At 69.9% G+C, this 57,671-nt stretch carries 48 protein-coding genes, 2 tRNA genes and 2 pseudogenes (1 of these 52 cut by a window edge); 37 read left to right on the top strand and 15 right to left on the bottom strand.

What is annotated here, in order from left to right; translation table 11 throughout:
- On the bottom strand, positions 1-1,349 hold the 5' end (the start) of the coding sequence (locus ABZZ20_RS11045) for a S8 family serine peptidase (RefSeq protein ID WP_356869034.1). It extends 1,981 nt beyond the left edge of the window; the window shows 1,349 of its 3,330 coding nt (coding positions 1-1,349); it begins with the start codon at positions 1,347-1,349; its stop codon lies beyond the left edge, outside the window.
- Between the two features lie 274 nt (positions 1,350-1,623).
- On the bottom strand, positions 1,624-2,190 hold the full coding sequence (locus ABZZ20_RS11040) for a CGNR zinc finger domain-containing protein (protein ID WP_356869032.1): 567 nt from the start codon (positions 2,188-2,190) through the stop codon (positions 1,624-1,626).
- 132 nt (positions 2,191-2,322) lie between these two features.
- Between ABZZ20_RS11040 and ABZZ20_RS11035 the strand changes: the two genes are divergently transcribed.
- Together ABZZ20_RS11035 and ABZZ20_RS11030 are read left to right on the top strand one after the other, a co-directional pair.
- The gene (locus tag ABZZ20_RS11035; RefSeq protein WP_356869031.1) at positions 2,323-2,781 is read left to right on the top strand and encodes a VOC family protein; all 459 of its coding nucleotides are present in this window, start codon (positions 2,323-2,325) and stop codon (positions 2,779-2,781) included.
- Positions 2,782-2,815: 34 nt separating this feature from the next.
- Positions 2,816-3,718 (top strand): pyridoxamine 5'-phosphate oxidase family protein, encoded by a 903-nt coding sequence (locus tag ABZZ20_RS11030; protein WP_356869029.1) that lies wholly within the window; start codon positions 2,816-2,818, stop codon positions 3,716-3,718.
- On the opposite strand, the gene ABZZ20_RS11025 is transcribed toward ABZZ20_RS11030, so the two are convergent.
- Positions 3,694-4,653, bottom strand: coding sequence for a hypothetical protein (locus ABZZ20_RS11025; RefSeq protein ID WP_356869027.1), 960 nt, complete (start codon positions 4,651-4,653; stop codon positions 3,694-3,696). The genes ABZZ20_RS11030 and ABZZ20_RS11025 overlap by 25 nt on opposite strands.
- A gap of 243 nt (positions 4,654-4,896) precedes the next feature.
- Entirely contained in the window at positions 4,897-7,452 is a 2,556-nt protein-coding gene (gene pepN / locus ABZZ20_RS11020; protein WP_356869025.1) for an aminopeptidase N, read from the bottom strand.
- Between the two features lie 126 nt (positions 7,453-7,578).
- On the opposite strand from pepN, the gene ABZZ20_RS11015 reads away from it, so the two are divergent.
- On the top strand, positions 7,579-8,226 hold the full coding sequence (locus ABZZ20_RS11015; RefSeq protein ID WP_356869023.1) for a DsbA family protein: 648 nt from the start codon (positions 7,579-7,581) through the stop codon (positions 8,224-8,226).
- Between the two features lie 144 nt (positions 8,227-8,370).
- On the opposite strand, the gene ABZZ20_RS11010 is transcribed toward ABZZ20_RS11015, so the two are convergent.
- From ABZZ20_RS11010 to ABZZ20_RS11000, 3 genes are all read right to left on the bottom strand, one after another.
- Positions 8,371-9,027: a superoxide dismutase gene (locus ABZZ20_RS11010; RefSeq protein ID WP_356869021.1), complete on the bottom strand. Its 657-nt coding sequence runs from the start codon at positions 9,025-9,027 to the stop codon at positions 8,371-8,373.
- Between the two features lie 167 nt (positions 9,028-9,194).
- Positions 9,195-10,610 carry an amino acid permease gene (locus ABZZ20_RS11005; protein WP_356869019.1) on the bottom strand — a complete coding sequence of 472 codons (1,416 nt, stop codon included), beginning with the start codon at positions 10,608-10,610 and terminating at the stop codon, positions 9,195-9,197.
- A gap of 81 nt (positions 10,611-10,691) precedes the next feature.
- On the bottom strand, positions 10,692-12,089 hold the full coding sequence (locus tag ABZZ20_RS11000) for an amino acid permease (protein WP_356869017.1): 1,398 nt from the start codon (positions 12,087-12,089) through the stop codon (positions 10,692-10,694).
- A 310-nt stretch (positions 12,090-12,399) separates the two neighbouring features.
- Here ABZZ20_RS11000 and ABZZ20_RS10995 point away from each other — a divergent pair, with 310 nt between their 5' ends.
- Entirely contained in the window at positions 12,400-12,981 is a 582-nt protein-coding gene (locus ABZZ20_RS10995; protein WP_356869015.1) for a biotin transporter BioY, read from the top strand.
- Between the two features lie 140 nt (positions 12,982-13,121).
- On the opposite strand, the gene ABZZ20_RS10990 is transcribed toward ABZZ20_RS10995, so the two are convergent.
- Positions 13,122-14,555 (bottom strand): amino acid permease, encoded by a 1,434-nt coding sequence (locus ABZZ20_RS10990; protein WP_356869013.1) that lies wholly within the window; start codon positions 14,553-14,555, stop codon positions 13,122-13,124.
- Positions 14,556-14,774: 219 nt separating this feature from the next.
- On the opposite strand from ABZZ20_RS10990, the gene ABZZ20_RS10985 reads away from it, so the two are divergent.
- Both ABZZ20_RS10985 and ABZZ20_RS10980 read left to right on the top strand, forming a co-directional pair.
- On the top strand, positions 14,775-15,260 hold the full coding sequence (locus tag ABZZ20_RS10985) for a ribose-5-phosphate isomerase (RefSeq protein WP_266948279.1): 486 nt from the start codon (positions 14,775-14,777) through the stop codon (positions 15,258-15,260).
- Between the two features lie 80 nt (positions 15,261-15,340).
- Positions 15,341-16,150 (top strand): DNA-formamidopyrimidine glycosylase family protein, encoded by an 810-nt coding sequence (locus tag ABZZ20_RS10980; protein WP_356869011.1) that lies wholly within the window; start codon positions 15,341-15,343, stop codon positions 16,148-16,150.
- A 109-nt stretch (positions 16,151-16,259) separates the two neighbouring features.
- Here ABZZ20_RS10980 and ABZZ20_RS10975 read toward each other — a convergent pair whose 3' ends face one another.
- Entirely contained in the window at positions 16,260-17,495 is a 1,236-nt protein-coding gene (locus ABZZ20_RS10975) for a GNAT family N-acetyltransferase (RefSeq protein ID WP_356869009.1), read from the bottom strand.
- Positions 17,496-17,612: 117 nt separating this feature from the next.
- Here ABZZ20_RS10975 and ABZZ20_RS10970 point away from each other — a divergent pair, with 117 nt between their 5' ends.
- Entirely contained in the window at positions 17,613-18,755 is a 1,143-nt protein-coding gene (locus ABZZ20_RS10970) for a PP2C family protein-serine/threonine phosphatase (RefSeq protein WP_356869007.1), read from the top strand.
- 205 nt (positions 18,756-18,960) lie between these two features.
- A complete protein-coding gene (locus ABZZ20_RS10965) occupies positions 18,961-19,764 on the top strand; it encodes an ABC transporter ATP-binding protein (protein WP_356869005.1) in 804 nt (267 codons plus the stop codon).
- Between the two features lie 268 nt (positions 19,765-20,032).
- On the opposite strand, the gene ABZZ20_RS10960 is transcribed toward ABZZ20_RS10965, so the two are convergent.
- Together ABZZ20_RS10960 and ABZZ20_RS10955 are read right to left on the bottom strand one after the other, a co-directional pair.
- Positions 20,033-20,644 (bottom strand): AAA family ATPase, encoded by a 612-nt coding sequence (locus ABZZ20_RS10960; protein WP_356869003.1) that lies wholly within the window; start codon positions 20,642-20,644, stop codon positions 20,033-20,035.
- Complete coding sequence (locus ABZZ20_RS10955) at positions 20,641-21,285, bottom strand: DUF4232 domain-containing protein (protein ID WP_356869152.1); 645 nt, start codon at positions 21,283-21,285, stop codon at positions 20,641-20,643. Before ABZZ20_RS10955 ends, ABZZ20_RS10960 begins: the two co-directional genes overlap by 4 nt.
- A 171-nt stretch (positions 21,286-21,456) precedes the next feature.
- Here ABZZ20_RS10955 and ABZZ20_RS10950 point away from each other — a divergent pair, with 171 nt between their 5' ends.
- The 3 genes from ABZZ20_RS10950 to ABZZ20_RS10940 all read left to right on the top strand — a co-directional run bounded on the left by ABZZ20_RS10950 (position 21,457) and on the right by ABZZ20_RS10940 (position 23,690).
- The gene (locus tag ABZZ20_RS10950) at positions 21,457-22,866 is read left to right on the top strand and encodes a pyridoxal-dependent decarboxylase (protein WP_356869001.1); all 1,410 of its coding nucleotides are present in this window, start codon (positions 21,457-21,459) and stop codon (positions 22,864-22,866) included.
- Positions 22,863-23,318, top strand: coding sequence for an HD domain-containing protein (locus ABZZ20_RS10945; protein WP_356869000.1), 456 nt, complete (start codon positions 22,863-22,865; stop codon positions 23,316-23,318). Before ABZZ20_RS10950 ends, ABZZ20_RS10945 begins: the two co-directional genes overlap by 4 nt.
- Before the next feature lie 177 nt (positions 23,319-23,495).
- Positions 23,496-23,690 carry a hypothetical protein gene (locus ABZZ20_RS10940; protein WP_030297273.1) on the top strand — a complete coding sequence of 65 codons (195 nt, stop codon included), beginning with the start codon at positions 23,496-23,498 and terminating at the stop codon, positions 23,688-23,690.
- Between the two features lie 365 nt (positions 23,691-24,055).
- Here the strand turns inward: ABZZ20_RS10940 and ABZZ20_RS10935 are convergent, their stop codons facing one another.
- Positions 24,056-24,448, bottom strand: coding sequence for a hypothetical protein (locus tag ABZZ20_RS10935; protein WP_356868998.1), 393 nt, complete (start codon positions 24,446-24,448; stop codon positions 24,056-24,058).
- An 856-nt stretch (positions 24,449-25,304) separates the two neighbouring features.
- Between ABZZ20_RS10935 and ABZZ20_RS10930 the strand changes: the two genes are divergently transcribed.
- From ABZZ20_RS10930 to ABZZ20_RS10920, 3 genes are all read left to right on the top strand, one after another.
- The gene (locus tag ABZZ20_RS10930) at positions 25,305-25,601 is read left to right on the top strand and encodes a lactococcin 972 family bacteriocin (RefSeq protein WP_356868996.1); all 297 of its coding nucleotides are present in this window, start codon (positions 25,305-25,307) and stop codon (positions 25,599-25,601) included.
- A 1,215-nt stretch (positions 25,602-26,816) separates the two neighbouring features.
- The gene (locus ABZZ20_RS10925) at positions 26,817-26,978 is read left to right on the top strand and encodes an excisionase family DNA-binding protein (RefSeq protein WP_356869150.1); all 162 of its coding nucleotides are present in this window, start codon (positions 26,817-26,819) and stop codon (positions 26,976-26,978) included.
- Between the two features lie 68 nt (positions 26,979-27,046).
- Positions 27,047-28,123, top strand: a complete 1,077-nt coding sequence (locus tag ABZZ20_RS10920; protein ID WP_356868994.1) for a site-specific integrase — start codon at positions 27,047-27,049, stop codon at positions 28,121-28,123.
- Between the two features lie 70 nt (positions 28,124-28,193).
- Here ABZZ20_RS10920 and ABZZ20_RS10915 read toward each other — a convergent pair.
- Positions 28,194-28,264: transfer RNA gene (locus ABZZ20_RS10915), tRNA-Gly, on the bottom strand.
- 168 nt (positions 28,265-28,432) lie between these two features.
- Here ABZZ20_RS10915 and ABZZ20_RS10910 point away from each other — a divergent pair.
- From ABZZ20_RS10910 to clpX, 5 genes are all read left to right on the top strand, one after another.
- A tRNA-Pro gene (locus ABZZ20_RS10910) sits at positions 28,433-28,509 on the top strand.
- Positions 28,510-28,675: 166 nt separating this feature from the next.
- Positions 28,676-30,076, top strand: coding sequence for a trigger factor (tig, locus tag ABZZ20_RS10905; protein WP_356868992.1), 1,401 nt, complete (start codon positions 28,676-28,678; stop codon positions 30,074-30,076).
- 288 nt (positions 30,077-30,364) lie between these two features.
- Positions 30,365-30,982, top strand: coding sequence for an ATP-dependent Clp protease proteolytic subunit (locus tag ABZZ20_RS10900; protein WP_054226615.1), 618 nt, complete (start codon positions 30,365-30,367; stop codon positions 30,980-30,982).
- Positions 30,983-31,067: 85 nt separating this feature from the next.
- A complete protein-coding gene (locus ABZZ20_RS10895) occupies positions 31,068-31,742 on the top strand; it encodes an ATP-dependent Clp protease proteolytic subunit (protein ID WP_356868990.1) in 675 nt (224 codons plus the stop codon).
- Between the two features lie 152 nt (positions 31,743-31,894).
- Positions 31,895-33,181 (top strand): ATP-dependent Clp protease ATP-binding subunit ClpX, encoded by a 1,287-nt coding sequence (clpX, locus tag ABZZ20_RS10890; protein WP_030159377.1) that lies wholly within the window; start codon positions 31,895-31,897, stop codon positions 33,179-33,181.
- A 76-nt stretch (positions 33,182-33,257) separates the two neighbouring features.
- Here clpX and ABZZ20_RS10885 read toward each other — a convergent pair whose 3' ends face one another.
- Positions 33,258-34,172: a hypothetical protein gene (locus tag ABZZ20_RS10885; RefSeq protein WP_356868988.1), complete on the bottom strand. Its 915-nt coding sequence runs from the start codon at positions 34,170-34,172 to the stop codon at positions 33,258-33,260.
- 127 nt (positions 34,173-34,299) lie between these two features.
- Here ABZZ20_RS10885 and ABZZ20_RS10880 point away from each other — a divergent pair, with 127 nt between their 5' ends.
- The 5 genes from ABZZ20_RS10880 to ABZZ20_RS10860 all read left to right on the top strand — a co-directional run bounded on the left by ABZZ20_RS10880 (position 34,300) and on the right by ABZZ20_RS10860 (position 42,066).
- On the top strand, positions 34,300-36,921 hold the full coding sequence (locus tag ABZZ20_RS10880; RefSeq protein ID WP_356868986.1) for a valine--tRNA ligase: 2,622 nt from the start codon (positions 34,300-34,302) through the stop codon (positions 36,919-36,921).
- A gap of 281 nt (positions 36,922-37,202) precedes the next feature.
- Positions 37,203-38,501, top strand: a complete 1,299-nt coding sequence (locus tag ABZZ20_RS10875) for a glycosyl hydrolase (RefSeq protein WP_356868984.1) — start codon at positions 37,203-37,205, stop codon at positions 38,499-38,501.
- Between the two features lie 8 nt (positions 38,502-38,509).
- Positions 38,510-39,280, top strand: a complete 771-nt coding sequence (locus ABZZ20_RS10870) for a hypothetical protein (RefSeq protein ID WP_356868982.1) — start codon at positions 38,510-38,512, stop codon at positions 39,278-39,280.
- A gap of 27 nt (positions 39,281-39,307) precedes the next feature.
- The gene (locus tag ABZZ20_RS10865; RefSeq protein ID WP_356868980.1) at positions 39,308-40,756 is read left to right on the top strand and encodes a glycosyltransferase family 2 protein; all 1,449 of its coding nucleotides are present in this window, start codon (positions 39,308-39,310) and stop codon (positions 40,754-40,756) included.
- Entirely contained in the window at positions 40,753-42,066 is a 1,314-nt protein-coding gene (locus tag ABZZ20_RS10860; protein ID WP_356868978.1) for a hypothetical protein, read from the top strand. Before ABZZ20_RS10865 ends, ABZZ20_RS10860 begins: the two co-directional genes overlap by 4 nt.
- Before the next feature lie 125 nt (positions 42,067-42,191).
- Here ABZZ20_RS10860 and ABZZ20_RS10855 read toward each other — a convergent pair.
- Positions 42,192-42,323, bottom strand: a pseudogene (locus ABZZ20_RS10855) (rod shape-determining protein); the annotation flags it as partial.
- A gap of 95 nt (positions 42,324-42,418) precedes the next feature.
- On the opposite strand from ABZZ20_RS10855, the gene ABZZ20_RS10850 reads away from it, so the two are divergent.
- The 13 genes and pseudogenes from ABZZ20_RS10850 to ABZZ20_RS10790 form a co-directional block, all read left to right on the top strand.
- Positions 42,419-43,948 carry a folylpolyglutamate synthase/dihydrofolate synthase family protein gene (locus ABZZ20_RS10850; RefSeq protein WP_356868976.1) on the top strand — a complete coding sequence of 510 codons (1,530 nt, stop codon included), beginning with the start codon at positions 42,419-42,421 and terminating at the stop codon, positions 43,946-43,948.
- A 3-nt stretch (positions 43,949-43,951) separates the two neighbouring features.
- Positions 43,952-44,320, top strand: a complete 369-nt coding sequence (locus tag ABZZ20_RS10845; RefSeq protein ID WP_356868974.1) for a DUF4233 domain-containing protein — start codon at positions 43,952-43,954, stop codon at positions 44,318-44,320.
- A gap of 101 nt (positions 44,321-44,421) precedes the next feature.
- Entirely contained in the window at positions 44,422-44,835 is a 414-nt protein-coding gene (ndk, locus tag ABZZ20_RS10840; RefSeq protein WP_356868973.1) for a nucleoside-diphosphate kinase, read from the top strand.
- 293 nt (positions 44,836-45,128) lie between these two features.
- Entirely contained in the window at positions 45,129-46,148 is a 1,020-nt protein-coding gene (locus ABZZ20_RS10835) for a rod shape-determining protein (RefSeq protein ID WP_008738981.1), read from the top strand.
- A 172-nt stretch (positions 46,149-46,320) separates the two neighbouring features.
- The gene (gene mreC, locus ABZZ20_RS10830) at positions 46,321-47,265 is read left to right on the top strand and encodes a rod shape-determining protein MreC (RefSeq protein WP_356868971.1); all 945 of its coding nucleotides are present in this window, start codon (positions 46,321-46,323) and stop codon (positions 47,263-47,265) included.
- A gap of 12 nt (positions 47,266-47,277) precedes the next feature.
- Positions 47,278-47,982: a rod shape-determining protein MreD gene (gene mreD, locus ABZZ20_RS10825; protein WP_356868969.1), complete on the top strand. Its 705-nt coding sequence runs from the start codon at positions 47,278-47,280 to the stop codon at positions 47,980-47,982.
- A 13-nt stretch (positions 47,983-47,995) separates the two neighbouring features.
- On the top strand, positions 47,996-50,176 hold the full coding sequence (mrdA, locus tag ABZZ20_RS10820) for a penicillin-binding protein 2 (RefSeq protein WP_356868967.1): 2,181 nt from the start codon (positions 47,996-47,998) through the stop codon (positions 50,174-50,176).
- A 13-nt stretch (positions 50,177-50,189) separates the two neighbouring features.
- On the top strand, positions 50,190-51,389 hold the full coding sequence (rodA, locus tag ABZZ20_RS10815; protein WP_356868965.1) for a rod shape-determining protein RodA: 1,200 nt from the start codon (positions 50,190-50,192) through the stop codon (positions 51,387-51,389).
- A gap of 139 nt (positions 51,390-51,528) precedes the next feature.
- Positions 51,529-53,052 (top strand): CYTH and CHAD domain-containing protein, encoded by a 1,524-nt coding sequence (locus tag ABZZ20_RS10810; protein WP_356868963.1) that lies wholly within the window; start codon positions 51,529-51,531, stop codon positions 53,050-53,052.
- Positions 53,053-53,132: 80 nt separating this feature from the next.
- A complete protein-coding gene (locus ABZZ20_RS10805) occupies positions 53,133-55,058 on the top strand; it encodes a TIGR03960 family B12-binding radical SAM protein (protein WP_356868961.1) in 1,926 nt (641 codons plus the stop codon).
- A gap of 85 nt (positions 55,059-55,143) precedes the next feature.
- The gene (locus tag ABZZ20_RS10800) at positions 55,144-56,058 is read left to right on the top strand and encodes a hypothetical protein (protein ID WP_356868959.1); all 915 of its coding nucleotides are present in this window, start codon (positions 55,144-55,146) and stop codon (positions 56,056-56,058) included.
- A gap of 127 nt (positions 56,059-56,185) precedes the next feature.
- A complete protein-coding gene (locus ABZZ20_RS10795; protein WP_356869148.1) occupies positions 56,186-56,965 on the top strand; it encodes a TIGR03936 family radical SAM-associated protein in 780 nt (259 codons plus the stop codon).
- Positions 56,966-57,199: 234 nt separating this feature from the next.
- Positions 57,200-57,671, top strand: a pseudogene (locus ABZZ20_RS10790) (ribonuclease E/G); the annotation flags it as partial.

Here is a 57,671-nt window from a genome sequence, read left to right as displayed (position 1 = left end):
CCGCGGTTGACCACGAGGTCGATCATGCCCTCGGTCAGCGCGACGTTGGTGCAGCCGCCGGACCAGGAGCAGGCGCGCGAGGAGACGATCTTCGCGCCGGGCGCCTCGCCGTTCATCTTGCCGCCGAAGAGGCTGTTGGCGGCGGTGATGCCGGCGACGTGCGTGCCGTGCTCGGACTCGATGATGCCGATGTTGACGAAGTCGACCTTCTTGCCGACCCAGTCCCCGCCCAGCGGGTCCATCGGGACGTCCTTGCGGATCTGGATCACGAACGGGATGCGCTCGGCGACGTCGGTCGCCGGGTTGTCCGTGCCGAAGTAGCCGACCTGGTAGCCGTCCTTGTACGGCTTCATCGGCTCGTTGTTCGTGAAGTCGCCGTCCTGGTCGGTGTCGACGCGGACGGTGCCGGCGGCCGGGTCGTAGAGCATGCCGAACCGGTCGGTGGTGTCCCCGTCCCGGTTGACGTCGCCCTTCATGTCACCGGTGGCGGTGATCGACTCGCTGAAGCGGCTCCACTGGAACGAGCCCTCCGGAGCCTTCCAGCTCTGGCCGCCCGCGGTGAAGGCGCCGCCGGTGGCGGTGACCGGGGTGATCTGGGCGCGCCAGGTGGCGTCGCCGTCAGTGATCGGGTCGGTCGCGGTGACCCAGTCGACGATCTTGCGCTCGCCGGTGGTGGTCTTCTGGAGCGCCGGGTGGCCGAGGTCGACGCCGGAGTCCAGGATGCCGATGGTCACGCCGCGGCCGTCGGCCTGCGGGTTCTTGGCGACGAAGTCCACCGCACCGGTCTCGAAGGACGGGTTGTACGGGTTCTTCGCGGGGGTGTTCTTGTCCGGCCCCGGGTACGTCTCGGAGGCGGTCTTCTGGGACGAGCCCGACTCCTTGCCCGCGTCGGGGCGCGGGTCCGACAGCTGGATCTCGTGCTTGAGGTCCATGGCGTGCACCGAGGACAGCTTCGCAGCCGCCTTCAGCGCGGCCTCGGCCTTGCCCGTGGGCAGCGTGGCGCGCACGTAGCCGAGCTTGTCGTTCGTCTGGCCGACCGAGGCGCCCTGGACCGCGGTGAGCTGGTCGGCGACCTGCTTGGTCTGGCCGGGGGCGGTGGCCACCATGACGGTGACGGTCGCGTCACCCTTGGCCTTGGCTTCCTGAAGCAGCTCGGCGTCCGCCGAACCGAGCTTCTGGTCGGCGGACTTGACGGCCGGGCCGGTGCCCGGGGTGCCGGTACCGGTGCCGGTCGCTGCGAACACGGGCACGGCGCCCGCGGTCGCGAGTGCGGCGACCAGACCGGCCGCGGCCGCGACGCGCGCGACGCGTCTGGCCCCGGATATGGAGCTGGGGGATTCGAGGGTCATCAGCATCCCTGGATAAGTGAAAGATACGGTCCGGATTTCGGTGCCGGATGACCGGTCAGCTTTGCGCAAGTGACAGCTGTTTGGGGAGCCTTGTCATTGACCGAGACCTGACATGGCGGACATTCGCCAGGTCGGACCATGCGCCATCGAGGCCGTACCGGGGCGTACGCGCACGAATCGCAGGGGTTGAAGAGTGGATTTGTAGACTTCCCGACCTCGTGACGAGGGTGCGGGAGTGCCTCGTCTCAGATCGGGTGTGACAACTTTCGGCTTCTCAGCGCTCGCGCGTGCGCGCGTAGTGGCGCGAGGCCTTCGCCCGGTTTCCGCACGCCTGCATCGAGCACCAGCGACGGGTGCCGTTGCGCGAGGTGTCGTGGAAGTGCAACACGCACGTCTGCGAGGCGCACTTGCGGATGCGGTCGGGCGCCGAGCCCAGCAGGTCCAGGTAGTTGCGGGCGGCCGTCCAGGCGGGACCCCAGGTCGGGTCGTCGAACTCGGCGCGCTCGCCGGGGCCGTCGGCGGTCAGCGTGGCGCGGATCCGCCCGTGCTCCAGAACGGCGTCCACCAGGGCCCGCGCGCCCGCGTCGGTCGGGTCCGCGACCACGCGGGCCAGTGCCTCGCGGGCGGTCAGCAGGTGGACGAGGGTCGCGGCATCGGCGCGGAAGCGGTCGGCCAGCCCGGCGCTGTGCAACCAGATCGCGAGCCCTTCGACCCGGGTCAGCCCGAAGGCGCCGGCGAAGAGGTCGGTGAGCTCGCCCTCCCGCATCCAGCGCGTGTTCAGCAGGTCGAGGGCGATCGGTTCGCCCGTCAGGGGGCGGGGGTCCGTCGCCGCTGTCGTCATCTCGCTGCTCCTCCGCGTACGCCTGCTAACCCCTCAAGGGTACGTGACCGGTTGACGCCCTCCGATCTAACCGTTAAGTTTTGTTTAGATGGTTAGAACAGGGAGTCGAAGAAACGATGAAAGGGGGCAGCCGTGACGGCTGTCATCAGCACGCTGCGGACCGGGCACGTGGGCCTGAACGTCACCGACCTCACCCGCTCGCTCGCCTTCTACCGGGACGCCCTCGGCTTCGAGCTGCTGGGCGAGGGGAAGGAAGAGGGCCGCCGATACGCCTTCCTCGGCCAGGACGGCGAGCTCGTCCTCACGCTCTGGCAACAGGCCGACGGCGCGTTCGCCCCGGCCGCGGCCGGACTGCACCACCTGGCGTTCTCCGCCACCGTGATCGACGAGGTCAGGGGCTACGAGCAGCGGCTGCGCGAGCTCGGGGTGGATTTCGCGTACGAGGGCGTCGTCGCCCACGGCGAAGGCGCGGCCTCGGGCGGCATCTTCTTCCACGACCCCGACGGCACCCGTCTGGAGATCTCCGTACCGGCCGGCGCCGAAGATGCACCCGCCCCCACCTCGGGAGCCCCGACCTGTGGGTTCTTCTAAGGGCTCACAGAGGAGGAAGGCAGGAGGAAGCGTCATGGACCGCTACCACCAGGGCTCGCTGTCCGTGCAGGAACGGGTCGGCGTGCGCGAGCTCGCCGAGCACGTCGGCCGCTCGATCGGCGTGGGCATCAAGGACGTCGCCGCGGCCTTCCTGGCCCAGCAGCCGCACCTGGTCGTCGGTGCCGCCGACGGGGCGGGCCTGCTGTGGGCCTCGCTGCTCACCGGCCCGCCCGGTTTCGTACGGGCCACCGGTCCGCACCGCATGGCGGTCGCCGGTGGGCCGCCGGTCGGAGACCCGCTCGCCGAGGCGCTGGCCACCGCCGGCACCCGGGTCGGGACGATCTCCCTCGACCCGCGGACCAGGCGCCGGATGCGGCTGGGCGGGACTCTGGAGGTGACCGCGGGCGGGTTCGCGGTCGAGGCCGAACGCGTCTTCGCCAACTGCCCCAAGTACCTGCAGAAGCGGCAGCCGCTGGAGCTGGTCGCCGAAGGGGCCGGTGTCGTGCGGCGCGGGGACGCGCTCACCCCCGACCAGGAGCGGGCCGTCCGCGCCGCCGACACCTTCTTCGTCGCGACCACCGCCGAGGGCGGGACGGACGCCAGCCACCGGGGCGGGCTGCCGGGCTTCGTGGAGGTCCTCTCGCCGTCCCTGCTGTCCTGGCCGGACTACCCGGGCAACGCCATGTTCCTGACGCTGGGGAACCTGGCCGTCGATCCGCGGGCCGGGCTGCTGTTCCCGGACTGGGAGGGCGGGGCAGTGCTCCAGCTCAGCGGTCGGGCCCGGACCGAGTTCGGGGCGGAGGGCAGCCGCAGCGTCCACTTCCACGTGGACTCGGTGGTGGAGGCCCTGCACCCCGGGCGGCTGCTCTGGAGCACTCCGGAGTACTCGCCGGCCAACCCGGCGCTGCCGATTCACCGGGGGAGCACGACCAGATAGGCGGCGGGTTCGCGGTCGTCCGACGCCGTCAGGGCGGTCCGGACGACCGCGGCCTGCTGCTCGGGCCAGTCCCGCAGCTTGCGCGGGGTGAGGTGGATGACGGTCACCCCGAGCCGCTCCAGCGTCTCCCGCTTGCGGACGGCCTCCGACCACTCCTCGTCCTCGCCCTGCCGGGGCGCCCGGGTGTCGATCTCCACGGCCACCGCGTGCTCGGGCCAGAAGGCGTCGACCCCGCCGAGGTGCGGGCCCCCGGGCAGACGCAGGTCCACGTTCCAGAGCGGCTCGGGGAGCTCGTGGCTCCGTACGAGCTGGTAGAGCCGGTCCTCGGCGATGGCCCGGCCCTCGGCGAGCAGGGATTCGACGGCGTCCACGACGTGCGGGCGGTTCAGCAGCCGGGCCACCGTCAGCTCCCTGACGAGGGCGGCCGGTTCGCAGTGCCTGCCGCGGACGGCCTCGCTGAGCAGACGGCGTACCGTGGCGGCGTCCGAGAGCTGGGCGACGGCGTCGGCCACGGCCCGCGCCACCGGGGCGACGGGCACCCCGGTCACCTCCTGCGGGCGCGGCGGGGTGTGCGTCCGCACGATCCGCACCGTGCCGACGGAGCGCAGCCGACGGCTGTGGGGCACCAGCACGTCGATGTGGGAGAGGGCGAGCAGAGTGGGTGCGGAGGCGAACCGGTACAGCGCGAGGGCCGCGAGTCCGGTGATCACCGCCTCGCCGCCGCGGCGGCCGGCGTACAGCAGGGCGGCGTGCAGGCGCTCCTCGCCGGTGGCGGCGCCGGAGTGGAGGAGGAACACCCCCGGCAGGATCTGCTGCCAGGGCCGCTCGGCGGCGTCGGAGGCGCTCACACCGTGCTCGCGTAGCTGGGCGAGGCTCAGGACGAGGGGACGGCTGCCGGTGAGGTGAGCGAGGGGGAGGGGTGCGTTGTGGTTCATGCCGCGGAGATTCCCTCCCGCACGGGCTTTGCTAACCCCTGTTACGCTCCCGTCGACAAATCCGGACAAGCCCGCACTAAAGTACGGCCGTTCGAAAGCCGATACCGCAGTTCCCCTCGACCGTGTCACCGCTGCTCGGACCCCCTCCCGCCCGACCCCGCCGGTGTCCGGGGCGCGGGGTGCCGGGGGCGGAGCCCGACAGCCCGCGGGCGGACCCCCGGCAGCGGCGCCGCAGCCGCAGGACTACGCGGCGCGGGCCGCGTCGCAGGCCTGGGCGCGCAGCGCCCGGGCCAGGTCGTCGCGGGCCTCCAGCACCAGCCGCCGCAGCGCAGGTGCCGCGTCCTCGTGCGAGGAGAGCCAGGCGTCCGTCGCGTCGAGCGTCGACTGCGAGTCCTGGAGCGAGGGGTACAGCCCCCGCACCACGTGCATCCCGATCTGGATCGACCGCTGCGCCCAGATCCGCTCGATCATCTCGAAGTAGCGCCCCGCGTAGGGCGCCAGCAGGGCTCGCCGGGACGGCTGCTGCATGCCTGCGATCGTCGCCTCCACCAGCGCGTTCGACAGCGCGTCCGACTCGACCACCGCCGCCCACGCCTGGTCCTGCACCGCCTCCGACGGCCGCGCCGCCAGGCACCGCACCTGGTGCCGCCTGCCCGATGCCGTGTCGTCCCGTGCCAGCTCCGTCGCCAGTGCCGCCTCGTCCACCGCCCCGTGCGCGGCCAGCGGCAGCAGGAAGTCCCACCGCAGCTCCTGGTCCACGTCCAGCCCGTCGATCCGCGCCGAACCGTCCAACAGCCCCAGCAGCAGCTGGAAGTCGCCCTCGGTCGCCGCGCTCGCCGCGAAGAAGTGCGCCCAGGTCAGCTGGTGCTCAGAGCCGGGCTGCGCCTGCCGCAGCTCGTGCAGGGCGACCGCCGACAGCACCCGGCCGCCCTGCTCGCGCCAGTCGGCCGCCGCGTAGTGGGTGACCGCCGTCAGCGCCTGCGCGTGCAGCATCTGCAGCACGCCCACGTCCGTCTCGCGGCCCGCGTGGGACGACACCAGGGAGACGAAGTCGCGCGCGGGCAGCAGCCCGTCCCGCGTCAGGTTCCACAGCGCCGACCAGCACAGCGCGCGCGCCAGCGGATCCGTGAGATCGCCCAGGTGGGCCCGCAGCGTCTCCAGCGAACCCCCGTCGAAGCGGATCTTGCAGTACGTCAGGTCCTCGTCGTTGACGAGCACCAGGTCGGGCCGCTGCTGTCCGGCCAGCTCCGCCACGACCGTCCGCGCGCCCGCCACGTCCGCCTCGGCCTGCGCGAAGCGGACCAGCGAGCCGGACTCCAGGCGGTACAGGCCGACCGCGACCCGGTGCGGGCGCAGCTCGTCACCCTCCTGGACCACCGCCAGCTCGGCCACCCGGCCGTCCGCGTCGTACGTCACCTCCGGGGTCAGCACGTTCACGCCGGCCGTCTGGAGCCACGCCCGCGACCACTCGGCCATGTCCCGTCCGGAGACCTCCCCGAGCACCTCCAGCAGGTCGTCCAGGGTGGTGTTCCCGTAGGCGTTGGCCTTGAAGTAGCGCCGTGCGCCCTCCAGGAACGCGTCCCGGCCCACGTACGCGACCAGCTGCTTCAGCACGGCCGCGCCCTTGGCGTAGGTGATGCCGTCGAAGTTCAGCTTCGCGTCCTCCAGGTCACGGATGTCGGCCGTGACCGGGTGGGTGGAGGGCAGCTGGTCGGCCCGGTAGGCCCACGCCTTGCGGTTGTTGGCGAAAGTCACCCATGCCTGGTCGAAGCGGGTCGCCTCCACCTGCGAGAAGGAGCCCATGAAGTCCGCGAAGGACTCCTTCAGCCACAGGTCGTCCCACCACTTCATGGTGACGAGGTCGCCGAACCACATGTGGGCCATCTCGTGCAGGATCGTGTTGCAGCGGCGCTCGTACGCGGCCCGCGTCACCTTCCCGCGGAAGATGTACTCCTCGCGGAAGGTCACCATCCCCGGGTTCTCCATCGCGCCCAGGTTGTACTCGGGCACGAACGCCTGGTCGTACTTCCCGAACGGGTACGGGTAGTCGAAGTGCTCGTGGAAGAAGTCGAAGCCCTGCTTGGTGACCAGGAAGACGTCGTCGGCGTCGAAGTGCTTCGCCAGCCCCTTGCGGCACATCGCGCCGAGCGGGATCGTCAGGTCCCCGCGCGTGTAGGTGTCCGTCACGTAGTGGTACGGGCCCGCCACCACGCACGTGATGTACGTGGAGATCGGCGCGGTCTGCGCGAAGCGCCAGGTCTGGCCCTCCCGGGACTCCTCCGCCCCGTTGCTCCAGACCTGCCAGCCCTGCGGCGCGCTCACCTGGAAGCGGTAGGGGGCCTTCAGGTCCGGCTGTTCGAAGTTCGCGTACACCCGCCGGGCGTCCGCGGGCTCGTACTGCGTGTAGAGGTAGACCTCGCCGTCCTCCGGGTCGACGAAGCGGTGCATACCCTCGCCGGTCCGGCTGTACGCGCAGTTCGCGTCCACCACCAGGACGTTCTCCGAGGCCAGCCCGTCGAGGGCGATCCGCGCCCCGTCGAAGACGGTGGCCGGGTCCAGCTCCCGCCCGTTGAGCGTGATGGAGTTCACCGACGGGGCGATGAGGTCGGCGAAGCTGGCCGAGCCGGGGGTCGCGGCCCGGAAGCGGATCGTGGTCACCGAGCGGAAGGTCCGGGGGCCTTCGGTCGGTTCGTCCTCGTCCACGGCGGACCTCAGGTCGAGGACCACCTCGTACCCGTCGACGGACAGCAGCTCCGCCCGCTCGCGGGCCTCGTCACGGGACAGATTCTCTCCGGGCACATGCACTCCTTCGTGCGTGATCGCGATACCTGATCGAATCCTCCCACGGGGGGAATGAGGGCGGCCCCGGCCTGGTTGGCGAGGAGGAACATGACCAGTGACGCGTTACGCGATTCAAGGAGAGACATGGCCGACACCCAGGTGCGCGAGAAGACTCCGGTCGACTTCTGGTTCGACCCGCTCTGCCCCTGGGCCTGGATGACGTCCCGCTGGATGCTGGAGGTCGAGAAGGTCCGCGACGTCGAGGTTCGCTGGCACGTGATGAGCCTCGCCGTCCTCAACGAGAACAAGCTCGAAGAGCTGCCCGAGCGCTACCGCGAGATCCTCGGCCCCAAGGGCTGGGCCCCGGTGCGCGTCGTCGTGGCGGCGCAGCAGAAGCACGGTGACGAGATCACCGGCAAGCTCTACACCGCGCTCGGCACCCGGATCCACAACGACGACAAGGGCGCGACCCGCGAGGTCATCGCCGAGGCGCTGGAGGAGGTCGGCCTGCCGGCCGAGCTGCTCGCCTACGCCGACTCCGACGAGTACGACCAGGTGCTGCGCGACTCCCACAACAACGGCATCGACCGCGTCGGCCAGGAAGTCGGTACCCCGGTGATCTCCGTCCCCGGCGCCGACGGGCGCGAGGTGGCCTTCTTCGGCCCGGTCGTCACCCCCACCCCGCGCGGCGACGCCGCCGCCCGACTGTGGGACGGCACCCTGCTCGTCGCCTCGACCCCGGGTTTCTACGAGATCAAGCGCACCCGTACCGAGGGCCCGCGCTTCGACTGACCGATCCCCGCGCGCGCGGGGAGCACGACCGTTCGACGCAGAAGGCCCCCGGGAGTCACGTCCTCCCGGGGGCCTTCTGGTGAAAACACCCGCACGTGAAGGCTGAGAAGACGATCACGAGTCGGGCGGCTTGCGGGGCGCCGGTCAGCCCTTGACGGGGATCAGCAGCGGGGTGTTCGCCTTGGCGTCGGCGTAGCGCTTGGCCACGTCCTGCCAGTTGACGACGTTCCACATGGCTTCGATGAAGTCCACCTTCTGGTTCTTGTACTGGAGGTAGAAGGCGTGCTCCCAGGCGTCGAAGACCAGGATCGGCACCGAGGCCTGGCCGACGTTGCCCTGGTGGTCGTAGACCTGCTCGACGATCAGGCGGCCACTGAGGGGCTCGTACGCGAGCACGCCCCAGCCGGAGCCCTGGGTGGCGGAGGCGGCGAAGGTCAACTGCTTCTTGAACTTCGCGAAGGAGCCGAAGGACTGGGCGATCGCGTCCGCGAGCTCGCCGACGCCATCCGCGGCGGTGGGCTCGCCGCCGCCCTCGCCTGTCTTCGGGCTCGCCATGTTGTGCCAGTAGATGCTGTGCAGGATGTGGCCGGAGAGGTGGAAGGCCAGGTTCTTCTCCAGGCCGTTCAGTGCGCCCCAGTTCTCCTTGTCGCGCGCCTCTTCCAGCTGCTCCAGCGTGGTGTTGGCGCCGGCGACGTAGGCCGCGTGGTGCTTGTCGTGGTGCAGCTCGATGATCTGCGGGTTGATCACCGGTTCGAGCGCCGCGTAGTCGTAAGGAAGCTCAGGAAGCGTGTAGATGGCCATGCGTGTGATCCGGTCCCCTCGGCGTGCCAACTGCTTATTGCAATTAATGCGCAACTGCACGCTAGCAGCATCTGTCCCTGTGATCACGTAAGGGTCGCCGGGCGTGCAGAAGGCGCTCCCCGTGCCGTGCACGGGAAGCGCCTTCGCGGTGTCGGGGGCCGGTCCGGTCAGGTCCTGGCCGCCGCCCGCCGCTGCACCACCCATCCGGTGGCCGCCAGGGCGAGGGTCAGCCCGCCGGTGAAGACCACTTGGACCCGGGTGTCCTCGCCCGCGGCCATCAGGGCCAGGACCCCGGCCACGCCGGCCAGCGCCACCCAGGTCAGGTACGGGAAGCCCCACATCCGCACGACCAGCCTTTCGGGAGCCTCCCGCTCCAGTCGGCGCCGCAGTACGAACTGCGAGACGGCGATGAAGCCCCAGACGATGAGGATGACTCCGCCCACCATGTTCAGCAGCCAGGCGAACAGGGTGTCCGGGTACCAGTACGACAGCAGCACGGTGACGAAGCCGAAGCCGCAAGAGGCCAGCACCGCGCGGCGCGGCACCCGGCCGCTGACCTTCCCGAGCGCCTTCGGGCCCTGGCCGCGGGAGACGAGCGAGTGGGCCATGCGCGAGGAGCCGTAGATGTTGGCGTTCATCGCCGACAGCAAGGCGATCAGGATGACCACGTTCATGACCTCACCGGCCGCCGGGATGCCCAGGTGGTCCAGCGTGGCCGCGTACGGGCCCACTTCGGCCACCGCCGGGTCGTTCCACGGCAGCAGCGTGACGATGACCACCATCGAGCCGACGTAGACGATCGCGATCCGCCACATGGTGGTCTTCACGGCCCTCGCCACGCCCTTGACGGGGTTGTCTGACTCGGCGGCGGCGATGGTCACCGTCTCCAGCCCGCCGTACGCGACGACCGAGGCCAACAGTCCGACCAGCAGGCCGTCCGTTCCGTTGGGCAGGAAGCCGCCGTCGTGCAGCAGGTTGGCGGCGCCGGGGGAGGCGGTGCCCGGGAGCAGCCCCAGGACGGCGAGCACGCCCAGGCCCAGGAACAGGGCGATCGCGCCGATCTTGAGGGCGGCGAACCAGAACTCGAACTCGCCGAAGTGGGAGACGGCGGTCAGGTTGGTGCCGCAGAACAGCGCCATGAAGGCCAGCACCCACATCCAGGACGGGGTGCCGGGGAACCAGCCGGTCATGATGTGCGCCGCGCCGATCGCCTCGATCGCCACGCCCACGCACAACAGGGTCCAGAACATCCAGCCCGCCGTGAACCCGGCCCAGGGCCCGATGGCCCGCTCCGCGTGCACGGAGAAAGAACCGGAGGCCGGGTCGGCGGCGGACATCTCACCGAGCATGCGCATCACGAACATCACGAGCAGCCCGGACAGGGCGTACGCGATCACGATCGAGGGACCTGCGGCGGCGATGCCGGCCCCGGAGCCGACGAAGAGGCCGGCGCCGATGACCCCGCCGAGGGCGATCATCGAGAGGTGCCGCTGCTTGAGGCCGTTGCCGAGGGGTGATCCGGCATCGCTCCGCGGGGTCGTGCCGTGCTGGTGTTCGGGGGGCGTGATGGTGCTCTGACTCATGGGCCCCATAGTGCCCACCGTCCGTTTATCGAACATTTAGTGTCCAATATCCGGACGGTAGGCCGAACGGAGGGCTGTACGTCAGGCCTTGCGAGCCCGGATCTCCCGCACCCACGCCACCACCAGTACGACCGCGGCCGCACCGGAGGACCACAGCAACTGGGGGCGCGCGGAGTCGTCGAGCAGCATCAGCACCAACACCGCCGCCATGCCGAGCAGCGCCGCCCACGTCAGGTACGGGAACAGCCACATCCGCAGCGTCAGGCGCTCCGGCATGTCCCGCTCCAGCGTGCGGCGCAGCTTCAACTGCGAGACGGCGATCAGCGCCCACACGAACAGCAGCACCGCGCCGACCGCGTTGAGCATGTAGAGGAAGACCGTGTCCGGCCACAGCAGGTTCAGCACCACCGAGACGAAACCGAAGGCCACCGAGGCGAACACGGCCCGGCGCGGCACACCGCCGCCGGACACCCTCAGCAGGGCCGTCGGCGCCTCACCCCGCTCCGCGAGCGAGAAGATCATGCGCGAGGAGCCGTACAGGTTGGCGTTGAGTGCCGACAGCAGCGCCACGAACACCACGATGTTCATGATCTGGCCGGCCGCCGGGATGCCGATGGAGTCCAGGACGGCGACGTACGGACTCTGGCCCGGCGTCAGCGAGTCCCACGGCAGCAAGGTCACGATGACCACCATCGAGCCCACGTAGAAGAAGAGGATGCGCCATACGGCGTTGCGCACCGCGCGGGCCACGGAGCGGGCCGGGTCGTCCGACTCGGCGGCCGCGATGGTGACGACCTCCAGGCCGCCGAAGGCGAAGATGACGGCCAGCATGCCGGCGACCACGCCGCCCATGCCCGCGGGGAAGAAGCCCCCGTTGCCGTTCAGGTTGGCCAGGCCAACCGGCTCCGTGTCGGGGAGCCAGCCGAAGACCGCGAGCGTGCCCAGGATCAGGAACAGCACGATCGCGCCGACCTTGAGGGCCGCGAACCAGAACTCGAACTCGCCGAAGTTCCGGACGGCGGCCAGATTGCTCACCGTGAAGACGACCATGAAGACCAGCACCCAGACCCACTGGTCGACCGAGGGCAGCCAGCCGTTCGCGATCTTCGCCGCGCCGGTGGCTTCCACGGCCAGCACCACCACGAGCAGGAACCAGTAGAGCCAGCCCGCCGAGAAACCCGCCCAACGGCCCAGCGCCCGCTCCGCGTACACGGAGAACGAACCGGAGGCGGGCATCGCCGCCGACATCTCGCCGAGCGCCCGCATCACCAGCATGGCGAGGGCGCCCGCGAGCAGGTAGGAACAGATGATCGCGGGCCCGGCGATGCCGATGCCCGCACCGGAGCCCACGAACAGCCCGGCCCCGATTACGCCGCCGAGGCCCAGCATGGTCAGGTGGCGCTGCTTGAGGCTGTGGCTCAGGGGTTCCGTGGGCAGATCGTGCTCGCGTGGAGGGGTGTCGGGCAGACGGTCGCGCATGAGTGGATGCTCGTACTCTCGTTGCTCAGCAGCGGCTGGGGGGCTCCGCAGGGGATTGGCGGGAACCTACAGTCTCTCCGGACGGCGCCCATCCGCGCAAAAAGGACGTGTGGTCTGAACTGGCTCGTGATGCGTATCACTACAACTCGTGTGTGAACCCCTACCTTTGTGCACTCCCCACCAAAGTGGGGAGCCGCGCTTTGTCCCGGGCGGAGGTGGGGCGGCGGCGGCCGGCGGACTAGCGTCGTTGATCGTCCCGTCACTCCCATCCCCTCAGCTGCCGCTGGGGGCACCCCACGCGGAGCCCTTGATGAGCCTTGCTTCCGTCTCCTTCCGCCCCGGCGCCGTCCTCGCCGACCTGCTGCCCGCGAGCCGCGTCCGCGACGTCGCGCTCGTCGTCGGCGGAGCCGCGCTCACGGGCCTCGCCGCCCAGATCTCGGTGCCCGTCCCCGGCTCCCCGGTTCCGGTCACCGGCCAGACCTTCGCGGCCCTGCTCGTCGGCACCGCCTTCGGTGCTCGCCGCGGCTTCCTCTCGCTGGCCCTCTACGCGCTCGTCGGCGCGGCGGGCGTGCCGTGGTTCGCGGGCGGCAGCTCCGGCGCGGGCGGCGCCTCCTTCGGCTACGTGCTCGGCATGCTCCTCGCCGCCACGGTCGTCGGCGCCCTGGCCCGCCGCGGCGCCGACCGGTCGGTGCTGCGCACGGCCGGGGCGATGGCGCTGGGCTCCGCCCTGATCTACGCCGTGGGCGTGCCGTACCTGGCGCTGTCCACCGGGATGTCCTTCGGAGCGGCCGTCGCGGCGGGTCTGACCCCGTTCCTGATCGGCGACGCTCTCAAGGCGGCGCTTGCCATGGGGCTGCTGCCCGCCACCTGGAAGCTGGTCGGCCGTTCGTAACGGCACGGCACGACACCTGCACTTCGGTGCGGCGCACCTCGCGCAGCAGCCCCGGACCACGAGTGGTGGTCCGGGGCTGCTGTGTGTGCACGCGGTGCACCGGGCGGGGCGGGGACGGGCCCGCGCCGCCCGGCCGGGAGCTAGGCGCGCGCGGCGGCCTTGCGGCGGACGTCGCGCACCACGCCGATGACCAGCACCACGGCGGCGACCAGCAGCGACAGCATGACCGTCTCGCGGTTGTCCTTGTCGTAGACCATGTAGCCCAGGACGAAGGTGATCATCAGGGCGGTGGCCCACGTCAGGTACGGGAAGAACCACATCTTGACCGTCAGCTTGTCCGGCGCCTCGCGCACCAGGATCTTGCGCATCCGCAGCTGCGTCAGGCAGATCACCAGCCACACGAAGAGCGCGATCGCACCCGAGGAGTTCAGCAGGAAGCTGAAGACGGTGTCCTTGAAGGCGTAGTTGAAGTAGACGGCGACGAAGCCGAAGACCACGGAGCCCAGGATGGCGGCGGTGGGCACGCCCTTCTTGTTGACCTTGGCGAAGGCCTTCGGGGCGTCACCGCGCTCGCCCAGCGAGAACGCCATGCGGGAAGCGGTGTACAGGCCCGAGTTCAGGCAGGACAGCACGGCCGTCAGGACGATCACGTTCATGATCTGGCCGGCGTGCGCGATGCCGATCGAGTCCAGGGCGGCGACGTACGAGCCCTTCTTGACGATCGACTCGTCGTTCCAGGGCAGCAGGGTGAGGACGATGAAGATCGAACCCAGGTAGAAGACGCCGATGCGCCAGATCACCGAGTTGGTGGCCTTGGTGACCGCGCGGCGCGGGTCCTCGGACTCGCCGGCAGCCAGGGTGACGATCTCGCTGCCCATGAAGGAGAAGACGACCATCAGCACACCGGTGAGGATGGAACCCCAGCCGTTGGGCATGAACCCGCCCGCGTCGGTCAGGTGCGCGAAGCCCGCGCCGGGGTTGTCCGAGCCCGGCAGCACGCCGAAGACGGCCAGCATGCCGATGATCACGAACGCGCCGATGGCGACGACCTTGATGCCCGCGAACCAGAACTCGAACTCGCCGTAGGAGGCGACCGAGCCGAGGTTGGTGACGGTCAGGACCGCCATCACGATCAGAGCCCAGGCCCACTGCGGGACGGCCGGGACCCAGCCTTCGAGGATCACTGCGCCGGCGGTGGCCTCGACGGCCAGCACGACGACCCAGAAGAACCAGTAAAGCCAGCCGATGGAGAAGCCGGCCCAGCGGCCGAGCGCGCGGTCGGCGTAAGCGGAGAAGGAGCCGGAGTTCGGGCTGGCAGCGGCCATCTCGCCCAGCATCCGCATCACGAAGACGACCATCGCGCCGACGAGCGCGTAGGAGATCAGGATGGCGGGGCCGGCCTTGGCGATGCCGCCACCGGAGCCGACGAAGAGTCCGGCGCCGATGACACCGCCGATGGCGATCATGGACAGGTGGCGGTTCTTGAGACCGGCCTTGAGACCATCGGAGGGCTTGGCGTTACCGGTGTTACCGGCCGGTTCGCCTGCCTTCTGAAGGGTCGTCGTGGTGCGCATGGACGAATCCTTAGGTTCTCGGGTTACGAGTTGCGGCATTCAAACCCGAGATGAACGCAGGACGGAAGACCTCAATCCGGATCGTTGTGGAGAGGTGAACGGCCGGAACCGGCGTCCGTGGTGTCTCATCTGCGTTCTTTGGGTTTACTTGAGCTTTAGAAGTGACTTACGCGACACCCCACTGCGGGCTGACGGGCCCTCCCGTGCCACACTCGTCCCATGCGCGTGTACCTCGGATCCGACCATGCCGGCTTTGAGCTCAAGAACCACCTCGTGGACTGGCTCAAGAACAACGGCCACGAGCCCGTCGACTGCGGGCCCCACATCTACGACGCGGTGGACGACTACCCGCCGTTCTGCCTGCGCGCAGCGGAGAAGACCGCTGCAGACGCCGACAGCCTCGGCATCGTGATCGGCGGCTCCGGCAACGGCGAGCAGATCGCCGCGAACAAGGTCAAGGGCGTCCGCGCCATCCTGGCCTGGAGCGTCGAGACCGCGAAGCTCGGCCGCGAGCACAACAACGCCAACGTCATCTCCGTCGGCGGCCGGATGCACACGCAGGACGAGGCCGTCAGCTTCATCGAGGCCTTCCTGGCGACCCCGTACTCCGACGAGGAGCGCCACACCCGCCGCATCGAGATGCTCTCCGCGTACGAGCGGACCGGCGAGCTCCCCCCGATCCCGGCCCACCACCCGCAGGGCTGATCCCCTTCTGTCTTCCCCGTGCCGCCGGAGGCCCCGGCGGCACGGTCATGTGTCGGGTCTTCGTCGTCAGGAGTGCTGCCGTGCCCGAGGGGCATACGATCCACCGCCTCGCCCAGGACCACCTCGAACGGTTCGGCGGCCGGGAGGTGCGGGTCAGTAGCCCGCAGGGCCGCTTCGCCGAGAGCGCGGCACTGCTCGACGGCCTGGTCCTCGACGGCGTGGACGCGCACGGCAAGCACCTCTTCCTGGGCTTCCCCGACCACGGATGGGTCCACGTCCACCTCGGCCTCTTCGGCAAGTACGCCCTCGGGACGGCCCCGGCGCCCCCGCCCACCGACACCGTCCGACTGCGCATCGCGGGTGGGGACCACTACTCCGACCTGCGCGGCCCGACCGCTTGCGAGCTGATCACGGACGGCGAGAAGCTCGCGATAGGCGAGCGGCTGGGACCGGACCCGCTCAGGAACGGCGACGACCCCGACCGCGCGTGGAACCGGATCTCCCGCTCCCGCACCACCGTCGCCGCCCTGCTCATGGACCAGAAGGTGGTCGCGGGCGTCGGCAACGTCTACCGCGCCGAGGTCCTCTTCCGGCACGGCATCGACCCGTACCGTCAGGGTCGCGACCTCGCGCGCGCGGAGTGGGACGCCATGTGGCTCGACCTGGCCGCGCTGATGCGCGAGGGCGTGCGGAACAACCGCATCGACACCGTCCGCGACGAGCACCTGCCCGAGGCCATGGGCCGGCCGCCCCGCGTGGACGACCACGGCGGTGAGGTGTACGTCTACCGCCGGGCGCACCTGCCCTGCCACATCTGCGGGACCGAGATCCGCACCGCAGACCTCGCCGCCCGCAACCTCTTCTGGTGCCCGGAGTGCCAACGGCGCTAGCCGCGCAGGAACGGGACGCGGCGCGGCCCGCGGCCCGCAGGGGCCCCCGGTCGTGACCCGTGGGGAGTTGCTCCCCGGGGAGTTTCCCCCCGGGGACGGTCGGGCGCGTTCAGAAGCCGTGCGGTAGCCAGGGGGCCACGTCGCCGGCGAAGGCCCGCGAGGCCTCCGTCACGGCGCCCGGGCGCAGCTCGCGGACCCGGCCGGCCGCCGACAGGGAGGTCAGGGTGATACCTCCCAGGTACGCCGAGCCCAGTTCCCGCACCGACAGGGCGAGGTCCGCCGGTTCGGCGGCCCGGGTGCAGCGGGCGACGCCGCTCGCATCGGCCGTCAGCCGCCACCGCCCCTCGTTCCAGGGGCAGAACGCGTCCTCGACCTCCATGACCACGTCGAGCGGAGCCCCGTACGTGCGGGCCTCCAGGGCCGCCGGCAGGTCCACCAGCCGCAGGTACAGCGAGTCGCGCGGGGTCGGCTGCGACCGCCGGACGTCGCTGACCAGGTGCAGCACCGGATCGTCCACCGGCCGCACCTCGGCCCGTACGCTCGACGTCAGGTCGATCTCGAAGAGATAGCGCCACAGCGCGGCCGTCGCCGCCGGATCCAGCGCGTCCAGATTGGCCACCTCGACCTTGCCGGCCGGGCCCTGCACGTCCCAGTCGGCCCTGACCCGGTAGCGGGTGTACCCGACCACCGCACCGTCCGCCGACTCCGCGACCACGCACTTCAAGGGTGAGGCCCCCGCGCGCTGCACCTCCGGATCCAGCACCAGGGCTCGCTCCCAGCCGGGCTGCCGGGCCAGCATGCCGGGTCGCCGGGCGACCAGCTCCGCGTACACCCGCTCGCAGTCGGCCAACGCCTCCTGCGGGTCGACGATCCGCAGCCGCACCCCGTCCGTGCCCGGCGGCACGGAGAGCCGTACGCGGGCGGTGTCTATGGTCACGGACAGGGCGTACGTCGCGGTGCCGTAGCCGAAACGCCCGTAGATGGCCGGTTCCGAGGCCGTAAGTACGGCGACCGGCTCGCCACCCGCCCGTACGTCGTCCAACTGACGACGCATCATCGACGTGAGAAGACCTCTGCGGCGGTGCGTGGGTGCGACGCCCACCATCGTGACCCCCGCAGCGGGGACCAGCGCCCCGCCCGGCACCGTCAAGCGGAAGGTGTAGGCCGCGGCCGAGCCGACACAGGTCTCGCCGTCCCACACGCCCAGCGAGCGTTCGACCTCCGTCAGGGACCTGTGGAGATCCCGCCGCTCGGGAGAGAAGTGCACCCCGCCGAACGCCAGTTCCAGGTGTTCGTACCAGATGTCCCACTCATGGGCCTGCAGTACACGCATGTCAAGAGCCATACGGTCATCCTTACCCGGGCAATCCATCCCAGTCGAAGCCTTTTGTGTTCGCGCGAGCCCCCAGGTACGGGGGTCCCCCTGCGCACGCACAGTCAGGATGGATAGGGTCCCGAAGCAATGGCCGGAGCACGTGTGGAGACGCTCGCGGCCCGGACACGCATGCTGTGGCACCGGGCCCGCACCGCCTTGCGCAAATCCGCCGTCGACTACTTCCGCGGCGACGCCTCCGACTGGCTTGCCTTCGCCGGGCTGCTCCTGACCGTCCCCGCCATCGCCTGCGGCACGCTCGTGCTGCCGGTGTGGTTCGCACCTGCCGCCCTCGTCCTGCCGATCGTCGCGGGCGGCCTGCTGCTGCGGCCGGCGAGCCTGCTCGCCCTGTACGCGGCCTCCGCGGCGGCGCTGGTCGTCGAGGCCCTGGTCCTCGGGCCGTACAACGAGGGCCCAGCCCGGGTCACCCCCGGCACGGTCCTGGTCGTGGCCGCCTGCGGATTCTTCGGACTGGTGATCGCGCAATTCCGCAGCCGTGTCGGCGTGCCCTGGCGGCGCGGCGGCACCATGCTCTTCGACCTGCGTGAACGCATCCGGGTGCAGAGCAAGCTGCCCGCCCTGCCGCGCGGTTGGCACCGCGAGATGGCCCTGCGACCGGCTGGCGGGCAGTCCTTCTCCGGCGACTTCGTCGTCGCCGCCCGTACGAACGGCGGGCGCACCCTGGAGGTCGTCCTGACCGACGTCTCCGGCAAGGGCATGGAGGCGGGCTCCCGCGCCCTGCTCCTGTCCGGGGCCTTCGGCGGCCTGCTCGGCGCGCTGCCCCCGCACGGCTTCCTGCCCGCGGCCAACGGCTACCTGCTCCGCCAGGACTGGGACGAGGGCTTCGCCACCTCCATCCACCTCGTGCTCGACCTGGAGAGCGGCGACTACGAACTCCTCTCCGCCGGCCACCTGCCCGCCCTCCAGCTCTCCGCGGGCACCGGCCGCTGGCAGGAGAAGTCCGGCGAGGGCCCGCTGCTCGGGGTCTACGACGGCGCCGCGTTCGAACCGGCCCGCGGCAACCTCCGCCGCGGCGACGTCCTGATGCTCTTCACGGACGGCCTGGTCGAAACCGCCGACCGCGACATCGGCGAGGGCATCGACCGGCTCACCGGCGAGGCCGACCGCTACGTCGCCGCCGGCTGGCAGGGCGCTGCCTGGCACCTGATCGAGAAGGTCGCCAAGGACGTCAACGACGACCGCGCGCTGCTCCTGATCCGCCGCTCGCACTGATCCGCCGCGCGCTGACCCGCCTGCCCGCCGCCTACCCCGGCCGCCCGCCCGCGCCCCGACATCCGGGAGCCGCCGGGGTGGGGTTTCCCCCACCACCGATCCGCCGGATTGCGCCATGGTCGCCCCCGCACCCCCATCCGTAGCGTCGAGGACACGATCGCCGGACCGGCAGATCGGATACGGCGAATGCGGAAGGCGGCACACCATGGGGCTCCGGCGGAGCAGGCGGCAGCGCGACACGGAGCAGGTCGCGTACGACACCACAGCCGCCGTCGAACTGCGCGGCGTACGGCGCCAGTACGGGCGGGGGGCCGCAACGGTCCACGCACTGCGCGGCATCGACCTCAGCCTGCCGCGCGGCACCTTCACCGCCGTGATGGGGCCCTCCGGCTCCGGCAAGTCAACCTTCCTGCAATGCTCGGCCGGACTCGACCTGCCCACCGCGGGCTCCGTCCGCCTCGGCGGCACCGAGATCACCGGCATGAACGAGAACGAGCTCACCGAACTGCGCCGCAGCCGCCTCGGCTTCGTCTTCCAGGCCTTCAACCTGCTGCCCTCGCTCACCGTCGAACAGAACGTACTGCTGCCGATGCGGCTCGCCGGCGGACGCCAGGACCGGGACCGGGCCGCGGACCTGCTCGCCCGCGTCGGCCTGGAGGGCAAGGGCCGGCGCCGCCCCGCCGAGCTCTCCGGCGGCCAGCAGCAGCGCGTCGCCGTCGCCCGGGCCCTGGTCACCCGACCCGACGTCGTGTTCGCGGACGAGCCCACCGGCGCCCTCGACACCACCACCGCCGCCGAGGTCCTCGGACTGCTCCGGGCCGCCGTGGACTCCCTCGGCGCCACCGTCGTCATGGTCACCCACGACCCGGCCGCCGCCGCCCACGCCGACCAGGTGCTCTTCCTTGCCGACGGGCTGATCGCGGACCGGCTGGCGCACAGCTCCGCCGCGACCATCGCCGCCCGGATGACCGCGCTCACCGCCCCGGCGTACGCGGGAGCGACCGCCTGATGCTGCTGCGCCCCAACGGCCTGGCCCGGACGGCGGTCCGCTTCCGACTGCCGCGTTCGCCGGCACCCCCGTCGCCGAGTTCACCGCCGCCACGCCCCTCCCCGCCCGCTGGGCCCTGCGCTCCGGCTCCTAGCCGGAGCCCGTCCGGGGTCCTGTCCGGGGTCCTGTCCGGGCGGCCTTCCCGGCGGGGCGTCCGGACCTGTGCGGTCCGGGCAAGTCCGGGCGCGTCGCGGGCCGATGACTGTCGCCCGGACCGACCGGTACCCGCTCAGTCGAACCGGATGTGCCGGACACCGACCAGTGCGCGCCGCAGCCGCCCGCGGAGCGCCCCGTCGGTGTCCGGGGCCGCGCGCAGTCCCGCCAGGGCGGCGACCCGGCCGGCCACCTCGGACACCGTCAGGTGGTCCGTGTTCAGGTGGTCGGCGAACTCCGGCCCGCGCAAGGCCTCCAGACACCCGTCGAGCCGGGCCACCGCGAAGCTCTCCCGCTTCAGGCCGCGCCCCAGCCCGCGCTCGCTCAGCCGGCGCAGTACGGTCTCCCGCTCGGCCAGCAGCGCGAAGTGCCGTACGTCGTGGCCCGCCTCCCGCAGCCGCCCCACCGTCTCGGTGAAGTACCGCGGCTCCGTCACGGTCATCGGCACGAGCACCGGCCCCGCCCCCGGCTCCTGGTGCCGCTCGGCCAGGTCCAACACCTCGAACACCCCATGCCGCCAGGCCGGAAGGTCCTGGAAGTCCCCGCGCAGCGCCGCCGGCATCATCCGGTGCAGCCCGAAGCCCACGTGTTCGGGATCGCACACGACACTGCCGGGCAGCCGCCGGTGCAGCTCGTACGCGGTCTGCGTCTTGCCGCCGCCGAAGGGACCGTTGAGCCACACGATCAACGGGCCGCCGCCGTCCAGGGACCGATCCCGAGCTTCCCGGTGTTGCCGAGGTCGACGGAATGCGTGAGCTCCAACCCCACCCGGGGGGCACCGGGCCGGGGCCGCACGTCCAGCACCCACCCCTCGGCTGCGGGCACCGTGGAGTCGTTCACCAGGTTCCGCCACACCAGCGCGACCGTCGCGGCCTGCCCCGGCTGGAGTTCCACGCGCTGCGGGGAGCCGTCCACGCTCGGCACCGAAGTTGTGATCCCGTCCGAACCGTGCACCACCGCCACTTCCACCGGAACCCGCTGCTTGTCCAGCAGCCGGACCTCCGGGTAGCCGTCGAGCACGTACGGTTGCGTACCGCAGTTGACCAGCTCGATGTCGGCGACCCGCAGCCCCATCGCGGCGTCCCCGAACCCCTCGCGCAGCTGCACGCCACCCTCGGGGCAGGTCTCCGGTGCCGGTCCGCCCGCCGCGGAACCCGGCGGGGCAACGGGCTTCGAGGCTCCGGGAGCTCCCGACGCCTCCGGTCGCGGCGGCGCCTTCGACGCCTTCGACGCCCCTGCGCCGGGTCCCGGTGCGGGCCTGGGCGGCGGTGGCGCGTCGCACCCCGTCACCACCCCCAGCACGACGGCACCTCCGACGACCCCCACCATCCATCGTTTCGCCACCATCCCCCGACCTTACGACGCCTGATCGTCCGCCAGCCCCGCACCGTCGGCACGCGGCGCGGGGCCCGGGAGAGCGGGCGGGAGCCGGCCCGGAGGTGGGCCACTTACCCCCGATTGGCCGGTCCGCCGACCCCGACGGGTCCCTACCGTGCCCCCATGGACCGTACGCTCGCCGCCGACCTCGCCCGCCTCCCCGACCTCCTGGAGGCCACCCGCCGCGCCGCCGCCGACGCCCTCGTAACCCTGGAGGCACGTCCCGTCGTACCGCTGCCCCCACACCCGGCGCAGCCGCACACCGAAGAGCCCCTGCCCCTCCACGGCACCGGCACGCAAGCGGCCCTCGCCGACTTCGAGCGGCGCTGGGCGCCCCGCCTCTCCGCCTCCGCGGGGCCCCGCTACCTCGGTTTCGTCACCGGCGGAGCCACCCCGGCCGCCCTTGCCGGCGACTGGCTGACCGCCGTCCACGACCAGAACTCCAACACCGCCCTCGATGCCGCCGGCCAAGACCTCGAACGCGAAACGATCGGCTGGCTCCGCAGCCTCTTCCACCTCACGCCCGCCCACACCGGCACCTTCGTCAGCGGCGCGACCATGTCCAACACCACCGGCCTGGCGATCGCCCGTGAATGGCTCGGCGAACGCCTCGGGGTCTCCCCGTCCGAGGACGGGGCAGCAGCCCTCGGCCCGGTCCGCGTGCTCTCCGGTGCCCCGCACTCCTCCATCGCCAAGGCCCTCTCCGTCCTCGGCCTCGGCCGCAGCTCCCTCGTTCCGGTCCCCACCCTCCCCGGCCGCGAGGCGGTCGATCCCACGGCCCTCGACCGCGCCCTCGCCGATACCCCCGGCCCGACGGTCGTCGTCGCCAACGCCGGCACCGTCAACACCGTGGACTTCGACGACCTGCGTGCCGTCGCGGCCCTCAAGGACCGCCACGACTTCTGGCTGCACACCGACGCCGCCTTCGGCGCCTTCGCCGCCCTCTCCCCGCAGTACGCCCACCTCACCGACGGCCTCGACGCCTCCGACTCCGTCTGCGTCGACCTGCACAAATGGCTGAACGTCCCGTACGACAGCGCTGTCCAGTTCACCCGCCGGCCAGACCTCCAGGCCCGCGTCTTCCAGAACGCCGCCGCCTACCTCGGCCCCCTCGGTGACCGCCCCGACCTCGTCCACCTCACCCCCGAGAACTCGCACCGGCTGCGGGCACTCGCCGCCTGGTTCACCCTGCGCGCGTACGGCCGCGAGGGCCACCGGGAGATCGTCGAGCGCGACATCGCCTGCGCCCGGGCACTGGGCACGGAACTGGAGCAGGACCCGGCCTTCCGCCTGCTGACACCGGTCCGCCTCAACGTCGTCTGCTTCACGCTTGCCGAGGACCCCACGCAGGCCCGTCTGACGGCCCTGCGGGAGGCGGTGCAGGAGGAGGTCTTCGTCACTCCCACCGTGTACGCGGGAACCCCGGCCCTGCGCGCGGCGTTCTCCAACTGGCGCACCACGCAGGCCGACGTACGCCGGGCCGCGCAGGCTCTCCGTACGGCGGCACGGACGGCACCGAAGGGGACCGCATGACGCAGCAACCGCTGACCCTGCTCGAAGTCGAGGCACTGGCGCGCTCCGCGCACGACGGCCAGACCGACAAGGCCGGCCGGCCGTACGCCGAGCACCTCGCCGCCGTCGCGGAGGGCGTCCGCGTCCGCGGCGGCAGCCCCGACCAGCAGGCGGCGGCGTGGCTGCACGACGCGGTGGAGGACGACGCCCTCAGCCGGGAGTGGCTGGACTCGGCGGCCCTGCCCCAGCAGGTGAAGGACATGGTCCTGGCCGTCACCAAGCGCCCCGGCGAACCGGTGGAGGAGTACGCGGCGCGGATCCTCGCCACCCCGGGCGCCCTCCTCGTCAAGGAGGCCGACCTCGCGCACAACGCGGATCCCGCGCGGCTCTCCGTTCTCGACGGTCCCACGCGGGAGCGGCTGTCCGCGAAGTACGCCTATGTCCGCTCCCTCCTCGGGCTCACCGCGCCATGACCTGCGGTCCGTGCCCGAAATATGCCCGGTGCAAGGGCGGTTGGCGGGAAAGCGCCGCCGGCGAATCGCCACGGGGCGGATAGCCGGGGCCCGTTGGTGGGAGGATGGTCCATGTGGGGGCGTGCGCCGGCCGTGTGCCCCGGGCCGACCAGGGGACGACCGAAGGTGTGATCAGTAGTGGCCATTTCGCTGTCAGTGGTGGTTCTGTTGGCGGTCATCCTGGTGGTGCTCGTCCGGGGCAACCACATCAAGGCCGGCCCCGCGATCGTCGCGGTCCTCTTCGGCTTCTTCCTGGCGTCCAGCTCCATCGCGCCGGACGTCAACCGCTTCCTCAACTCGCTGGCCGACACCATCGCGGGGATCAAGCTCTAGGGCAGCGGCCGGAACCGGTCCCGCCCACGAGGGGGCGACCGGCCCGTTCGCGTACCCGCCGACTACTGCGGCGCCCGACGGGCTTCGGGAACGCCGGACCGGTACTGGAGGTCGGCATTGACCTGACCGTCCAGTGTCATCACGTTGAGGGTGGCTACCAGCCCACCCCGCTCACGAAGGACTGCCGGCTCACTTCGGCTAGCGCGAGTTCGCGCCCGGCAACGGAGCAGCCCCAGACCTATTCAGGGGCCGCTCCGGCGCACACGGCTCCGGCAGACGGTCCGGTTCCCCACGTCTGTGCAGTTCGAGCGACTGATGCGCCCTCCGGCTGACGAGTTATCCCGCACGTGTCCCATGGCGCGCGATCACGGAGTCGGTTCGCGGCCGGGAGTCGGATCAGCCTTCCTCCGCCTGAATTCGTGCGTGCACCCCCCGGACGTCGTGTCCCGAGTGAAACAGGCGATGAAGGTGTTCGGGGAGCCGTAGAAGGCCAATTTCATGCCCTCGCAGTCCACGCCGTCGAAGGTGACCAGGCCATACGTTCCGGAGGGAGACCAGGTCCCGTGTTGCTGGTCGGCGAACCCGGAGCACCCCCAGCCGACGATGTCCGCCTTGTCCAGGCCCCTGGCCGTGAACGTGCCGTCGTCCTTGAACTCAACTGACGCCCCGGACCAGTCCGACCACACGCCCGTCAGCCGATCAACGGTGCTGACCTCGACCGGGTAGTAGCCGGAGCAGGAGGCCAACAGGAATGTCACTGCACCTCCCATCGCAGCGCCAATGAATGCACGTCGTATCCGTGGATGCTGGTCGGCAGCCATATACGGCCCTACCTCTCGTGTCTCGCGCATACCCGGTAGTGACGCCTCAGGGAAGCGGCGAACATCATCTTGAACGTGTTCAAGTCCTGGTGTCAATGTGGCTGCGGCGCGCTTCGCGATGACGGTCCGTGCGCTTGGTAGCGAAGGTCGGCATGGAGAGACTTCGGGCGGGAGCCGCCATGGTCCGAGGACCTGCACCTTCGCTGACCTGGGTCGGAGCCTTGCTGTTGCAGTACGCCGAGTGGGGAGCCGACAGGCGCGTCTCCAGCGGGGCGGCGCCGGAGCAGACGGAGTAGGCAGTCGGGCGCAGTGCCGGACCGATGGCAGCACCAGGCCGTGGCGTGGCCGTCCGGGGCTTCGTGCCGCGGCGCCCGGGCGGGATCGGCAGCGCCAGGGCCCACCCGGTCGGCTGGTGGGCGGAGAAGTGATCTGTTGACGGCTCCGGCCTGGGGGCCGGGGCCGTCAACGGTCAGCGGACGGCTGGGTCGGCGCTGTTGGAAAAGAAACCCGGGAGATCGCTCTCACTGGCCGCCAGAACTCCGAGCGATCGAGCCTGCCAAGCGGGCCGCGCCGCACGCCCCGTCGACCACCTGGGCCCCGAGTCGTTCTATCGGGCCGGGCAGCTCTGCTACTGGCTGACCGACCCTGGGCGGGCTCTCCATCGCGGGCCCCTGCTGCGTCCGCTGCTGAGAACGCCCAACGCCCGTAGCCCGGTGCCATATTGCCGGGCAATCAACCGGGCCCTGGTGAAACACGTTAGGTATCAGCCATCGATCAGCACTGAAGGCGATGGATGACTGAAGTATCGAACCACGCTTCGACGGGCTCTTTTAGTCCACTGTCGACTACATGCCTCACCCCGTCCAGCGGTGGCAACTGGTGTTACGGCTGGTACGCAACAGAGGTCAGCCCCGGGGTAATCAATAAGTACTGCTACTCGAATTACTATCACCAGACGAAGGGGCACTCGTCTACGGTGAAGCTCGCGGGCAGTACGCGTCGCGCTTGGGCTGCAGCCGGCAACACCTCTAACGCGAACCTCACTGCGGGTCTCGCCTACACCTGCTCCAGCTACTACAGCGTCGATTAGGTTCTGATCGCCCGCACCGAGCAGTAACTCCTCGGAAGGTGCGGTAAGTTGGTGAGCCTCTCTGGGTCTGCTCGGTCGCCCGCGCAGCCCCAGAGTGGCACCACCTCCAACTCGGACTTACCCACTGAACGGGGGAAGGGCAATCGCACGATTTATGCGTGCTCGCGTTGTGCCGGTCACTGTGTCTCTCGGAGCGGGTTTGCTACTTGGCCTAGTGGGCCCAGTTGTCGGAAAATGGGATAATCCCGTTTGCGTCGCCGCGAGTATTGTTTTTTCTAGTGGTTGGCCGTGGGCCTGCTACGCATTGCTGGTGGGCTATTTCCGTCGATCTAAAATCGAGTCGGCATTGTTGGCGTCCTTGGGATTGGCCATCGGTGTAGTCGCATACTATGTTTTTAAAGACATGAATCCCACCATTCCGGCTGGAATGGAATCCGCCACCTCTGTTCCGGCTGGAATGCAGTTGGAATCTGGCGCCTCCAGCGGGGGTCAAATTCTCGTGTGGGGAATAGCTGCTTTCGTGTTTGGTGCGCCTTTGGGGCTCATGGGGAACGTAGCGCGAACGCCCGGAGTTGGTGGCCTTCTGTTCCGTCTGCTCGTTCCGTTCATCGCCTTCTTCGAGGCGACCCAGCGATTGAGAGTAGAGGCGGACTCGCAGGGGCCGGTTTTCGCTATAACCTGGAACGTAACTCGTGTCGCAGCATGCGTTGTCGCCGTGGCTCTCATGGGACACGCAGTGTGGAGCTGGCGCGTTCGGCGTAGCCGAGCCGACGGGCGAGCGGACGCTACCGCGCCTGCACGGCGTCTCTGACGCCTGGTCCGCCAGGACAGCTGAACCGCGCAACGCAAAACAGCCCCGCCCTCCAAAGAGCTCGCCGCGGTGACCACCGTGTGGTGGGTCGCGCTCACCGCCGACCTGCCGCCGGCGCGCTCGCCGGTGCCGACTGGTTCGCCCATCTCGATCTCGACGACCGGGTGTGGCTGCCCCTGGCCCGTGTGGCTTTGTTCGCGAGAACCGGTTCTGGCTCACATTCCCTGGACTCGGCCGCAGCCTGTACGACGGCTCGCACTTCTTCAAGACGAACAACACCAACGGGTTTTCGTGACCGCGAACTACAACAGCACCGCCAACTGCCGCTGACCGCAGTCCGATTCCGGCCCCGGCCCCGGCCCGGCCCCGCCACTGCGGGTTCCGGGCCGGGGCCGGGCGCCGAGCTGCTCGGGACCACCGTGAGGTTCCCTCGGCGGCTGGTCGAGGAGCGGCGGATCACCTACGTGAAGGTCGGGCGGCACGTTCGGATCCCCGAGAGCGCCGTGTACGCGTTCATCGCCGCCAACACCGTCGAGCCGCGTCGACGTGGGCTGGTGGCTGCCTGATGGCTGGAAAACGACGTCCGTTCGGGCGAGTTCGGAAGCTTCCCTCTGGGAGGTACCAAGCACGGTACGTGGGGCCCGACGGGCAGCTCCGGCCGGCACCCGAGACTCTCCGGACCAAGCGGGATGCGGACGACTGGCTCGCCGACAAGCAGACCGAGATGCGACGCGGGGACTGGCACGACCCTGACGCCGGGAAGGTCGCCTTCGGGCCGTACGCCGTCGCCTGGATCCAAGAACGGGAGCTGACCAGCACCACGCGGCAGCTCTACGGGTCCCTGCTCAAGCACCACCTGGAGTCGGCCTTCGGCGCCGTCAACGTGGCGGAGATTTCTGCGCCCCTCGTTCGGCGCTGGCGGGCCGACAAGCTGGCTGCCGGGACCGGGCCGACCACCATTGCCAAGGCATACGCCCTGCTCCGGGCCATTTTGGGGACGGCGCTGTCCGACCAGATGATCAGGCGGAACCCCTGCCAGATCAAGGGAGCCAGTACGGTCCACACCCCTGAGCGGCCGACCGCCACCGTGCAGGAGGTCTACGCCCTGGCCGGGGCCGTCCAGCCTCGGTTTCGGGTCCTCGTTCTGATGGCCGGGTTCCTCGGGCTGCGGTGGGGCGAGCTGATCGGGCTGCATCGGCGGGACATCGACCTGGACCACGGGACCCTGCGGGTTCGCCGCGCCGTCGCCGAACTCGGGAACGGGCAGCGGGAGATCAAGGCGCCCAAGAGTGCGGCGGGGAAGCGGACCGTGACCATCCCCGGCGTGATCGTCCAGGAGATTCGGCAGCACCTGGAGACGTATGCAGAGGCCGGCGCCGACGGGCGGGTGTTCGTCGGGGCCAAGGGGGCTACTCCGCGGCGCAACCACTTCAACCGCCTGTGGCAGAAGGCGTGTCGGGAAGCGGGGATCGAGGGGCTGCATTTCCATGATCTACGGCACACGGGGAACACACTGGCCGCGTCAACCGGCGCGAGTACGCGGGAGTTGATGGCGCGCATGGGCCACAGCACCGCCCGCGCCGCGCTGATCTACCAGCATGCGAGCGCCGATCGGGACCGGTTGATCGCCGACGCGCTCAGTGAGCTTGTGAAGAAGGGCACGCGGGGCACGCCCCAGGGGAAGGGGCACGCAGGGGGCACGGGGAGCTGAACAGCACCCCCGGGAACGACTGAGGGCCAGGCGGAGGAAATGTCCTCTGACCTGGCCCTTCGTCGTTCAGAGCGGGCGACGGGAATCGAACCCGCGTAGCTAGTTTGGAAGACTAGGGCTCTACCATTGAGCTACGCCCGCAACGCGCGCGCCGCAGGTCCGGGGACCGCGGCACAGGCAGCATCCTAGCGGGTCGGGGCGGGGGAGTGCACACCGCTTTGCACGCCCGCGGTGCGCCGTCCGGAACGCCCCGCCGGAAACCCCGCGCATCAGAGGGTCTCCGGGCATGTACCCTACGTGTCGCACCGACGGGGTGTGGCGCAGCTTGGTAGCGCGTCCGCTTTGGGAGCGGAAGGTCGTCGGTTCGAATCCGGCCACCCCGACCACCAGCATCACCACCACGAAGATCGCGTTGTGGGCTGATTGCCGCTTGCGGTTACTATGCAAGCTGCGTGCCCGTGTGTCTGATGTACCGGGCCGAAGTCCGCTGAACCGCTGAATCGCAGCGTGACGGCAGAACCCCCAGCAGTCAGCCACCAAGGAGACCGAACCGTGAAGAGCGCCGTGGAGACCCTGAACCCGACTCGGGTTCGGCTCACTGTTGAGGTGCCCTTCGAGGAGCTCAAGGACAGCCTCGACGCGGCGTACAAGAAGATCAACCAGCAGGTCACGGTGAAGGGCTTCCGCAAGGGCAAGATCCCTGCCCGGGTCATCGACCAGCGCTTCGGTCGCGGTGCGGTGCTGGAGGAGGCCGTCAACGACGCCCTCCCGAAGTTCTACACCGAGGCGGTCAACGAGGCCGACCTGAACCCGCTGGGCCAGCCTGAGGTCGACATCACGGAGCTGAAGGACGGCGAGCTGCTGTCCTTCACCGCCGAGGTCGACGTTCGCCCCGAGATCGAGATCCCGGACTACTCCGGCATCGAGGTCGAGGTCGACGCGATCGAGGTCTCCGACGAGGACATCGAGAAGTCGGTCGAGCAGCTGCGCGGCCGCTTCGCGTCCACCAAGGACGTCGAGCGCGCGGCCGAGGACGGCGACGTCGTCACCATCGACCTGGAGGCCAAGGTCGACGGCGAGGTGCTGCCGGACGGCGTCGCCTCCGACGTCTCCTACACCATCGGCTCGGGCGAGCTCCTCGAGGGCATCGACGAGGCCGTCAAGGGCCTGGAGGCCGGTGGCGAGGCCACCTTCACCTCTCAGCTGAAGGGCGGCTCCGCCGAGGGCAAGGACGCCGAGGTCACCGTCAAGGTCACCAAGGTCTCCGCCCGTGAGCTGCCGGAGCTGGACGACGAGTTCGCGCAGATGGCGAGCGAGTTCGACACCCTTGAGGACCTCAAGGCGGACAGCCGCAAGCGCCTTGAGAACATGAAGCAGTACGACCAGGCCACGCAGGCCCAGGAGCGCGTCCTGGAGAAGCTGCTGGAGCTCGTCGAGGTGCCGATCCCCGAGAAGCTGCTCGAGGACGAGGTCAACACCCGCAAGCACAACCTGGAGCACCACCAGCTCGGCCAGATGGGCCTGACCATCGAGAAGTACCTGGAGTTCCAGGGCAAGACGGTCGAGGAGTTCGACGCCGAGACCAAGGACCAGGCGGTCAAGGGCATCAAGACCCAGTTCGTCCTGGACGCGCTGGTCAACAAGGAGAAGCTGGGCGTCAACCAGGAGGAGCTCACCGAGCACCTCATGCGCCGCGCCGCTTCCTCGGGCATGTCCCCCGACCAGTTCGCCCAGGCCGTCGTCGAGGGCGGCCAGGTCCCGATGCTCGTCGGCGAGGTCGCCCGCGGCAAGGCCCTCGCGGTCGTCGTGGAGGCCGCCAAGGTCGTCGACACCAACGGTGAGGTCGTCGACCTCTCCGACGACGAGGACGAGGTCGAGACGGCCGCCGAGACGGTCGAGGCCGTCGTCGAGGCGGACGCCGACGCCGAGGCGCAGGCCGACGAGGCCAAGTAACACCCCGGGTACCGCCCTGAGCGGTACCCGCCAGCAGCACCCCCGGAGGGCCCGTACACAGCCGTGTGCGGGCCCTTCCGCATGGCCTGCGCGAGGCCTTCGGACCTTGCGCTCCGAGCGAACAGTTCGGGAAGCGGGATGGCGTTGTCCGACCTGCGCGTTAGGGTCCATGAATACGAGGGCACGGGAGTACCCGGAAGCCGGCGGACACCGCCGCCCCGATCGATCCGCGCCCCAGAACGAGACGCTGAGACGGCATGTGGCCGTCGGAGACGAGCAGGTGGATACGTGACGAATCTGAAGCCTTACGCCGCGGGTGAGCCGTCCATCGGTGGCGGCCTCGGCGACCATGTCTACAACCGGCTGCTCGGCGAGCGCATCATCTTCCTCGGCCAGCAGGTCGACGACGACATCGCCAACAAGATCACGGCGCAGCTCCTCCTCCTGGCCGCTGAGCCGGAGAAGGACATCTACCTGTACATCAACAGCCCCGGCGGCTCGGTGACGGCGGGCATGGCGGTCTACGACACCATGCAGTACATCCCGAACGACGTCGTCACCATCGGTATGGGCATGGCGGCCTCCATGGGCCAGTTCCTGCTCACCGGTGGCGCCCCGGGCAAGCGCTTCGCCCTGCCGAACACCGACATCCTGATGCACCAGGGTTCCGCCGGTATCGGCGGCACCGCCTCGGACATCAAGATCCAGGCCCAGTACCTGCTGCGCACGAAGCAGCGCATGGCTGAGATCACCGCCCACCACTCCGGCCAGACCGTGGAGGCGATCATCCGCGACGGCGACCGCGACCGCTGGTTCACGGCGGAGGAGGCCAAGGAGTACGGCCTCATCGACGAGATCATCTCCGCCGCGTCGCTGGTCCCGGGCGGCGGTGGCACCGGGGCCTGATCCCGGCCCCGGCGCGCGGGACCTCGTAGGAGGCCCGTTCGCCCGCCCGCACCCGGCAAGCCCCAGCCCGCAGAACGCCACCAGGATGGTGAACACCCAGATGCACATGAACAACCTCTCTCCCGTGAGCGGCCTCTACACCGGCGCGCCGGTGGACAACCGCTACGTCGTCCCGCGCTTCGTCGAGCGCACCTCGCAGGGCGTGCGCGAGTACGACCCGTACGCGAAGCTCTTCGAGGAGCGCGTGATCTTCCTCGGCGTGCAGATCGACGACGCCTCCGCCAACGACGTCATGGCGCAGCTGCTGTGCCTGGAGTCGATGGACCCGGACCGCGACATCTCCATTTACATCAACAGCCCCGGCGGCTCGTTCACCGCGCTGACGGCCATCTACGACACGATGCAGTTCGTGAAGCCGGACATCCAGACGGTCTGCATGGGCCAGGCGGCCTCCGCCGCCGCCGTCCTGCTGGCCGCCGGCACCCCCGGCAAGCGCATGGCGCTGCCGAACGCCCGCGTGCTGATCCACCAGCCCTCCGGCGGCACCGGCCGCGAGCAGCTCTCCGACCTGGAGATCGCGGCCAACGAGATCCTTCGCATGCGCGACCAGCTGGAGACCATGCTGGCCAAGCACTCGACCACGCCGATCGAGAAGATCCGCGAGGACATCGAGCGCGACAAGATCCTGACGGCCGAGGACGCGCTCGCGTACGGCCTGATCGACCAGATCGTCTCGACCCGCAAGAGCAGCGCCGTCTGATCCTTGCCGTCAGTTGGCGTGAGCACGTCGCCGCATTAGCGATGTGAACCACGCCAAGGGGGCCCCGTACGGGGCCCCCGGCAAGGTACCGTCGGATATGAGGCACCAGGAGCGCTGAACCAAGCGTCTCCCAGGCGAAGGGGAAGCACCTCGTGGCACGCATCGGTGACGGCGGCGACCTGCTCAAGTGCTCGTTCTGCGGAAAGAGCCAGAAGCAGGTGAAGAAGCTCATCGCAGGACCCGGTGTGTACATCTGCGACGAGTGCATCGACCTCTGCAACGAAATCATCGAGGAGGAGCTCGCGGAGACCTCCGAGGTCCGGTGGGAGGAACTCCCCAAGCCTCGTGAGATCTACGAGTTCCTGGAGAGTTACGTCGTCGGCCAGGAGCCGGCGAAGAAGGCGCTCTCGGTAGCGGTCTACAACCACTACAAGCGGGTCCAGGCCGGTGAGAACGGCGGCGCACAGGGCCGTGACGACGCGATCGAACTCGCGAAGTCCAACATCCTGTTGCTGGGTCCGACCGGCTCGGGCAAGACCCTGCTGGCCCAGACGCTCGCGCGCATGCTCAACGTCCCGTTCGCCATCGCCGACGCGACGGCGCTGACGGAGGCCGGCTATGTGGGTGAGGACGTCGAGAACATCCTGCTCAAGCTGATCCAGGCGGCCGACTACGACGTCAAGAAGGCCGAGACCGGGATCATCTACATCGACGAGATCGACAAGGTCGCCCGCAAGAGCGAGAACCCGTCGATCACGCGCGATGTGAGCGGCGAGGGCGTGCAGCAGGCCCTGCTGAAGATCCTGGAGGGCACGACGGCCTCCGTCCCGCCGCAGGGCGGACGCAAGCACCCGCACCAGGAGTTCATCCAGATCGACACGACGAACGTGCTCTTCATCGTGGGCGGCGCCTTCGCCGGCCTGGAGAAGATCATCGAGTCGCGCGCGGGCGCCAAGGGCATCGGCTTCGGGGCGACGATCCGCTCGAAGCGCGAGATCGAGGCGAGTGACCAGTTCCAGGAGGTCATGCCGGAGGACCTGGTGAAGTTCGGGATGATCCCCGAGTTCATCGGCCGTCTGCCCGTCATCACCTCGGTCCACAACCTGGACCGCGAGGCGTTGCTCCAGATCCTCGTCGAGCCGCGCAACGCGCTGGTGAAGCAGTACCAGCGACTGTTCGAACTCGACGGCGTCGAGCTGGACTTCGAGCGCGAGGCCCTCGAAGCCATCGCGGACCAGGCGATCCTCCGCCAGACGGGCGCGCGCGGCCTGCGCGCCATCATGGAGGAGGTCCTGATGTCGGTGATGTACGAGGTCCCGTCCCGCAAGGACGTGGCCCGGGTCGTCATCACGTCGGACGTGGTCCGCTCGAACGTCAACCCGACGCTGGTCCCCCGCATCGTCCCGAAGGACCAGGGCCCGCAGGAGAAGTCGGCATGACGCTCGGTTGAACAGCTCATACGCAGAAGGGGTGCCCCAGCGGGGCACCCCTTCTGCGTATGAGCTGGACCGGCCGCTACTTCTTCACGCGGGCGGTGTTGTAGAGCTTGGCGGCGAGGTCTGCAGCCTGCTCCAGGGTGTAGCCCGGCTTGCCGGACAGGATGGCGGCCGCGTCCGAGGCGCTGACCATGCCCAATGTGCTGTAGTCACCCCAGACGCAGAAGGGCAGCGTCGCTTCCTTGGGCCCCTTGGTCGTCGTGTCCTTCGAAGTGAACTTGATGTCCTGGCACTTCATGACCGCACCCTTGAAGCCAGCCGGCTTCATCGCCTTCGGGCTGCCGATGAGCTGCACTTCGGACTTGCCGTCCTTGGCGATCTCCAGTTGGGCCTTGGCGAAGTAGCCGTCCACCGCCTTCTCCGGGTCGGCGACCTCGCCGTAGAGGCCCGAGAAATTGAGGCCCTTGATCGTCAGCGGGTTCTTCGGGTCGCCGGCCGTGTAGTCCATGCCCACGTGGTTCGGGTTCTTGATCCCTGCGGCTTCGGCCTCCTGCTTGTCCGAGTCGGTGAAGGGCTTCTCTTGGTACTTCGGGCTCTTCTTGAAGTCGTCCACCGCCTCCGGCGCGACCAGCTTGTAGCCCTTCGTGTCGGCCGCGATGGCGCCGCCCGCACCGCCGCCCTGCGTGAGGTACCAGCCGCCGCCCGCGATCACGGCGACCGCGACGATCACGCCGATGACGAGGCCGGCCTTCGACTTCTTCGGCTGCTGCGGCATGCCGCCGTACATGGGCTGGGTCGGCATGCCCGGCTGCTGGTAGCCGTAGGCCGGGGGCTGCTGGGGGTAGCCCTGCGGGGGGACGCCCGGCGGGGGCTGCTGCGGGTAGCCGTAGCCGGGCTGGGGGGCGGGCTGGCCGTACGGCGGCGGCGGGGGCTGCTGCCCGTACGGTCCCGGCTGAGGCTGCTGCCCGTAGGGCCCTGGCTGGTTGTAGCTCATCCCGCGTCCCCCAATGAGGTTGCTTATACGTTCCTCACATCCTGACGGAAGCCGAAGCGGCACAGGGCGCCGGGCCCCCTGATATCCGGTTTCATGACTGGACTGTTACGGCCCTAAACTGTGCCCCGTGACCGAGAACACGCAGACACCCAGCAGCCCCACCTCCGAACTGCCGACCCAGTACGCGCCGGCCGAGGTAGAGGGGAAGCTCTACGAGCGCTGGGTAGAGCGTGGGTACTTCACGGCCGATCCCGCGAGCGAGAAGCCCGCGTACACCATCGTCATCCCGCCGCCGAACGTCACCGGCTCCCTGCACCTGGGGCACGCCTTCCAGCACACGCTCATGGACGCCCTGACCCGCCGCAAGCGGATGCAGGGGTACGAGTCGCTCTGGCTGCCCGGCATGGACCACGCCGGCATCGCCACCCAGAACAAGGTCGAGCAGCAGCTCGCCGAGGAGGGCAAGTCCCGCCACGACCTGGGCCGCGAGGAGTTCGTCGAGCGCGTCTGGCAGTGGAAGGAAGAGTACGGCGGCAAGATCCTCGGCCAGATGCGCCGCCTCGGTGACGGCGTCGACTGGTCCCGCGAGCGGTTCACCATGGACGAGGGCCTGTCCAAGGCCGTCCAGACGATCTTCAAGAAGCTCTACGACGACGAGCTGATCTACCGTGCCGAGCGCATCATCAACTGGTGCCCCCGCTGCCTGACGGCCATCTCCGACATCGAGGTGGAGTACCAGGAGGACGCGGGCGAGCTCGTGTCGATCAAGTACGGCGAGGGGGAGGACACCCTCGTCGTCGCCACCACGCGCGCCGAGACGATGCTGGGTGACACGGCCATCGCCGTCCACCCGGACGACGAGCGCTACAAGCACCTGGTCGGCAAGCTCATCAAGCTGCCACTCACCGATCGTTCGATCCCGGTCGTCGCCGACACGCACGTCGACCCGGAGTTCGGCACCGGCTGCGTCAAGGTGACTCCGGCGCACGACCCGAACGACTTCGCGATCGGTCAGCGCCACGACCTGCCCTCCATGACGATCATGGACGAGCACGGCATCATCACCGTCCACGGCCCCTTCCTCGGCCTGGACCGCTTCGAGGCGCGTTCGGCCGTCGTCGGCGCGCTGCGCCAGCAGGGCCGGATCGTGGCCGAGAAGCGTCCTTACCTGCACTCCGTCGGGCACTGCTCCCGCTGCAGCACCACCGTCGAGCCGCGCCTGTCGCTGCAGTGGTGGGTCAAGGTCGAGACGCTGGCCAAGGCCGCCGGTGACGCCGTCCGCGACGGCCGGGTCTCGATCCACCCCGAGGAGATGTCGAAGCGCTACTTCGACTGGGTCGACAACCTCAACGACTGGTGCATCTCGCGCCAGCTGTGGTGGGGCCACCGGATCCCGGTTTGGTACGGCCCGAACGGCGAGGTCGTCTGCGTCGGACCCAACGACGAGGCCCCCACCGGCGAGGGCTGGCACCAGGACACCGACGTCCTCGACACCTGGTTCTCCTCCGGCCTGTGGCCGTTCTCCACCCTCGGCTGGCCGGAGCAGACCCCGGACCTGGAGAAGTTCTATCCGACCGACGTCCTGGTCACCGGCCACGACATCATCTTCTTCTGGGTCGCCCGGATGATGATGTTCGGCCTGTACGCCATGGACGGCGAGCCGCCCTTCAAGACGATCGCGCTGACCGGCCTGGTCCGCGACGAGCGCGGCAAGAAGATGTCGAAGTCCTTCGGCAACGTCGTCGACCCGCTGGACTGGATGGACAAGTACGGTTCCGACGCCGTCCGCTTCACCCTGGCCAAGGGCGCCAACCCCGGCACCGACGTCCCGATCGGCGAGGACTGGGTCCAGGCCTCCAGCAAGTTCGCGAACAAGATCTGGAACGCCACGCGCTTCGCGCTGATGAACGGCGCCACCATCGAGGGTGACCTGCCGCCGGTCGATCAGTTGTCCGCGACCGACCGCTGGATCCTGTCCCGCCTGAACAAGACGGTCGCGCAGGTCGACGCGTACTACGACGACTTCCAGTTCTCCAAGCTCAGCGAGGCGCTCTACCACTTCGCTTGGGACGAGGTCTTCGACTGGTACGTCGAGCTGTCGAAGACGACCTTCTTCGCGGGCGGCGAGCCGGCCAAGGCTTCTGCCCGGGTCCTCGGCGAGGTCCTCGACGTCATGCTGCGCCTGCTGCACCCGGTGGTCCCGTTCGTCACGGAGACCCTGTGGACCACGCTGACGGGCGGTGAGTCCCTCGTGATCGCCGACTGGCCGAAGGACAGCGGCTTCCGCGACTCGGCTGCCGAGGCCGAGATCGAGGGCGTCCAGACCCTCGTCCGGGAGGTCCGCCGGTTCCGCAAGGAGCAGGGCCTCGACGACAAGCAGAAGGTCCCGGCCCGCCTGGACCTGTCCGCCACGGCGCTCGCCGCGCACGAGGCCGCCATCCGCCAGGTGCTGCGCCTCCAGCCGGAGGGCGACGCCTTCAGCGCCACCGCGACGCTCCCGGTCGCCGGCGCCACCGTCGCGCTCGACCTGTCGGGCACCATCGACGTGGCCGCCGAGCGGGGGCGCCTCACGAAGGACCTGGGCGCCGCGGAGAAGGAGAAGCAGCAGGCCGTGGCGAAGCTCGGGAACGAGGCCTTCCTGGCCAAGGCGCCCGACAACGTCGTGGACAAGATCAAGGGTCGGCTGGCCAAGGCCGAGGCGGACATCGTCCGGATCCAGGCCCAGCTGGACGCGCTGCCCGCCGCGTAAAACGAACACGCAACACGCAACACGCAACAAATGGTGAACCGTCGGCCCCCGAGCACATTGTTCGGGGGCCGACGCGTAGGGTGACAGCGGCCCAGGGGTTCCGCGCAACCGGCAGGGGCTGCAGTCGACCGGCTGTCGACCGAGGGGGGCTCGGAGTGTTGGGTCGTGGGGAGTTAGACCCGGGGGCGTTGGGTCCCGGGGCGATGGGCCGCGAGCTGAAGCGGCGCAACCTCCTCTTAGGTGCAGCCGCCACCGTGGCAACGGGCGGAGCCCTCGCCACCGTGGCAGCTTTCAGCACCTCGCGCACCCCCGCCGCAGGCCTCCAGAAGGACCTGCTGTCGCGGGACCCCAAGGCCTCCAAGGCGGCCCGGTCCGTGTACCGATTACTGGCCGGGCTGGAGGCGGACGCCCGGGCCGGCCGGCGCCGCGGCACCCTGATGGGCCAGCACGCCGAGGTGCACAACGAGCGGTACAACCCGGAGTACGGCGACCACAGCGGTCCCAAGCCGCCCGGCTACTACTACCGCAAGCCCCGGGACATCACCGGGAAGCTGCCGGCCTTCCTCGAACTGGACCTGGGTCCCGGCTACCAGCAGGAGGGCTGGGGCGTGGGCGAGGCGCGGGACTACTCGCGTGCCGCATGGCCCGCCCGCCGCGAGTTCTGGACCTACACGAACGACGTCGTGGACCTCGCCCTGGGCGTCTGGCACGGACTGCCCCGCACAGCAGACGGTTCGTACAACCCGACCGGCACCGAGCTCCTCTGGAACGGCACCAAGACCGTCCTGCCGGCCAACGGGGGAGCGCCCGCGGGCCTGGTCGGGATGTCGTTCCACCAGCCGTGGCCGGGCAGTCCGGTCAAGAGCTACGACCAGACGCTGCGCCGCAACGCGCCCGTTGCGAAGGACCCGGGATGGATCGACCGGGTGCTCACCCCCGGTTCCCCTGAGCATGCGGCGCTCCTGCTCGACCTGTCGTTCCTCGCGGACCACCTCGGCTATCTGGCCGCGTACGACGTTCCCGTACTGCTGCGCCCGTACCACGAGATGAACTCGCTCGGTGGAGAGCAGAGCTTCTGGTGGGCGGGACTGGAGCCCCGGAAGTACACGGCCCTTTGGGAGCTGCTCTACCACTACCTGGTGGGCTCCCGCGGGCTGCACAACCTGATCTTCGTGTGGGCTCCCACGTCCTGGGACGGTGTCCATGGCAGCGATCCGTGGGACTTCTACCCGGGCGGCGAGTACGTGGACGTGGTCGGGGTCGACGACTACAGCGGAACGCCGGACCGTCCCTTCGACGCGGGTGCCTGGACGTCGACGTGGCACCGGGGCCTGGAGGACTACGGCAAGCCCCGGATCCTCGCGGAGTCCTTCCACGTGCCGCTGGGCGCGGCGCAGCGCACGACGCTCGACCGGGCCCCCTGGGTGCTGTGGACGGTGTGGGGCGACGGACTCACGGCGAAGAACTCCCACGCCGATGTGCAGCAGACGTACGACGACCCCAAGACGATCACCGGCGGCCGGGAATCGGGCCCGGTGGGAGTGCAATGGCTCGCCTTGCACGACGGAACATTCGAATAGGAGTGAAGTTGAGCGCGTCAACGCCACGCGCCCACCGTGTGGCCGCCTTCGTGGCCATGGGCTGGGCAGGCATCCTGCTCCTCTGGGCCCTGTACAACTGCTTCTGGCAGGTCGGCGTCGTCGACTTCCTCCAGGGCATCGTCTACTACGGCACGGGCGACGGCTCCGGGACCGCAGAGACGTTCAACCTCAACTGGGGTGTCGTCTACGTGGCGGGCGCGCTGCTGGTCCTGCGCGGGAACACCCTCGGCCGGGGCGTCATCATCGGCGGCGCGGCCATCGAGGGCTACAACCGGGTGCGCAGCCTGACGGGCGCGTTGTTCGACGAGAAACAGGCCGACTACTTCGGCTCGACCGTCCAGGGCGGGCTGAAGCTGGCGACCTTCGCCTTCGGGGTCCTCGTGACCGGCACTCTCATCGTGCTGCTGCTGCGGGACTTCGCCGTGTACGAACCGTGGCAGCCCCCGGTGAACCCCTGGACCCAGCAGGCGCACGAGGCCCGGCAGGCCCAGCACGCGGCAGCGCAGCAGCCGGCGCAGCAGCAGTTGCCGCAGCCGCCTCAAGCGCCCCAGCCGGCACATGGGTTCGGGCCGCCACCGTCCTACCCGGCGCAGCCCGGGCCCCAGTTCCCGCAGACGGGCTACGCACAGCCGCAGCCGCAGCCGCAGCTGTCCCAGCCTCAGCAACCCCAGCCGCCCCAACCCGGTTACGGGCCCGGCCCCTACGGCGGTCAGCCCCCTTGGCCTCAGCAGCCTCCGCAGTCGCCGCAGCAGCAGTAGTAGTAGGAACTCCGAAGGACCCTTTCCATGACCCTCGCTCCCTTAACCGAGGTCGCGGCCACGTCCCGGCGCGACGCGAAACTGGTTCAGCGCCATGCCGACTGGAAGCCCGGAGTATCGGCCTTCCTGCTGCCCTTCCTGATCCTCGCCGGCTTCGGTCTGTGGGCGTTCGAGCCGAATCCGACCCCGCTGGGCTGGACGCTGTCGGTGGTCTGGTCGCTGCCCGGCATCGGCGTCATGGTCGGCCTCCAGGGCGCCCTGCTGATCCGTCGTCGACTGCGCAAAGCGCACGAGATGGTCCCGCCGGCACCGGTGGAGGAGGACTTCCTCATCGTGCTCGTGCCGACCATCGGCCGCCACGACACGTACCCGGCGCTGGAGCGCTCGGTCCTCAGCTACGTGGACCACCTCCCCCCGTACTTCCCGCACCTGCGGGTCGACATCCTCACGGAGGAGGGCTGTGAGGCGGCCGAGCGCATCGACGGCCTGGCCGCGATGCACCCCCTTATCCGCGTGGTCGCGGTGCCCAGGGCGTACGAGACGGCGAACGGGACGCGTTTCAAGGCCCGCGCCAACCACTACGCGCACGAGCTCCGGATCGACGAGGGCGAGGCCCTCGACGACGTCTGGGTGCTGCACATGGACGACGACACCGGTGTCGGCCCCGACACCGCTGCGTCCATCGCACAGTTCGTCAACCGCCAGCGGCGGGCCGGCGACGAAGGCAAGCACATGGCGCAGGGAATCCTCGCCTACCCGCGGGAGAACGCCGTGAACCGCTTCACCTGGCTGGCCGACGCGGTCCGGCCCGCCGACGACATAGCCCGGTTCCGCGCCCTCACCGGTCTTGGCACCCCGGTCGCCGGCGTGCACGGGGAACTGCTCCTGCTCCGCGCCTCCATCGAGGCGACCATCGGCTGGGACTTCGGCCCGAAGGCCATCGTCGAGGACGCGCAGCTGGCGCTGACGTTCTGCCGCACGTATCCGGGGCGCAGCGACTGGTTCAACGGCCGTTGCTACGGTGCCTCGCCAGCCACCACCAGGGACTTCGTCAAGCAGCGCGAGCGCTGGGCCTGGGGGCTGGTCGCCCTCTGCTTCAACCGGACGGTGCCGCTGCGGTACCGCTGGTTCCTGATGCTCTGCGTGCTCAGCTGGGTCCTCGGCCCGCTCCAGCACGTCGCGACCGTGCTCCTCGTGGCCTGGTTCATCGGCGACTTCAACACCTCGCCCGTGACCCAGTCCGTCGTGATCATGTGGGCGCTCAACTTCGCGTACGTCATCTGGACGTACTGGGAGGGGCTGCGCCTGAACGCCCTGGTCTCGGCCAACGGCAGGCGGCGCTGGTGGGAGCCGCTCGCCGTGCTCGCCCTGATCCCGCTGTTCTCCGTGCTGGAAGGACTCGGCGGCCTGCGCGGGTTGATCAAGTTCATCAAGCGCGAAGAGAACAAGTTCGTCGTCATCGCCAAGCCCGCATGAGAAACCGAGAGCCCCTCGTGAAGAACGAGAACACGCACGAGAACACGCACGACGAGAAGAACGAGAAGACCAGGCGGTCCAAGGTCCCCCTGCTCGCGATCCTGCCGGTGACCGTGACCTCGCTGGTCATCGGCCTGCCGTTCGTGGTCGGCGACCACCCCTTGCGCTGGAGGCCCGGCTCCCTCAAGCCGGTCCTGGTCCTACGCGAATCCACCCCCGCCCCCGCCAAGGGCCGCGGCGACGCCACCGTCCTCGCCGACGGGGGCGGCGGCGCGACCAACGAGGGGAAACCCGCCCGGGCCGTCCCGAAGGTTGACAGGCCCTGGAAGGCCGGCATGCCCGAGTGGGGCGTCCAGCTCTTCTGGGAGGACAAGAGGGAGCACAGCGACGCGTACGTCGAGAAGCAGGCGCGCGAGCAGGCCGCCTACCTCGTCGGGCTGAAGGCCAATTCGGTCGCCGTCTCCTTCCCCTTCTACACGGAGGGCCGCACCTCGACGAAGCTCACGGCCGGCCGGAACACCCCGTCGCCCGAGCACCTCGACACCGTCCTGCGCGTCTTCCACGAGGCGGGACTGCGCACCACCGTGCGCCCGACCCTGGACGAAGCGGCGCTCGTCCCGCCGGAGGGCTGGCGCGGCAACATCAAGCCGGTCGACAAGGACGCCTGGTTCGCCTCGTACGAGGCCCTGCTCGGCCCGTACCTCGATGCGGCCCAGCGGCAGCAGGCGGCGACGTTCGTGATCGGCACAGAGCTGAACTCGATGGAGGGCCACCCGGGCTGGAAGGCCCTGATCGCCGCGGCCGAGAAGCGGTTCAAGGGTGAGGTGTCCTACGACGCCAACTGGGACAACTACGTGGGCGGCCACATCGCCGTGCCCGTCAAACGGCTCGGTGTCGACGCGTACTTCCCCGTCAAAGTCGCCGACGACGCCCCCGTCGAGCAGCTCGTCGACGGGTGGAACAGCTGGCTCGACAAGAAGACCAAGGGTGCGCTGCCGCGGATCGTGCTCGCCGAGGCGGGCATCAGCGCCATGGACGGTGCCTACCAGGCCCCCGGCGACTTCTACACCAAGCGCAGGCTGAACCCCACGGTGCAGGCCAACTGGTACAAGGCGGTCTGCCAGGTCGTCCGGGAACGGAAGATGGTGGGCGTCTACTGGTGGTCGGTCTACTTCGACTCCGACCCCACGGTCGCCCCCAAGGCGGAGGAGTCCCGGTTCAACTTCGCGGGCCGCCCGGACACCGAGCGGGAGATCAGGTCCTGCTTCGGCTCCGACTACGCCGGCCCGGGCACCGACCCCGCGCCCTGACCGGGCGGGCAGGGCGCGGGGTCTGCTTTGAGGTGTTGTTCCGAATTGAGTGGTTCGTCGGCGACGAAGACCGGGATGCCGGGATGTCCGTCGCGGAGGCCATCCGCCGGTCCAGGCCCGGCAGTGTCGATCAGGTGGACGGACGGGGCGCCGGCCCGCATCGACGCGTGGACGATGGCCCGCCGCTCGTCCGGGGTAACCCCGGACGGCACGCAGATCACCATTCGGGTGCGGAGCCGCCGCCCGGGCCCGGCCTTAAGGCTTGCATAACGATCTGATCGCCCCGGCCGCCGAAGGACCCCGAAAGGGCCGGGGCGAAAGTCCTCGGGCCCTCCGTCCGTAGACTGGCCCCGTGAGTGAGCAGCAGCCCGAGAGCCACGGACCCGACGACCGCGACGAGACCGTCGAGGTCTTCGACAGGATCGTGGCCGAAGAGTCCGACCGCGACCCCGACCTGGCGGTGATCGAGGCCGGCAGTCGTACCCTGCGCGCCCAGGCCGGACCGCCCCAGGGCGACCCGGTGCCCGCACCCCCCCTCGACCCGGAGGTGGCGAAGGCGCTGCAGGAGGTGGAGCAGGAGCTCTCCACCCGCTGGGGCGAGACCAAGCTGGAACCGTCCGTCTCGCGCATCGCCGCGCTGATGGACGTCCTGGGCGAGCCGCAGCGCGCCTACCCCTCCATCCATGTCACCGGCACGAACGGCAAGACCAGCACCGCCCGGATGATCGAGGCCCTGCTGAACGCCTTCGAACTGCGTACGGGCCGCTACACCAGCCCGCACGTGCAGTCGGTCACCGAGCGGATCAGCCTGGACGGGGCGCCGATCAGTGCCGAGCGGTTCATCGAGACGTACCACGACATCAAGCCGTACGTGGAGATGGTCGACGCCGCCGAGGAGTTCCGGCTGTCCTTCTTCGAGGTGCTCACCGGCATGGCCTACGCGGCCTTCGCGGATGCCCCGGTCGACGCGGCGGTAGTCGAGGTCGGTATGGGCGGCACCTGGGACGCGACCAACGTGATCGACGGTGTGGTCGCGGTGGTCACCCCGATCAGCCTGGACCACACGGACCGCCTCGGCGCCACGCCCGCTGAGATCGCCCAGGAGAAGGGCGGCATCATCAAGCAGGACGCCACCGTGATCCTGGCGCAGCAGCCGGTGGACGCGGCGCAGGTACTGCTGAAGAAGGCCGTCGAGGTCGATGCGACGGTGGCCCGCGAGGGCATGGAGTTCGGCGTCGTCTCGCGCGAGGTGGCGGTCGGCGGGCAGATGCTGACGCTGCGCGGCGTGGGCGGCGAGTACGAGGGCATCTTCCTGCCGCTGTACGGGGCCCACATGGCGCACAACGCGGCGGTGGCGCTGGCGGCGGTCGAGGCCTTCTTCGGGGTCGGCGCGCAGCAGTCGCGGGAGCTGGACCTGGAGACCGTCCGCCGGGCGTTCGCCTCGGTGACCTCGCCGGGCCGGATGGAGGTCGTGCGGCGTAGCCCGACGGTGGTCCTGGACGCGGCGCACAATCCGGCGGGCGCGCAGGTCACGGCGGAGGCGGTGACGGAGGCCTTCGGCTTCAGCCGGCTGATCGGGGTCGTGGCCGCCAGCGACGGCAAGGACGTGCGCGGGGTCTTCGAGGCCTTCGAGCCGATCTTCGCGGAGGTCGTGGTCACCGAGAACTCCAGCCACCGGGCGATGTCGGCGGACGAGCTGGCGGCCATCGCGGTCGAGGTCTTCGGGCCGGACCGGGTTCAGGTCGAGCCGCGGTTGGACGACGCCCTGGAGGCGGCGATCACCCTCGCGGAGGAAGAGGCCGAGTACGGAGGGGCCGGTGTCCTGGTGACCGGTTCCGTGATCACGGTGGGCGAGGCCCGCCTGCTGCTGAAGAGGAGCTGACGGATGCGCACGCTGTGTGCTTCGACGCTGATCGGCGAGTTCTTCGTGATCGGTTTCGCGGGGCTGGTCGCCATGAAGAACCCCGACCTGACCCAGGCCTCGGTCTGGACGGTATGCGGGATCGCCATGCTGCTGTCGGTGCTGCTGTGCGGGATGCTGTCGCGTCCGGGCGCGGTCCAGATCGGCTGGGCCCTGCAGATCGGTCTGATCCTGAGCGGGTTCGTCGTCCCGATGATGTTCTTCCTGGGTGCGGTGTTCGCGGGCCTGTGGTGGTGCTCGGTGCACTACGGCAGCAAGATCGACGCGATCAAGGCCCGCTGGGCCGCCCAGAACGAAGTCCAGAGCGAAGCCCACAGCGAAGCCCAGGCCTGAGTCAGCGGGCCCCCTGCGCAGGGCCCGGGCCCCGCGCAGGGGGCCCGCTGACTCCCTGTAGCCTCGTTGGACCGCACTCGTATGCCGCAAGGAGCCGCACCATGACCCAGCGCACGCTCGTCCTCCTCAAGCCCGACGCAGTCCGTCGCGGCCTGATCGGCGAGATCATCGGCCGTATCGAGCGGAAGGCCGGCTGGACCATTCCCGCGCTGGAGCTGCGCACCCTGGACCGCGCCACCCTGGAGACGCACTACGCCGAGCACGTCGGGCGGCCCTTCTACGAGCCGCTCATGGGCTTCATGGCCAGCGGCCCGGTCGTGGCCCTGGTGGTGGAAGGGGAACGCGTGATCGAGGGTGTCCGCCAGCTGGCCGGACCCACTGACCCGATCGCCGCGGCGCCTGGCTCCATCCGGGGGGATTTCGGCACCGTCACCCGGGAGAACCTGATCCACGCCTCGGACTCCGAGGAGTCCGCCGAGCGGGAGCTGAAGCTGTTCTTCCCCACCCTGGGTTAAGTCCTTCCTGACGTAACATCAGCCGAATAGCGCTCATGACCTGGGGCGACCGAAGTAATTTCGGTCGCCCTTCGGTATTGCCGGGCACTTGCGGGAACGCATGTGCAGGACACGTCGTCACCACTAAGGGGGCGGGTTTCCGATCCGGCGGGATTGCCGGAGTCCCGTCGCGCGATGTCCGTACGTACGGCACTACGATGGGGCCTCCACCCACACACCCACCTCGCCGACCTGACAGCAGCCGCTATCAACTGGAAGGCCAGACGCTCCTCATGGGGAACAAGGGGAACAACATGTCGTTCATCGGCCGTGACATGGCGATCGACCTCGGGACCGCCAACACGCTGGTGTACGTGAGGGGCCGGGGGATCGTCCTGAACGAGCCGTCCGTGGTCGCCATCAACACGAACACCGGCGGCATTCTGGCGGTCGGCTCCGAGGCGAAGAAGATGATCGGGCGCACGCCCGGCAACATCGTCGCCGTACGGCCCCTCAAGGACGGCGTGATCGCCGACTTCGAGATCACCGAGCGCATGCTCCGGTACTTCATCCTCAAGATCCACAAGCGCCGCTACCTGGCCCGCCCGCGCGTCGTGGTCTGCGTGCCCTCCGGCATCACCGGAGTGGAGCGCCGCGCCGTCATCGAGGCGTCCACCCAGGCCGGCGCCCGCCAGGTGCACATCATCGAGGAGCCCATGGCCGCGGCCATCGGCTCGGGCCTGCCCGTCCACGAGGCCACCGGCAACATGGTCGTGGACATCGGCGGCGGCACCACCGAGGTCGCGGTCATCTCCCTCGGCGGAATCGTCACGGCACAGTCCATCCGGGTGGCCGGCGACGAGCTCGACAACGCGATCATCCAGCACATCAAGAAGGAGTACAGCCTCCTCCTCGGTGAGCGGACCGCCGAGCAGATCAAGATCACCATCGGGTCGGCGTACGACCTCGACAAGGACGAGCACACCGAGATCCGCGGCCGTGACCTCGTCTCGGGCCTGCCCAAGACGGTGGTCATCTCCGCCGCCGAGGTCCGCAAGGCCATCGAGGAGCCGGTCAACGCGATCGTCGACGCGGTCAAGACCACCCTCGACAAGTGCCCGCCGGAGCTCTCCGGCGACATCATGGACCGCGGCATCGTCCTGACCGGCGGCGGAGCCCTGCTGCGCGGCCTCGACGAGCGGCTGCGCCGCGAGACGGGCATGCCGATCCACATCGCCGAGGATCCGCTCGACTCCGTCGCGCTCGGCTCCGGCAAGTGCGTGGAGGAGTTCGAGGCACTCCAGCAGGTCCTGGACGCCCAGCCCCGGCGCTGATGCAGACCCCCCGTCAGGGGACCATGCGGAACACAAGGATCCGCCGTACGGGTGCTGCCGCGCCCGTGCGGCGGATCGTTGATATACAGGCAAAGAACCCCGGTGCACCACCGGCTCCCCCGGAGCCGACTGCGCCGGCACAGATATCACGAGGAAGGCACGGCCGCCGCACGTGAGGGATACACGAGAAAGCCGGCTGCTCCTGGTGCTCATGATCGCCATCGCGTTCGCATTGATCACGGTGGACATCAGGGCGGGCGAGGAGTCTCCGGTCGACGGCGCCCGGCAGGCCGCCGCAGCGGTCTTCGGCCCGGTCGAGGAGGGCGTCGCGACCGCGGTCGACCCGGTCGCGAACGCGATAGGGGCCGTACGGGACTCCGGCGAACGACACAACCGCATCGCCGTGCTGGAGCGCGAGAACGCCGCCCTGAAGGCCAAGCTGGGCAGCGACGACCAGACCCGCAGCCGGATCCGCGAGCTCGACGAGATGCTCAAGCGGGCCGGCGCCGGACAGTACGGCATCAAGGGCGCCGAGGTCATCGCCATAGGAGCGGCCCAGGGCTTCTCCTGGACCGTGACCATCGACGCCGGCAGCAAGGACGGCATCGAGCGCGACATGACCGTCCTCAACGGGGACGGACTCGTCGGCCGCGTGGCCACCGTCGGCCCCGACACCGCCACCGTCGTCCTCGCCAACGACCCCGACTTCACCGTCGGAACCCGGCTGGAGAAGACCGGCGAGCTCGGCTTCGCCACCGGGCAGGGCGACCGCGCCCTGTCCGTCCAGATGCTCAACGGCAAGGCCAAGGTCAACCCCGGAGACCGGCTCGTCACCTTCGGCTCCCGCGGCAACAAGCCCTTCGTACCCGGCGTCCCCATCGGCGAGGTGGTCAAGGTCGATTCCTCCCGCGGCGACCTGACCCGCACCATCTGGGTCCGCCCGTTCGTGGGCTTCTCGCGCCTGGACATCGTCGGCGTCGTGGTCATGCCGCCGCGCGAGGACCCGCGCGACGCCGTCCTGCCCCCCAAGCCCGAGGTGAAGCCGACCCCGACGGTCACCGTCACGGTCACCCCCTCGCCGTCCGCCAGTGTGCCCGGCAAGCCGGCCGACGAGTAGGAGCTGACCGTCATGCGCTTCAACCGGATCCTCCTCTCGGCCACGCTCATCGTGGTCGCCCTCGTCGTCCAGGTCGCCGTCCTGGGCCGGCTGCAACTGCCCGGTGCCGTACCCGACCTGGTCCTGCTGACCGTCGTCGCCCTCGCACTCGTGTACGGGCACCTCAGCGGGGCGCTCATCGGCTTCGCCGCCGGACTCCTCGCCGACCTGGCCCCGCCCGCCGACCACGCCGCCGGGCGGTACGCGCTCGTGCTCTGCGCCATCGGGTACGCCGCCGGCCTGGCCCGTCCCGACTCCGGGCGGTTCCGATCCGCCTGGGGGCCCATGTCGACCGTCGTCGCCGCCGCGGTCGGCTCCACCCTGCTCTACGCCGGAGTGGGCGCCCTCGTCGGCGACACCGCTGCCCGTCACGTCGGCCTCGTCGGGCTGCTGTTCACCGCGACCCTCTACGACCTGCTGCTCGCGCCCTTCACCGTGCCGTTCATCATGGCGCTCGCCCGGCGCGCCGAGAACGACCCGATGGCCGTCGAGGCGAACGGCGGGCCGGCCAAGGCGGCCGACGTCTCCGCCGGCTGGCTCTCCGGCGGCATGGGCCTGCGGATCGGCAGCCAGCGCGGCGGCCTGCGGCTCAAGACCGCCCGCAGCCGCGCCAACAAGGCCGTCCGGATAAAGGGCGTCAAGGGGATCAAGAGCGTGAAGAGCGTCAAGAAGCTGTGAGGGGGGAGCGCCCGTGACCAACATCCCCGAGACCGGCCGCACCTCCCGGGTGCAGATCCGGCTCGTCATGATTCAGGTGCTCGTCTTCTCGATGTTCCTCACCCTCGGCGGGCGGCTTTGGTACCTCCAGATCCGCAACGGCGCGGAGTACTACCACGAGGCGAAGAGCAACCACGTCCAGCGGGTCGTCCAGCCCGCCGTCCGCGGCTCGATCCTCGACGCCCGCGGCGTTCCGCTCGCCGACAACGAGACCCGTCTGGTCGTCTCCGCCAGCCGCACGGCGCTGATGAAGATGAAGGACAAGGGCAAGGACGTCATGACCCGCCTCGCCGACGTCCTGGACATGACCCCCAAGGAGGTCATGGAGAAGGTCCGGCTCTGCGACTCCCGGACCCCCAAGCCCTGCTGGAACGGCTCCCCGTACCAGCCGATTCCGATCACCCTGGAAGCCAGCACGCAGCAGGCGCTGCAGCTGCGCGAACGCCCCGAAGAGTTCCCCGGCATCACCGCGGAGCCCACCGCGGTCCGCCGCTACCCGGCACCCGGCGGGGCCCGGACCGCGCAGGTGCTCGGCTACCTGTCGCCGGTCACCGACGAGGAGATCCAGAAGGCCAAGGACACCGACTCGCCGCATCTGCGTTCCGATCAGGTCGGCCGCTCCGGGCTCGAACGCACATTTGACAAGCAGCTGCGCGGCAAGGCGGAAGTCACCTCGTACGAGGTCGACAACCTCGGCCGGGTCATGGGTCAGACCAAGTCCGACCCGGGCGTGGCCGGGTCCACCCTCGTCACCAGCATCGACGCCCGGGTCCAGGCCGTCGCCGAGTACGAGCTCCAACAGGCGATGAAGACCGTCCGTCACGAGGTCGACAACATCACCAACCGCAAGTACGAGGCCGACTCGGGCGCCGTCGTCGTCATGGAGACCAAGACCGGCCGCGTCGTCGCGATGGCCTCCCAGCCCGACTACGACCCCAACGCCTGGGTCGGCGGCATCTCCGGCAAGGACTACGCCAACCTCACCAGCAAGAACTCCAACTACCCGCTGCTCAACCGGGCCATCCAGGGCCAGGCCCCCGCAGGCTCCATCTTCAAGGTGGTGTCGGCGAGCGCGGCCGTCCGGGCCGGCTACGCCTTCGACGACAAGTACAACTGCAGCGCTTCCTACAGCATGGGCAACCGGAGCTTCGCGAACTTCGAGTCCAAGGGGCACGGCCCCATCACCCTCGGCGAGGCCCTCAAGTTCTCCTGCAACACCGTCTTCTACGCACTCGGGCACAAGGAGTGGCAGCGCGACGGCGGCCTCAAGCCCAAGAAGGACGCCCACGACTGGTTCTACCGGACCGCCCGCGATTTCGGACTCGGCGCCGCAACCGGGATCGACCTGCCGAACGAGGTCAGCGGCCGCATCCCCGACCGCCAATGGAAGAAGAGCTTCTGGGCGGCCAACAAGGACTCCTGGTGCAAGCACGGCAAGAAGGGGGGCACCTACGTCGAGCAGATCGCCTACGAGAGCTGCCTCGAAGGCAACCAGCTGAAGGCGTTCGACAGCATCAACTTCGCCATCGGGCAGGGCGACGTACTCGTCACCCCCATCCAGATGGCCACCGCCTACTCCGCCATCAGCAACGGGGGCACCCTGTTCGACCCCACGGTCGGCAAGGCCGTGATCAGCCCCGACGGCGAGCACGTCGACGTGATCAAGCCCAGGTCCCACGGCAGGCTGCCGATCGACGCCGGGACCATCGCCAACCTCGACAAGGGCCTGCGCATGGTCGTCGAGCCCGGCGGCACCGCAGCCTGGCGGTTCGGCGGCTGGCCCCAGGACAAGATCCCGATGCGGGCCAAGACAGGCACCGCCCAGGTCTACGGCAAGCAGACCACGTCGTGGCTGGCGACCTACACCGACGACTTCACGATCGTCATGACCATCTCCCAGGGCGGCACCGGCTCCGGGGCCTCCGGCCCCGCCGTCCGCAACATCTTCAACGCCATCTACGGCCTCGACATGGAAGGCAACCAGGACCTGAAGAAGGCCCTGCTGCTGGGGCCCGAGGCGAAACTGCCCAGGATCCGCCCCGACGGCTCCATCGACTCCCCCGAGATCCGGCCGTACGTGCCGCTGTCCCCGGAGGAGTCGGCGCCGCCCGCACTCGCCGGGCCGCCCGCCCCGCGCTCTTTGCGGCACGGCTGAGGACCGAAAAGACATGCAGACCGCCAACAAGTTCTCCGTCTCCCGGTACGCGCCCGAGCGCGGGGCGATGGCCAAGCTCACCGCCCGCGACTCGGTCGTGCGCCGCCTCGACTGGCCGATACTGCTTTCGGCGCTCGCCCTGTCCCTCATCGGCGCCCTGCTGGTGTGGTCGGCGACCCGCAACAGGACCCAGCTCAACCAGGGCGACCCGTACTACTTCCTGATCCGACACGCCCTGAACATCGGCATCGGACTGGTGCTCATGATCGGCACCATCTGGCTGGGCCACCGCACCCTGCGCGGCGCCGTGCCGATCCTGTACGGGCTCTCGCTGGTGCTCATCCTCGCGGTGCTCACCCCGCTCGGCGCCACCATCAACGGCGCACACGCGTGGATCGTGCTCGGCGGCGGCTTCTCGCTCCAGCCCTCCGAATTCGTGAAGATCACGATCATCCTGGTCATGGCGATGCTGCTGGCCACCCGGGTGGACGCGGGCGACCTCGCCCACCCCGACCACCGCACTGTGGTCAAGGCGCTGTGCCTGGCCGCCGCCCCGATGGGCATCGTCATGCTGATGCCCGACCTCGGCTCCGTCATGGTCATGGTCATCATCGTGCTCGGTGTGCTGCTCGCCTCCGGCGCCTCCAACCGCTGGGTGCTGGGGCTGCTCGGCTCGGGCGCGGCCGGCGCCATCCTGATCTGGCAGCTCGGCGTGCTCGACGAGTACCAGATCAACCGTTTCGCGGCCTTCGCCAACCCCGAGCTCGACCCCGCCGGCGTCGGCTACAACACCAACCAGGCGCGGATCGCGATCGGCTCCGGCGGGCTGACCGGCTCCGGGCTCTTCAAGGGCTCGCAGACCACCGGACAGTTCGTACCTGAGCAGCAGACCGACTTCGTCTTCACGGTGGCGGGGGAGGAGCTGGGCTTCGTCGGAGCCGGCCTGATCCTCGTACTGCTCGGCATCGTGCTGTGGCGGGCCTGCATGATCGCCCGCGAGACCACCGAGCTGTACGGGACGATCGTCTGCGCCGGGATCATCGCCTGGTTCGCCTTCCAAGCGTTCGAGAACATCGGGATGACCCTCGGGATCATGCCGGTCGCGGGGCTCCCGCTGCCGTTCGTCTCCTACGGAGGCTCCTCGATGTTCGCCGTGTGGGTGGCGGTCGGCCTATTGCAGTCGATCAGGGTGCAACGGCCGATGTCGGCTTAGGCCCGGCCCAGGCCCGTCGTCACGGTGGGACCGGGCGAGACCTTGACGACAGGGCCTGGCAAGGGCCGGTCCTCGGCCAGTTCCGCAGTTGGACGGCGTTCACCCTGCCGTCGTGTTCCGTCAAGGCTAAGTTCGATCCATGGCGGACACGAAGCGCGAGATCGAGCGCAAATTCGAGTTCACGACGGACAAGGCCGCACGGCGCGGGGTTCCGGACCTGACCGGCACGGCCGCGATCGCGGCCGTCGCCGACCGGGGGACCATCGACCTCGACGCCGTCTACTACGACACCCGCGATCATCGGCTTGCCGCCGATGGCCTGACCCTCAGACGCCGCACCGGTGGAGCCGACGCAGGCTGGCACCTCAAACTGCCCGTCTCCCCGGACGTCCGCGACGAGGTCACCGCGCCCCTCAGCGACACCGTCCCGCGCGCCCTCGCCGCGCTCGTCCGCTCCCGCGTCCGCGACACCCCCCTCGAACCCCGGGTCCGGCTCCTCTCCTCGCGCCGGGTCAGCCACCTCCTCGACGCCGACGGAGCCCTGCTCGCGGAACTGTCCACCGACGCCGTCCGCGCCGAGCGCGACGAGGCCAGCGCCGCCTGGACCGAGGTCGAAGTGGAACTCGCCGACGGGGTCGACCCCACCCTGCTCGACGCCGTGGAGAAGAAGTTCCGCAAGGCCGCACTCCGCGTCTCCGACGCCCCCTCCAAGCTCGCCCGGGCCCTCGCCGAAACCGGCACCGCACCTGCGGCCCGACCCGAGCCCACCCCCGCCGAAGACACCGCGGGCGCGCACGTCCTCGCGTACCTGCGCGAACAGCGCGACACCCTGATCGCCCAGGACCCCGCCGTCCGCCGCGACCTGCCCGACTCCGTCCACCAGATGCGGGTCGCCTGCCGCCGGATGCGCAGCGCCTTCAAGACCTACCGCAAGGTCCTCGACCGCACCGCCACCGACCCCCTCGGGGAAGAGCTGCGCTGGCTGGCCGCCGAGCTCGGCGTCGACCGCGACCAAGAAGTCCTCCTCGAACGCATCCAGACCCACGTCTCGGAGCTTTCCCCCACCCTCCTGCTCGGCCCCGTCCGCGGTCGCCTGCGGGTGTGGAACAACGCCCGCCGCTCCGGATCGCGCCGGCAGGCACTCGCCGCACTGGACGGCAAGCGCTACCTGGAACTGCTCGACGCCCTCGACGCCGTGCTGGCCGACCCGCCGCTGCTCCCCGGCGCGGACAAACCCGCCGCGACAGCCCTGCCCAAAGCGGTGCTCCACGACTACAAACGGCTCGCCACCAGGGTCACGGCCGCCCTGGACCTGGAACCCGGCCGCGAGCGCGACGTGGCCCTGCACAACGCCCGCAAGGCCGCCAAACGCGCCCGCTACGCTGCGGAAGCCGCCGTACCCGCACTCGGTAAACCGGCGCGGAAGATGGCCAAGGCCATGAAATCGGTCCAGAACCTGCTCGGCGACCACCAGGACAGCGTCGTCGCCCGCGAGGCCCTGCGCGCCCTCGCCGTCCAGGCGGCCGCGGCGGGGGAGTCCGCCTTCACCTGGGGCGTGCTCTACGCCCACGAGGAGGCGTTGGCCGAGCGGCAAGAACGGGAGCTTGCGGACGTATGGGCGGCAGCCTCCGACCCGGCGCTGCGGGCGAGCCTGCGCGGATAGACGGTGATCTCGGCGGCAGGGGGCCGGTGCGCCTCGGGTTACGCTTGAGAGTCGCCCCCTGCCCGCTTCACGAAAGTCGCGTGATGTCCGAGTCGGTCTTCCCACAGCTCGAAGCGCTGCTCCCGCATGTGCAGAAGCCCATCCAGTACGTCGGTGGTGAACTCAACTCCACCGTCAAGCCCTGGGATTCGTGTGACGTCCGCTGGGCGCTCATGTACCCGGACGCGTACGAGGTCGGGCTGCCCAACCAGGGCGTCATGATCCTGTACGAAGTGCTGAACGAGCGCGAGGGGGTGCTCGCGGAGCGCACGTACAGCGTGTGGCCCGACCTCGAAGAGCTGATGCGCGAGCACAAGGTGCCGCAGTTCACCGTGGACAGTCACCGCCCGGTGGGCGCCTTCGACGTGTTCGGCCTGTCCTTCTCCACGGAGCTGGGCTACACGAACATGCTGACGGCCCTGGACCTGGCGGGCATCCCGCTGGAGGCCCGCAACCGTACGGTCGACCACCCCATCGTCCTCGCGGGCGGCCACGCGGCCTTCAACCCCGAGCCGATCGCGGAATTCATCGACTGCGCGGTCATCGGCGACGGCGAGCAGGCCGTCCTCGACATGACCGAGATCATCCGCACGTGGAAGGCCGAGGGCCGTCCGGGCGGGCGCGAAGAGGTCCTCTTCCGCCTCGCCAAGACCGGCCAGGTCTACGTGCCGGGCTTCTACGACGTCGACTACCTGCCGGACGGCCGCATCGCCCGCGTCGCCCCGAACAAGTCGGGCGTCCCCTACCGGGTGTCCAAGCACACGGTCATGGACCTCGACGAGTGGCCGTACCCCAAGCAGCCGCTGGTCCCGCTCGCCGAGACCGTCCACGAGCGGATGTCCGTCGAGATCTTCCGCGGTTGCACCCGCGGCTGCCGTTTCTGCCAGGCCGGCATGATCACGCGCCCCGTGCGGGAGCGAAGCATCACCGGCATCGGCGAGATGGTCGAGAAGGGTCTCAAGGCGACGGGCTTCGAGGAGGTCGGCCTCCTCTCGCTGTCCTCCGCGGACCACTCCGAGATCGCCGACATCGCCAAGGGCCTCGCCGACCGCTACACGGACGACAAGGTGGGCCTGTCCCTCCCCTCGACCCGCGTGGACGCGTTCAACGTGGACCTGGCGAACGAGCTGACCCGCAACGGTCGCCGCTCCGGTCTGACCTTCGCCCCCGAGGGCGGCTCCGAGCGCATGCGCAAGGTCATCAACAAGATGGTCTCGGAAGAGGACCTGATCCGCACCGTCGCCACTGCCTACGGCAACGGCTGGCGCCAGGTGAAGCTGTACTTCATGTGCGGCCTGCCGACCGAGACCGACGAGGACGTGCTCCAGATCGGCGACATGGCGGTCAACGTCATCGCCAAGGGCCGCGAGGTCTCCGGTCAGAACGACATCCGCTGCACGGTCTCGATCGGCGGTTTCGTGCCGAAGCCGCACACCCCGTTCCAGTGGGCGCCGCAGCTGTCGGCCGAGGAGACGGACGCGCGCCTGACGAAGCTGCGCGACAAGATCCGCGGAGACAAGAAGTACGGCCGCTCGATCGGCTTCCGCTACCACGACGGCAAGCCGGGCATCGTCGAAGGCCTCCTCTCGCGCGGCGACCGCCGCATCGGCGACGTCATCCGCGCCGTGTACGAGTCGGGCGGTCGCTTCGACGGCTGGCGCGAGCACTTCTCGTACGACCGCTGGATGGAGGCCGCGGAGAAGACGCTGCCGGCGTACGGCGTGGACGTGGCCTGGTACACGACCCGCGAGCGCACCTACGAGGAGGTCCTGCCCTGGGACCACCTCGACTCCGGCCTCGACAAGGACTGGCTCTGGGAGGACTGGCAGGACGCCCTCGACGAGACGGAGGTCGAGGACTGCCGCTGGACCCCGTGCTTCGACTGTGGCGTGTGCCCGCAGATGGACACGCACATCCAGATCGGGCCCACCGGCAAGAAGCTGCTGCCGCTGTCGGTCGTGAAGTGACGACCGGCTGACACGCCCACGCCTTCGGAAGGCCCCCCACCGGGAACGCGGGAACGGCGGGGGGCCTTCCCGTGTCCTTAGCGGCATGGACATCGACAAGCGGAACTGCGGTGACAGCGGCGAAGGGTGCCTGGTGGGCGCCGTCCGGATACCTGTCAAGATCGTGGCGCTGTTGGTCGTACTGCCCGTACGGGTGGTTTGGGATCTGCTCGTCGGCTGCGGACGGGCCGTGCGGCGGCACGTGCTGGGGCCCTTGTCCGTGTACGTCCTCCAGCCCGTGCTGGGCGCGCTCGGCTGGGTACTGACGGTCCTGTTCGGACTACTGTTCGTCTGGCCGTGGGTCGGATTGTGGCGGTACGTACTGGCTCCGGTCGGGCGCGCTACGTACGCCTGGCTGCTCGCCCCGCTCGGGCGGTTCCTGTACGCATACCTGCTGCGCCCGCTCGGCGAGGTGCTCGCCCGGCTCGGGCGGGGCCTGCTGTGGCTGGCCGGAGCCGTCCACCGGTACGTGCTCACCCCGGTCGGGCACGCGCTGGCGTGGACCGGCGCGATGGTCCACCGCCATCTGCTGCGGCCCCTCGGGCTGGCGGTCCGGTGGGTCGCGTGCGGGGTCCACCGGTACCTGCTCGCACCCCTGTGGCAGGTCGTCGTATGGGCCTGGCACGTCGCCGGGCGGAGCGTACGGGCCCTGTGGCGGGCGGTCCGGTGGGTCGGTTGGGTGCTGCTGGGTTGGCCGGCGTCGCAGGTGTACCGGTACGTACTGACCCCGGTCGGGCATGTCCTACGTGATGTGTGGCGCACGGTCCGCGTCACGGTGCGCGATGTCCGGGCCGAGCTGCGGCGCGCGCTGTTCGGCGGGGACGCCTCCGATCGGAGCGGAGGGAGGCCGCCCCGGGAACCGGCGAGGTCACGGGCGCGTACTCTGGGTAGTACGACAGCCGCAGGCAACGCGCCCGCCACGCCGATCTCGGCGAGCCCCCGGCACCAACGGCAGGGGTGAGCCGGCGGGCACGGCGTGGCCGGCAGGCTCACCAGACCTCAGGGCGACGCGCGAGCCGCGGAGCCCCGCACAAGGAGAAAAACCACTGGGCAAGCGACAGCCCGAAGGCCCGCCCCCCGCACCGGTGGTGCAGCGCATCCGATTGCGCTACACCAAGCGCGGGCGCCTCCGGTTCACCAGCCACCGAGACTTCCAGCGCGCGTTCGAGCGCGCCCTGCGCCGCGCCGAGGTGCCCATGGCGTACTCGGCCGGTTTCACCCCGCACCCGCGGGTCTCGTACGCGAACGCCGCGCCCACCGGCACCGGCAGCGAGGCCGAGTACCTCGAGATCGCCCTCGCCGAGCCCCGCGACCCCGATACGCTCCGTGCACTGCTCGACGAGTCGATGCCGGTCGGGCTCGACATCATCGACGCCGTCGAAGCCCGTACCTCCGGGCTCGCCGACCGGTTGACCGCCTCCGTGTGGGAACTGCGGCTGGACGGCGTGGACGACGCCGAGGCCGAGCGGGCGGTGGAGACCTTCCTCGCCGCCGAGGCGGTGGAGGTGCAGCGCCGCACCAAGAACGGCATGCGCACCTTCGACACCCGGGCAGCTGTAGTGAGCCTCGAGGCGGTTCCCGCCCCGGTTGATAGGACGTCGGACAGTGCCTGTGCGATACTGCGGCTGGTTGTTCGGCATCTGACACCTGCCGTGCGACCCGACGACGTCCTGTCCGGTCTCCGAGCTGTGGCCGACCTGGCGCCGCCGGTCCCCGCAGCGGTGACCAGGCTGGCGCAGGGGCTCTTCGACGAGGAGTCCGGCACGGTGACCGACCCGCTCGCGCCCGACCGCGAGGCTGACACGGCCGCCCCACCCACGGCCGCCGTAGCCGCCGACGCGAAGGCGCCGGAAGGTCCCGCCGCGTAGGGATCGTCGTCGTCGCGCAGCCCTGGCACTCGGGAGCCACCTGGGTCGGGCCGCGCACTGACCTGAAGACTTCCGCCAGGCCGTACGGACAAGACGTACGGAACCGGCGGCCATGGACTACAGCTCCCGTGTGGCGAACGCGCCCCGGAGGCCGGGTCCGCGCTGATCGCGCGGAACCGTGCCGGACCGGAAGTCAGCCGCGGCGCCCGGGAGCGTGACGGGAGAACCGCCCGCATGCTCAACAACGAAACCAACAACACCACCGGTGGCGCCGACAACGGCAGCCCGAGCGACAACCTGCCTCCGCGCAGGCGTCGCCGTGCCGCGTCGCGGCCCGCGGGACCGCCCGGCGCGCCGGCCGCCGCGATGACCGAAGCCGCTCCGGCCGACGAGGCCGCCCCGGCTCGCACGCGTCGCCGCGCCACCCGCGCCGTGACGGCCCCCGAGGCCCCCGCAGCCGAGATCACCGTCGAGGCACCCGCCCCCGCTGCCGTTCCGGTTGCGGAGGAGGCTGCTGCTCCGGCGCCGCGTGCTCGTCGTCGTGCGACGCGTGCCGTGGCTGCTCCGGAGGCTCCGGTCGCTGAGGCCGTCGTCGAGGCACCCGCTGCTGCTGCCGTTCCGGTTGCGGAGGAGGCTGCTGCTCCGGCGCCGCGTGCTCGTCGTCGTGCGACGCGTGCCGTGGCTGCTCCGGAGGCTCCGGTCGCTG

It is taken from the genome of Streptomyces sp. NPDC006430 (assembly GCF_040612395.1).
Classification (GTDB): Bacteria; Actinomycetota; Actinomycetes; order Streptomycetales; family Streptomycetaceae; genus Streptomyces.
Note: the sequence above shows the minus strand (reverse complement) of the source record. Positions and strands in the feature narration are given on the sequence as shown.

Coding starts and splice junctions, on each gene's coding strand:
- ABZZ20_RS11000 (WP_356869017.1), bottom strand. CDS start 12,089: ATGCGCGACCGTCTGCCCGACACCCCTCCACGCGAGCACGATCTGCCC.
- ABZZ20_RS10985 (WP_266948279.1), top strand. CDS start 14,775: ATGCGCGTGTACCTCGGATCCGACCATGCCGGCTTTGAGCTCAAGAAC.
- ABZZ20_RS10885 (WP_356868988.1), bottom strand. CDS start 34,172: ATGAGCTACAACCAGCCAGGGCCCTACGGGCAGCAGCCTCAGCCGGGA.
- ABZZ20_RS10950 (WP_356869001.1), top strand. CDS start 21,457: ATGGACCGTACGCTCGCCGCCGACCTCGCCCGCCTCCCCGACCTCCTG.
- ABZZ20_RS10865 (WP_356868980.1), top strand. CDS start 39,308: ATGACCCTCGCTCCCTTAACCGAGGTCGCGGCCACGTCCCGGCGCGAC.
- ABZZ20_RS10955 (WP_356869152.1), bottom strand. CDS start 21,285: ATGGTGGGGGTCGTCGGAGGTGCCGTCGTGCTGGGGGTGGTGACGGGG.
- ABZZ20_RS10995 (WP_356869015.1), top strand. CDS start 12,400: ATGAGCCTTGCTTCCGTCTCCTTCCGCCCCGGCGCCGTCCTCGCCGAC.
- ABZZ20_RS10945 (WP_356869000.1), top strand. CDS start 22,863: ATGACGCAGCAACCGCTGACCCTGCTCGAAGTCGAGGCACTGGCGCGC.
- ndk (WP_356868973.1), top strand. CDS start 44,422: ATGACCCAGCGCACGCTCGTCCTCCTCAAGCCCGACGCAGTCCGTCGC.
- ABZZ20_RS11040 (WP_356869032.1), bottom strand. CDS start 2,190: ATGACGACAGCGGCGACGGACCCCCGCCCCCTGACGGGCGAACCGATC.
- ABZZ20_RS10860 (WP_356868978.1), top strand. CDS start 40,753: ATGAGAAACCGAGAGCCCCTCGTGAAGAACGAGAACACGCACGAGAAC.
- ABZZ20_RS10845 (WP_356868974.1), top strand. CDS start 43,952: ATGCGCACGCTGTGTGCTTCGACGCTGATCGGCGAGTTCTTCGTGATC.
- rodA (WP_356868965.1), top strand. CDS start 50,190: ATGCAGACCGCCAACAAGTTCTCCGTCTCCCGGTACGCGCCCGAGCGC.
- ABZZ20_RS10965 (WP_356869005.1), top strand. CDS start 18,961: ATGGGGCTCCGGCGGAGCAGGCGGCAGCGCGACACGGAGCAGGTCGCG.
- ABZZ20_RS11030 (WP_356869029.1), top strand. CDS start 2,816: ATGGACCGCTACCACCAGGGCTCGCTGTCCGTGCAGGAACGGGTCGGC.
- ABZZ20_RS10800 (WP_356868959.1), top strand. CDS start 55,144: ATGGACATCGACAAGCGGAACTGCGGTGACAGCGGCGAAGGGTGCCTG.
- ABZZ20_RS10895 (WP_356868990.1), top strand. CDS start 31,068: ATGGTGAACACCCAGATGCACATGAACAACCTCTCTCCCGTGAGCGGC.
- ABZZ20_RS10975 (WP_356869009.1), bottom strand. CDS start 17,495: ATGGCTCTTGACATGCGTGTACTGCAGGCCCATGAGTGGGACATCTGG.
- ABZZ20_RS10930 (WP_356868996.1), top strand. CDS start 25,305: ATGACTGAAGTATCGAACCACGCTTCGACGGGCTCTTTTAGTCCACTG.
- ABZZ20_RS10835 (WP_008738981.1), top strand. CDS start 45,129: ATGTCGTTCATCGGCCGTGACATGGCGATCGACCTCGGGACCGCCAAC.
- ABZZ20_RS10810 (WP_356868963.1), top strand. CDS start 51,529: ATGGCGGACACGAAGCGCGAGATCGAGCGCAAATTCGAGTTCACGACG.
- ABZZ20_RS11005 (WP_356869019.1), bottom strand. CDS start 10,610: ATGAGTCAGAGCACCATCACGCCCCCCGAACACCAGCACGGCACGACC.
- ABZZ20_RS11015 (WP_356869023.1), top strand. CDS start 7,579: ATGGCCGACACCCAGGTGCGCGAGAAGACTCCGGTCGACTTCTGGTTC.
- ABZZ20_RS11025 (WP_356869027.1), bottom strand. CDS start 4,653: ATGAACCACAACGCACCCCTCCCCCTCGCTCACCTCACCGGCAGCCGT.
- mreD (WP_356868969.1), top strand. CDS start 47,278: ATGCGCTTCAACCGGATCCTCCTCTCGGCCACGCTCATCGTGGTCGCC.
- ABZZ20_RS10990 (WP_356869013.1), bottom strand. CDS start 14,555: ATGCGCACCACGACGACCCTTCAGAAGGCAGGCGAACCGGCCGGTAAC.
- ABZZ20_RS11010 (WP_356869021.1), bottom strand. CDS start 9,027: ATGGCCATCTACACGCTTCCTGAGCTTCCTTACGACTACGCGGCGCTC.
- ABZZ20_RS10970 (WP_356869007.1), top strand. CDS start 17,613: ATGGCCGGAGCACGTGTGGAGACGCTCGCGGCCCGGACACGCATGCTG.